This is a genomic window from Ruegeria sp. CDSA089 (assembly GCF_059612205.1).
On sequence record NZ_JBXWQD010000001.1, the window covers coordinates 445,980 to 502,304 of the forward strand.

Genomic DNA, 56,325 nt, shown 5'->3' on the forward strand with positions numbered 1-56,325 from the left:
AGCGTTCGGGACAAAACTGCCCGTATCGGCCGCAACCCCAAAACCGGGGAAGAGGTTCCTATTCAGCCACGCCGCGTGCTGACTTTCCGCCCGTCGCATCTGATGAAGGATCGCGTCGCCGCAGGGAACCGCAAATAAGATCAGGACGGCAGCGCCATGAGCAAGTCCCCAGACGCCTTTCGCACGATCAGTGAAGTAGCGGACTGGCTGGGCGTTCAGGCCCATGTCCTGCGATTCTGGGAAAGCCGCTTCACGCAGGTCAAACCGGTCAAACGCGCCGGTGGGCGGCGCTATTACCGCCCCAATGACATGCGCTTGCTGGGTGGTATCAAAAAGCTGCTGCACGAGGATGGGATCACCATCAAAGGCGTGCAACGCATTTTACGCGAACAAGGCGTGGCCTACGTCGCCTCATTGTCTCAGGGTTTGGAGGATGAGGCCCAGCCCACCGCAACCGAAGACAACGTGGTCGTTCCCTTTGCAGCAAAGCCCGCGCCCGCACCCCAAGAACAGATCTCGCTTGATTTGCCCGAGACACCGGTGCCCGCAGCACCCGCGCCGCCGCAGCCTGTTTTGGACAAGCTGGATGAGGCGCCGTTGCTGGGCGGCATCGCCACCCGAGCGTGGAATCGGACCGAATTTGACGACCAGCTTTTGCGTCAGATCGCTCCTGTTGCCCGTGACCTGCGCGCCCTTCTGAACCGAATTGAGAATCGGTCGGCGGGATAAGAAAAAGGCAATGTTTTCCTCTTGCCCCTGCCGGGAAAACCGTTATGAACACTCCAACGTCGGGCTATGGCGCAGCCTGGTAGCGCGTCCGTCTGGGGGACGGAAGGTCGCAGGTTCGAGTCCTGCTAGCCCGACCAAATCACACCGACGTTTATGGCAGACAGGCCAGATCCCGCTCTGGCATCAGGGGGGATCGGAATGACAGGTGTATGCCCAAACCAGCAGATCGAAGGCATGATTGCACGCGGTGAGATCACCGCCGATCCCGCCATAATCGACCCGCAGGTACAACCGGCCAGCCTTGACTTGCGTTTGGGAACAGTGGCTTACCGCGTGCGCGCCTCATTTCTGGCAGGCGAAGGGCGCTCGGTCGCCGACCGTCTGGCCGAGTTCGAGATGCACCGCATCGACATTAGCGACGGTGCGGTTCTGGAAAAGGGTTGCGTCTATCTGGTGCCACTGATGGAATCACTCGCCCTGCCCGACAGCGTGACCGCCGTGGCCAATGCCAAAAGCTCGACTGGGCGGCTGGACTTGCTGACCCGCACCATCACCGATGGCGGCACCGAGTTCGACCGGGTACCCGCCGGTTATACCGGGCCGTTATACGCCGAGATTTGCCCGCGATCATTCTCGGTCCTGGTGCGGCCCGGAATGCGTCTGAACCAAATCCGGTTCCGTCAGGGCCAAGCGGTGCTAAGCGATGCGGAACTAAACGCGCTGCACGCCGAGTCGCCATTGGTGGATGGACCGGCAGTGATTCAGGATGGGTTGGGCTTTTCGGTCGATCTGCAACTGCCCGATACCGATCTGGTGGGCTATCGCGCCAAGCCACATACGGGTGTGATTGATCTGGACCGGATCGGCGAATACGACCCGCAGGAATACTGGGAAGAGGTACGCACAACGGATGGTCGCATCATTCTTGACCCCGGCGCGTTCTATATTCTGGTCAGCCGCGAGGCAGTACATATCCCGCCCATGTATGCCGCTGAAATGGCCCCCTATCTGGCCATGGTCGGTGAATTCCGGGTGCACTACGCCGGCTTCTTCGATCCCGGTTTCGGTCACGCGGCCGCCGGGGGCGCAGGGTCACGCGGGGTGCTGGAAGTGCGCTGCCATGAGGCCCCGTTTGTGCTCGAACACGGACAGGTCGTCGGGCGTTTGGTCTATGAGAAAATGGCCGAGATGCCCACGCAACTCTACGGCGCGGGCATTGCCTCGAACTATCAGGGACAGGGATTGAAGCTGTCCAAACACTTCAAGCCGGTTGGCTAGAACTTCATAAAACGGCGCATTTGGCGGGTCATTTTCTGAGCTTGCCTCATGTTTTGAGACGGGCGTGGACCGCTGGTTTTTTTCCGTTGGCCTGTATCAACGCCCTGATCCGATTTGCCGCCCATACGGCTGGCCATATCAAAGCCCTTGTCCACGCCTTTATTGACCAGACGGCGCATCACCTGACGCACGATCATATCGATCATTCGATTGGCATTCATTGCTCAACTCCGTTTCCTGAACCTCAAAATAGGTGATCTGTCTGGCAACAAAAGGGCCGTTTGATCACTCTTCCTCGAACAGTTCCACCTGATCTTCATCTTCTTCTTCGTCGCTGCTCTCTCCCAAGGGAATCGTACCCGGAGGTGGCCTGTTTTCCAGCAACCCTGCGGCGCGCAATTCCTGAAGCCCTGGAAGGTCGCGGGCGTTTTCCAGCCCGAAGTGATCCAGAAACTGCGGCGTCACCACAAATGTCACCGGCCGGCCCGGTGTCATACGACGGCGACCCAATCGAATCCACTCCATTTCCAGCAACTGGTCGATGGTCCCGCGCGAGACGGAGACGCCACGGATTTCCTCGATCTCGGCCCGCGTGCAGGGCTGGTGATAGGCCACGATGGCCAAAGTTTCGATGGCGGCACGGCTGAGTTTTCGTGTCTCAACCGTTTCCTTTTGCATCAAAAAGCCCAGATCAGGGGCTGTGCGGATAGCCCAGGCCTCTCCCACGCGCACAACGCGCACGCCGCGCCCTTCATAGCGCTTGCGCAGCAGATCAACCGCTTGTGCCGCGTCGCTGCCGTGGGGCATCCGGGCTTCAAGATCGCTGATCGAAACGGGTTCAGCACTCGCGAACAGCACGGCTTCGACCATACGTTCCTGTTCGGCCAAGGGGGGCGCTTCGAACAGGGTGCCGGTTTCCTCAGAGGTTTCAGTCACGTGTTTCGGTCCTCTTGCGCAGATGGATCGGTGCAAAGGTTTCGCTTTGCTTGATCTCCATATGTCCTTCTTTCACCAGCTCCAACGAGGCCGCAAACGTCGCCGCCGTGGCCGAGCGCCGCCGCACCGGATCGGCATCCCAACCGTCGGGCAGATAGGTCTCCATATCTGTCCAAGCGCCCGCAAACCCGATCAAGGGGCGCATCCGTTCCAACGCCTGTTCCATGGTAAAGACAGCATCGCGGTCCATGACAAAGGGCCGGAATTCATCGCGGGTGCGGATGCGCGCATAGCCCTGCATCAGATCCAACAACGTGGCTGAATAGGTCACGGTGCGGATGCGAGTGACATCCTCACCCTGCCCGCGTTTGAAGAAATCACGCCCCAACTGATCCCGCGCCATCAGACGTGCAGCCGCGTCGCGCATGGCCTGAAGGCGTTCAAGTTGGAACGCCAGATGCGCGGCCAATTCCTCACCAGACGGTCCTTCGTCATCGGGATCGGGCGGCAGCAGCAGGCGGGATTTCAGAAAGGCGAGCCAGGCGGCCATGACCAGATAATCCGCCGCCAGTTCGATCCGCAGCGCACGGGCTTTTTCAACGAAGGTCAGATATTGCTGTGCCAGCGCCAGAACCGAGATTCTACGCAGGTCAACTTTCTGCGTCCGCGACAGGGTCAGCAGCACGTCCAACGGGCCTTCGAACCCGTCGACGTCAACAATCAGCGCCTCGGCGGCAAGCCGATCCGCGACCGAGACCGGATCTTCGCTAAAAAGGTTATCGTTCATATACCTGCCCGCCCATTAGGGCAGATAGTTCCGCCTCGGCGGCTTCGATGTCAAGTTCCACAGGCTTTTGCCGCATCGACAGCGCTTTTTCGGCGCGTTTTTGCGCTAGTGGGGTCATCTCTCCGACGGTGTCCAGCACCTTGGCGCGGGCTTCAAAGGTACCGTTGCAATGCAGAACCACGTCGCAGCCCGCAGCCAGCGCTTGCCCGGCGATTTCTTCGGGCGCGCCGGACAGGGCTTTCATCGAGATATCGTCGGTCATAATCAGCCCATCGAACCCGATCTTGTCACGGATCAGGCCGATCATCGTCGGTGAAATCGTCGCCGCTTGCGGGTCGATCCGGTCATAGACAAGATGCGCGGTCATCCCCATCGGCAGGTCGTTCAACGCGCGAAATGGGGCAAAGTCGGCTCCTTCCAGCGCCTCTTGCGTCAGGTCCACATGCGGCAGGTCATGGTGGCTGTCCATCGTTGACAGCCCATGCCCGGGCATGTGTTTGATGACCGGAAGAACGCCGCCCTCCAGATGCCCTTTGGCAACCGCGCGGCCAAGTTTCGCAACCTGTTTAGGATCGGAGCCATAGCAGCGGTTCTTGAGGAACGCATGGGTGTCGTCACGCGCCAGATCAACCATCGGGGCACAGTTGCTGTCGATCCCAAGCTCGAACAATTCCAGCGCGATCAGCCGATAGCGGAGATACATCGCACGTTCGGCCTGTTCCCCGGCACGAGCCGCGTGATCCAGCGGCGGGGCCCATTCGCGTGCCAAGGGCGCGCGCAGGCGCTGAACGCGCCCACCTTCCTGATCAATGGTAATCGGACAGTTGCGTCCCACCGCCTCGCGAAAGTCGTCACACAGGGCGCGAACTTGATCGGAGGTGTCGATATTTCGGGCGAAGAGGATGAACCCGAACGGGTTCATCTCGCGGAACAGTCTTTTCTCGTCGGATGTAAGCCGCAGCCCTTCCGCGTCCGAGATCGCAGCGCCGAATGTCACCGGGCTGCGACCGGGATACAGTCAGCCCCCTGCGCCTGAAGCGCAGCACAGAACTGACGCGAGTCGCTCAGATCATCAAAACCCAAAACCCGCAGCCGATAGAATGTGCGTCCACCGCTTGAGGTTTTTTGAATAACCCGTTGTTTTCCATCCATATACTCACCAAACCGACCGTTCAGGCGATCCCATTCCGATTGTGCAACCTGGGTGCTTTCATAGGCCCCAAGCTGGGCCATACGGGTGCCCTTTGAAAGGGTATCAGCGTCGACATCCAAGCCAACAGCGGCTTTGACTGCCGCGTTGATGGCATCTTCGGTGCTGCTGTTAGGTGTGATCGGGGCGCTGATCCGGCGTGCAGGACGCGTGATAGGCCGCAGCGACCGGCGCACACCGGGCAGCGCTGCAATTGCGGGGTCCGGCAGTTGCGCTGCGTAGTCCGCAGGGTCAATCGCCGGTTCGTCGTCAAGCGCAAGCGACGCCAGTTGCACACCGTCCTGTGGCTGTTCAATTGGCTTGTCCGCCAGTTCAGCAACCACCGCATCCACGGCACCTTGGCGCAGTTGCGCCGCCTCTTGATCAGAGATTTCTTCTTCCACCAAGTGCACGGCCGGTGTGGGCTTCAGCGGTTCAACCGGCGTGTCTTCATCCGTTAGCGAAACGGGGCGCGGCGCCAAAATCAATCGATCTGCAGGCGGCGCAGCGGTGCCGACGGCTGCCACTGCGTTCACCGCCAAGCCCTGATGATCTGCAGGTGTCCCACCTGGATTTTCCGGCTGAATACGCATCGGCCCTTCGATCGCGCGGACAACCGGAACACCGCTGACATCGCGCATGACCAACTTATAGCCCCAAACGGCGATACCGGCGACCAAAGCCAAGGACGCGGCCGCCCCCAGAAAATTCACGATCCGACCCAAGCCCGCTGCCTGCGGCGTCTCTTCATACCCGTGCATGTCGTCGGAATAATCGTACCCGCCCTGAACCGAGGGTTGATTCGTGTAATGCATCTGCTCGGGACGCATCTGTCCCGAGTAAACGTTATTTGCCATGTCCGCCTCACCGCCCGTTTCGCGCCAGAAAATAAGGCGCGCGGGTCATTTCTTGCCTACCTCGTACCGGCGGTTCGGGCGGTGTTTGTTACCGCATCTCCTGCGCCGGGGTAACGCCAAGAATACCCAAGCCCGCTGAAATCACAACAGAAACGGCACGGGCCAAAGCGATTTTTGACTGGCTTGTGGCAACATCGCCATCCTGAATGAACCGCAGTTGGGTTTCGTCGTTGCCCTTGTTCCACAGCGCGTGGAAGTCTCCGGCCAGTTCATAAAGGTAGAACGCAACGCGGTGCGGCTCGTTCGTGCGGGCAGCGATTTCCACCAGACGCGGCCATTCGGCCAGCTTTTTAGCAACCGTCAACTCGGATGCGTGATCGTTCTTACTCAGATCGGCCCCTTTGAGGGTCGCATCATCTGCGGCGATCCCGGCCTCAGCCGCGCGGCGCAGAACGCTCATGACGCGGGCATGGGCGTATTGCACGTAGAACACAGGGTTCTCGCGGCTTTGCTCCAGCACCTTGTCGAAATCAAAATCCAGCGGCGCGTCGTTCTTGCGGGTCAGCATGACGAAACGCGTAACATCCGGCCCCACCTGATCCACCACATCGCGCAGAGTGACAAAGTTCCCTGCCCGTTTAGACATCTTGAACGGCTCGCCATTCTTCCAAAGCTTCACCAACTGGGTCAGCTTGATATCCAGCGGCACCTTGCCATCGGACAGCGCCGACACAGCCGCCTTCATCCGTTTGACATAGCCGCCGTGGTCGGCACCAAACACGTCGATCAGAGCGTCAAAGCCACGGCTCACCTTGTCATAGTGATAGGCGATATCGGGCGCGAAATAGGTCCACGCGCCGTCTGATTTCTTGACCGGACGGTCCACGTCATCGCCATGTTCGGTCGATTTGAACAGGGTCTGCTCGCGCGGCTCCCAATCTTCGGGCTTTTTACCCTTGGGCGGCTCCAGCACACCTTCATAGATCAGGCCCTTTTCGGTCAACGACTGCAGAGCAGCCTCGATCCGGCCTGTGCCGTAGAGGGACTTCTCAGAAAAGAACACGTCCATCTCGACGCCCAGCGCCTTCAGATCGGCGCGGATCAGGTCCATCATCGCATCGGTGGCAAAGTTGCGCAGGTCTTCCAGCCATTCGCTTTCAGGCTTGTCGATCAGGCTGTCGCCGTATTTCTCTTTCAGCGCCTCACCGATCGGGATCAGATAGTCACCGGGATAGAGGCCCTCGGCAATCTCGGGGCTGAGGCCATTGGCCTCGCGATACCGCTCATAGGCCGAACGCGCTAGTACATCCACCTGCGCGCCGCCATCATTGATGTAATACTCACGCGTAACTTCATGGCCAGAATAAGCCAGCAGGCTTGCCAAGGCGTCACCGAAGACCGCGCCCCGCGTATGGCCTACATGCAGCGGACCGGTGGGATTGGCCGAGACATATTCGACGTTCACCTTCTGCCCGTGTCCCATGGTCGAGCGACCATAATCGGTGCCCTGTTCCAGCACGGCGGTCAGCACACCCTGCCAGACCGACGGCGCCAGCCGCAGGTTCAAAAACCCCGGCCCTGCCACCTCGGCGCTGGTGATCCGTTCATCAGCGGCCAGCTTACCAGCCAGCACATCGGCAATGTCGCGCGGCTTCATCTCAGCAGGTTTCGCCAGCACCATCGCCGCGTTGGTCGCCATATCGCCATGTGCCGCGTCGCGCGGGGGTTCAACGGCCACGTTGTCAAAGCTCAGCCCTTCGGGCAGCGCGCCTTCGGACTGCATCTGCGCCAGCGCGTCCAGTACAAGGGCGCGTATCTCGGAAAACAGGTTCATTTCGAATGTCCTTTTGCTTGCCCGGCGGTTTATCACGCAGCGCGGTAAGGTCAATGGATGCCTAAAGTTTGACCTTGGTTTGGGCGCAATCCCCGCTACAGTCTGCCCGAACTGCGAAATTCGGAGACCATTGATGCGCCTCGCCCTACCCCTCAGCCTGCTTCTGTCCACCGCCCTGCCCGTTCTGGCCGAGATGCCCGCACCGCAAGGACATGTGCTGGTGACATTGGGTGGCGCTGTCAGCGAAACCAACCTGCCCGCGCGGGGCGAGAATGATGGCGGGCTGCTTAGGTTTCTCGAAGTGACTCATGACGGGGCAGCAGGGTTTGACGCCGCCCTTCTGGACAGCCTGCCCCAGGTTCGGATCACCATCCCCTACGGCCCGCCCGATCATCAGCGCGACTACACGTTCAGTGGCCCGCTGCTGTCGGACGTCATGATCCTTGCGGGGGCCGAAGGAAAAACCGCACGCCCCATGGCAATGGACGGGTATCAGGCGGAAATTCCGTGGGACAGCATTTCGACGTACAAACCCATACTGGCCACCCATGCCGACGGTGCGCCGATGGGGGTCGGAGGCTATGGCCCCACCATGATCGTGTTCCCGCCAACCGACGATGCAGACGCAGCCGACGCGCAAGCCAGCCAACAGGTCTGGGCACTGGCCTATATCGGCGTCGAGTGACCCGCCGGCGCGGGTCGTCCTGTCAAACGCACGTGATCCTGTATCGCAAATCGGTCCGTCATTCCGGCGATATAGTCTGACACGATCCGGGCCAGAGCGGTCTCATCACTGGCGGCCTCAATATCGGGGTGCCAACGGGCCGGCATTTGGCGCGGGTCCCCGAGATAGATCGGGAACAACTCCTCGACGATCTTGCTAACCTCGGCCCGCACCTCCATCACCGAGGGCGCGCGATACATTCGGGTGAACAGAAAGGCGCGGATGTCCTGCAACTGCGCCCACAATTGCCCCGAGAACTGGATCACCGGGCGACCCAAATGGCGGATATCTTCCACCGATTGCGCACCAGATTCGGCAATTAACCCGGCGGATGTGTCGATCACATCCGAGACCATGACCCCAAAGACGCGCCTCAAAGCCTCATGCCTGCGCCGATACGGATCAAGATTTGGATAGGCGCGATCGACCTCGGCATAGCACGCACCCACAATCGGCAGGGTTTGAATTTCGTCATCACTGAACAAATCCGCCCTCAGACCGTCCAACAAATCATGGTTGTTATAGGCGATATCATCTGACAATGCGGCCACTTGCGCCTCGGCGCTGGCATGGGTGTGCAGTTCCAGATCAAAAACGCCGTTGCACTCTGCCAACGCCCAAGGCAACACGCCCTCAACTGGGCCGTTGTGCTTGGCAATCCCTTCCAACGTCTCCCATGTCAGGTTGCAGCCATCGAACTCGGCATAGTGCCGCTCCAGCTTGGTCACGATACGAATGGCTTGTGCATTGTGATCGAAGCCACCATAGGGCTGCATGATGGCATGCAACGCATCCTCACCCGTATGACCAAATGGTGTATGACCCAAATCATGAGCCAAAGCGACGGCCTCGGTTAGTTCCGGGTTGAGGCCCAAAGCACCGGAAATAGTCCGCGCCACCTGCGCCACCTCAATGGAATGCGTCAGGCGGGTGCGATAGCTATCCCCTTCATGCTCCACAAAAACCTGCGTCTTGTGCTTGAGCCGCCGAAACGCGCTGGCATGAATGATCCTGTCACGATCGCGCTGAAAGCATGACCGAAAACTGCTCTCTTCCTCTGGCACCAACCGCCCTCGCGCGCGACTGGGGTCCGAGGCAAAACCCGCTCTTTCCAAAGGTCTTGTCCTTGTCGCCTGTCCTTGGGTTTTCTATATGGTAGTGTGGTACAGAAATAAACCTTTGGAGCGTGGCATGAATCTGCCCCCAACAGTCACCGAACGCGCCTTCGACCGTCTGGCTGAAATCGGCGCTGCGGATCAGGGACAAGCCCTGCGCGTCGCGGTAGAAGGCGGCGGCTGTTCCGGGTTCCAATACGAGATCGCCCTGGACGAACCGAAAGAGGATGATCTGATCCTTGAGGGTAAAGGACAGAAAGTCATCGTGGACTCGGTCTCATTGCCGTTTTTGGAAAACGCGGTCATAGACTTTACACAGGAACTGATCGGTGCACGGTTTGTGATCGAAAACCCGAACGCGACCTCATCGTGCGGCTGCGGCACATCATTTTCCATGTAAGCAAAGGTGGGGGCGTTGCCCCCACACCCCCAGGATATTTATAGCCAGATGAAGAAGGGATCCGCTCTCCGACCTCAATGCCGGAGAGCTTCACCTGGCGCGGTCATCGGCGTCCCCGCCTGTACCGCAGATTAGAGATCGCACGGATTGGTTAACGATCCGTTTCTTCATCTGGCTAAAAATATCCCGGAGCGCGAGGCAGAGCCTCGCTCCCCAGCCCTCCGCCATCTTGCCGCTGCGTTCATTCTGCGCGATAGGTTGCCAATGGCTCTGGAGGATTGCGCATGAAAATCGCCACATTCAACATCAACGGTATCAAAGCACGGATTGAGGCTCTGCCCCGTTGGCTGGATGACGCGCAGCCCGACATCGTGTTGCTGCAAGAGATCAAGTCGGTGGATGAGAACTTTCCCAGGGAACTTTTCGAAGACCGTGGCTACAATGTCGAAATCCACGGGCAGAAAAGCTTTAACGGAGTGGCAATCCTTTCAAAATTCCCGCTTGAGGATGTATCACGAGGGCTACCGGGCGACGATGACGACGAACAAGCGCGGTGGATTGAGGCGACGGTCGTCGGAAAGCACTCGTTGCGGATTTGCGGTTTGTATCTGCCTAACGGCAATCCGGCTCCGGGACCGAAATATGACTATAAGCTTGCCTGGATGGAGCGCCTTTATCAGCGCGCGCAGGAGCTGATTGCTGGTGAAGAGCCGGCACTGATGGCCGGGGATTACAACATCATTCCTCAGGCCGAAGACGCCGCACGTCCCGAAGCATGGCGGGAGGATGCTCTGTTTAGGCCTGAAAGCCGGGCGGCATTTCGTAAAATCCTGAACCTCGGCTTTACCGAGGCGTTCCGGGCGCGCACACAGGGGCCAGGGCACTATTCCTTTTGGGATTATCAGGCCGGGGCATGGAACAGGAATGACGGCATCCGCATCGACCATTTCCTGTTGACCCCGCAGGCGGCAGATCTGATGCGCGATTGCCGGATTGATTCCGAGATACGCGGGCATGAAAAGCCTTCAGATCACGTTCCGGTTTGGGTGGAACTCGATCTTTAATTCCTTATTCGGTCGGGTCGTAGTTGTAGATCCAGTCGTATTTGCGTGCCAATTTCCCACCGAAAACGGACAAGGCCAGTTGCGCGCCCAGACGCATCGGTCCGCGCAAGTGGAAATTGCGGGCATTGGCACCAGCGGTGGCCACGACGTTGCGGGCTCTGGGGCGGCGGGTAGTCTCGTAGACCGAAAGCGCCTGGGTCACTCCTGATTGCTCAGAAAATGCACGCGCCAAGATCCAGGCGTCCTCCAACGCAAGGCATGCCCCCTGCGCCATGAAAGGTAGTGTGGGGTGGGCAGCGTCCCCCAGCAAAGCGAGCCGACCGTTCTGCCAACTTTGCGCCACCGACCGCAGGTAAAGGGCCCAAAGGTGGGTTTGCGCAACCTCGGTCAGCACCTCCCGCACTGGGCCGCCGAAATCCTGAAAGCGCGCCCTAAGATCGTCAGGATCACCTTCCCTGCGCCAACTTTCATCTGTCCAGTCCGAGCGTTCCTCGATTGCTACCACATTCATCATTTGCTGGTCACGTAGAGGGTACAAGACCACATGGCGACCCGGGCCCATTGTCAGTGACGCACATGGCGCTCGGTCGCGTTGAGCCCATGGTATCGTTGCACGCCAGGCGATTTGGCAGGTGAATTGCGGCTGTTCCTCTCCATTCAGGATCGGACGCAGAATGCTGCGTCCTCCGTCTGCAGCGATGGCGCATTCGGTGCGCAATCGCTCACCGCTTTGTAAAACCACTTCGGCTTCGCCAGGATGTTTGATCACCTGCGACACTTGAGCACCCAACCGAATATCGACCCCCGCGTTTCGCGCGGCCTTCGCCAACAGGTCCAATAGATCGGCGCGATGGTAGTAGTAGGTCGGGCCGGCCGTCGGGGGCGGAATACGGCTGATGACGCGGCCTCGGCGGTAGTCGCGAAGAACCGTTCCGTTTGAGCGTTGTCCTACACGCGGCTCTGTGTGCTCAACACCCAGCGCACGCAGAACAGCCATGCCATTAGCGCTGATCTGAAGGCCCGCGCCCACTTCGGTCAGGGCTGGTGCTTGTTCCAGCACCGTCACCTGCGCGCCCTTCAGGCGCAGGGCCAGAGCAGCCGCCAAACCACCAATACCGCCGCCGATTACGGCAAAACTCAAACCGTCGATATTCATGAGCAAGGCTTAACGCAAAAACGCCGAGGCGACAGGCCCCGGCGTCAAAGATTTCCGAATTTCGCAGCGATCAATCGTCGCGGTGGACCTTCTCGCGGCGTTCGTGACGCTCTTGCGCCTCAAGCGTCATGGTCGCGATCGGGCGCGCATCCAGACGCCGCAGCGAGATCGGATCACCCGTCATTTCGCAATAGCCGTACTCGCCCTCATCAATCCGGCGCAGAGCCGAGTCGATCTTGGCCACCAGCTTGCGCTGACGGTCGCGGGTGCGCAGTTCCAGCGCGCGATCGGTTTCCTCGCTCGCGCGGTCTGCAACGTCCGGAATGTTACGAGTGTTGTCTTGCAGACCTTCGATCGTGTCGCGGCTGCCTGCCAAAAGTTCAGTCTTCCAGTCCAGCAGCTTACGACGAAAATACTCAAGCTGCTTGTCGTTCATAAATGGTTCGTCTTCGGCTGGACGATAATCTTCGGGCAGAAATACTTCCTGCTTCATTTTTGCTCCCTCGGTGTGGCCTGCAACGCCGAGTGCTCTCTCTTCACCAGACATGAGGCATTCCCTTCTGCGGAGCGTTTATCTGACGGCGCGGGGATTGTCACTATGCAAACGACGCGCCTGTGTTGTGTAATCCTAAAGCGTCTAAATATGAGACAACTAATAACAAAACCTTGTTTTTCTGTGAAAAAGTGCGGGCGATTTCTGGGCAAACTTTATATTGCCTCAGGGTGTGTTAGCGCACGAATCAAGCAAAGCCCTTGGAGTTGCTGGTCAATTCCGCATCGGGCGACGCAGCGACGTGGGTTGTAAAAATCTTCGCCCCTCTGTAACCCCAAAGGCACAACCTGCGCGACCTATCATGAGGCCCCAATGACCGCACGCTTTCAAGGCACAGCCGAATATGTTGCCACCGATGATCTGACCATCGCCGTCAACGCTGCGGTCACTTTGGAACGGCCTTTGCTGGTCAAGGGCGAGCCGGGCACCGGTAAGACCGAACTGGCCAAGCAGGTAGCTGATGCGCTGGGTCTGAAGATGATCGAGTGGAACGTAAAGTCCACCACCCGCGCCCAACAGGGCCTGTATGAATATGACGCCGTCAGCCGTCTGCGCGACAGCCAGTTGGGCGATGAGCGCGTGCATGACGTGTCGAACTATATCCGCAAGGGCAAGCTGTGGCAGGCATTCGACGCCGACGAAAAGGTCGTGCTGCTGATTGATGAGATCGACAAGGCCGATATCGAATTTCCCAACGACCTGCTGCAGGAACTCGATAAGATGGAGTTCCATGTCTACGAGACTGGTGAGACAATCAAAGCCAAGAACCGGCCTATTGTGATCATCACCTCGAATAACGAAAAGGAACTGCCCGACGCCTTCCTGCGCCGGTGTTTCTTTCACTATATCCGCTTCCCAGATGAGACCACGATGCGCCGCATCGTCGAGGTCCATCACCCTGGGATCAAGGATGCCCTGCTGACCACCGCGCTGACACAGTTCTATGAAATCCGTGAGACGCAGGGGCTGAAGAAAAAGCCCTCGACCTCGGAAGTGCTGGACTGGCTCAAGCTGCTGCTGGCCGAGGATCTGACCGCCGAGGATCTGAAACGCGACGGGGCGAATGCGCTGCCCAAGTTACATGGCGCGCTGCTGAAAAATGAGCAGGATGTTCATCTGTTCGAACGTCTGGCCTTTATGGCGCGTAGCAAACGCTGAACATCCAGTGATCAGCCTTGCCTTACGGCAAACGGGCTGTCAGCATTGGCACATGATCGCCCGACTGTCGGGCATCCGAGCAGATGGGGCAATCTGAGTGTCTGACACCCTTACGATCCGTGCCTTGCGGCCCGATGACCGGGCCGAATGGGCTGAGATGTGGCGCGATTATCTGGCGTTCTACGAAACATCCGTACCCGACAGCACCTATGACAGCACATTCGCGCGGCTTTTAGGGGATGATCCGCATGATTTCTCGTGCTTTGTTGCCGAAAGCTCCGATGGTTTGGTCGGCCTGACGCACTACCTGTTTCACCGCCATGCGTGGAAAGAGGAAAGTGTCTGCTACCTTCAGGATCTGTTCGCCCGCCCCGAGGCGCGCGGAACCGGCGTTGGACGCGCGCTAATTCAAGCCGTGTATGACGAGGCTGACCGACAAGGCGCGCCATCGGTCTATTGGCTGACGCAAGAATTCAACCATACCGCTCGCAAATTGTATGATCGGATCGGCAAACAGACACCTTTCATTCGGTATCAACGCGCATGATCCGCTGGGCTGCTCTTGTGTTCGGTTTGGCATTGGCTGGATGTACGGCTGTTTCCGTCCCAGAACCACCCAGCCGGGTGAAGCCCACAGTTGAAGGGCTGCCGCCCCCAAAGGCCTTTGTAACCCCGCGCCCTACCCCGCCCGGTCGGGCAAATGCCGATATGGCGCGCGATTTCGTATCACTTCACTTTGCGCTGGAAAGCGGCACGCCCCTACCGGTCTTTACTCGCTTCGAGGGGCCCGTAACGGTGCGCCTGACCGGCCAGGTTACTCCGTCGATGCAGCAGGATTTGACCCGGTTGCTTAACCGTCTGCGCCGCGAAGCACGGATCGACATCCGGCAAATCCCGGATGGTCAGGCCAATATCACCATCGAGGCCGTCACTCAGGACCAAATTCAGGATATCCTGCCGCAAGCCGCCTGTTTCGTCGTCCCGAACGCCTCCAGTTTCGAGGAATACAGCCGGGATCGGCGCAAGAAGAAAAGCAGTTGGGTCCGGCTGCAAGACCGGCAGCGACTGGGGATTTTCATCCCCTACGATGCCAGCCCGCAGGAAAAGCGCGATTGCCTGCACGAAGAGATTGCCCAGGCTCTGGGGCCGCTGAACGACCTGTATCACCTGCCGGATTCAGTCTTTAACGATGACAATATACATACCGTTCTGACCGGGTTCGATATGCTGATGCTGCGCGCTGCCTACTCGCCTGACTTGCGCAGCGGCATGAGCCGTGAACAAGTCGAAGCCGTTATCCCCGGCATTCTACGCCGTCTGAACCCAAACGGCGAAGTCCAGCCCGTAGGTCCCCCCTCAGAAACCCCGCGTGAATGGATCAGGGCGGTGCAAAAATCGCTGAACCCCAACCGCAACGTGCAGGCCCGGCTACGCTCTGCCCAGCGCGCCGCGCAGATCGGACACGAACAGGGCTGGACCGACCACCGCCGCGCCTATCCGCACTACCTGATGGGGCGCATGGGGCAATTTGACAACCCGCAAGCCGCTTTGCGCGAATATGATATCGCGCTGCAATTTCTGCGCACGTCACCGAGTACTGAGGTGCATCAGGCCTACATTACCACGCAGCTTGGCGCCTATGCGCTGGCGCAAGGCAGCGGTCCCGATTTCCTGCCCGAATTGGACAAAGCCATTGATGTGATGACCCGCGCCGAGAACGCCTCGCAATTGGCGACTTTGCTGTTGCTGAAATCCGAAGCGCTGAATCAGGCCGGACGGTCCACGCAGGCACGTTCCGTCAGGCTGGACAGTCTGGGGTGGGCGCGCTACGGCTTTGGCTCGGAAACGGTGGTCCGGTCGCTGATGCAAGAGGTAGCAGAAGCACCGTCAAACAACAGAGGCGGTTAACGCATGGTCGTAGTTCTGGGAATGGCGATACTGGGGGCAATCCTCGGGGCACTGACGGCACGCAAACGCAATGGCAGCGGCGCGGATATGGCGCAATACGCTGCGGGCTATGGCATCGCTTTTTCGTTGGTGGGTCTGGTCCTGTCCCTCATTCTCGTCCGGCTGATCGCATAGACCCATGTTCCTGCCCTTCTTCGAAAACCTCCGCAAAGCCCGTATTCCCGTCTCGCTGCGCGAATATCTGACCTTTCTGGAAGGCATGAAAAAGGGCCTGGCCACCTATGATGTCGAGGCATTCTACTACCTCGCCCGCGTTTCGATGGTGAAGGACGAGCGCAATATCGACAAGTTCGATCAGGCCTTTGCTGCCAGTTTCAAGGGCTTGGAAGAGATCAGCTTTGATCAGGTTATCGAGGCCGTAGACATCCCCGCCGAGTGGCTGGCCAAGATGGCCGAAAAGCACCTGTCCGAGGACGAAAAGGCCGAGATCGAGGCCATGGGCGGGTTCGAAAAACTGATGGAGACGCTGCAAGAGCGTCTCAAGGATCAGGAAAGCCGCCATCAGGGCGGCAACAAATGGATCGGCACTGCCGGGACCTCTCCGTTCGGGGCGTATGGCTATAACCCCGAGGGCGTGCGTATCGGCCAGAAGGAAAGCCGCCACCAGCGCGCGGTCAAGGTCTGGGACAAGCGCGAATTCAAGAATCTGGACGACACGGTCGAACTGGGTACCCGCAACATCAAAGTCGCCCTGAAACGCCTGCGCCGTTGGGCACGCGAGGGTGCCGCCGATGAGCTGGACCTCGACGGCACCATCCGCGCCACCGCCGAGCACGGCTATCTCGACGTCAAAACCCGGCCCGAGCGTCACAACGCGGTCAAGGTTCTGCTGTTTCTGGACGTGGGCGGCTCAATGGACCCGCATATCAAGGTGGTCGAAGAGCTGTTCTCGGCCGCGCGGACCGAGTTCAAGCATCTGGAATATTACTACTTCCACAACTGCTTGTACGAAGGCGTCTGGCGCGACAACGCCCGCCGCTGGGATCAGCAGACCCCCACCCATGAGGTGCTACACACCTACGGCCCCGATTACAAATGTATTTTCGTAGGCGATGCCTCCATGAGCCCCTATGAAATCGCCTACCCCGGCGGGGCGAATGAGCACTGGAACCAAGAGGCAGGTCAGGTCTGGCTGCAACGCGCACGAGACCAGTGGAATTCAAACCTGTGGATCAACCCAGTGCCCGAGAAATACTGGGAATACACTCATTCAGTTAGCATGATCCGCGAGATTTTCGAGGACCGCATGGTGCCGATGACCTTGGCTGGGCTGGAACAGGGCATGCGCGAGCTAACGCGATAAAGGTTCGCTCGGTAACGCCGGGGCCCATGCCGTATGCGCGGAAACGGCGGCAAAAAACAGAACGCTGCCTGTCAGAACAAAAACATGCCAGATCGTGTTGTGAAAAGGCAGCCAGTCCAACAGGTAAAAGGCAATCCCGGTCGTGTAGACAATGCCGCCTGCGACCATCAGCCAGATAACGGGATGGGACAGGTCCGCTAGCAGAGATTGCCCCGCCCAGACGACGGCCCACCCCATTAAAACGTAGAGCCCCAACCCAAACCATCGAAAGCGATGCGGGTCAATCATCTTCAGGGCCGACCCAAGCGTTGCCGAAGACCACAAACCAATCAACAAACCCGGCGACTGTACGCCCGAAATCAATATGAATGGCGTATAGGTTCCAGCAATTTTCACATAGATTCCGGAATGGTCCAACCGCTGCAATACATGCCCCCACCTGTCCGATTGCACCATGTTGTAAGCTGCCGAAAGCGACAGCATCAGAATAAGCGTGACCCCATAAACTGAAACGCCCAGTATCGCGGCGGGCTCGGTGCGGTACTGAACCGTCAAGAAAATGAGCGTAGGAACCGCGATGTTGGCGGCGCTGACGCCCAGAATATGCACAAACCCGTCGCTGATACGCTCGGCGCGGCTGTAAGATGGGCGGATTTCTGCAAAAGACCACATGATAACAAGGGTATGGCGCAACCCCTCGCGCGACAAGCAAAGGCTCAGTCGTTTCAGGCGACCTCACCCTAGATTGATGTCACGCGAGCTAGGGCATCGTGATCGTTTCAGCCCCGATTTTTTGTTGCCCTCGCCCCGATCGCCCCCCATATCTGAGGTATGCTGCGATTAACTCCGATCTTGCTGGCGATTGCCTATGCCGTTGTCATGTACCGGATTTCCGTCTGGCGCACCCATCGCGAGTTGGATGCGAAATCTACAGAGTTGGCGGATCCCGCTCTAAAACGCATGACTGACCGATTGGCCGCCGCGCTCGAGATCGAACGTGTGCCGGTTTATATCTATGAGATCGACCCTGTGAATGGGCTGGCCGCACCGGATGGACGGATTTTCGTCACACGCGGGTTCTATCGCAAGTTCCGCAATGGAGACGTCTCGGCCGAGGAGATGGCCAGCGTGATCGCGCATGAGCTGGGCCATGTGGCCTTGGGTCATGCGCGGCGGCGGATGATTGATTTTTCCGGTCAGAACGCGCTGCGGGCGGCGTTGATGATGCTGTTTGCCCGGTTCATTCCGTTTATCGGCGCATGGATTGCCAATATGTTGACTCATCTTCTGGCCTCACGCTTGTCGCGGGGCGATGAGTATGAGGCGGACGAATACGCCGCCGCGTTGCTGACCAAGGCGGGGATCGGGATTGGGCCCCAGAAATCCCTGTTTCATAAGCTTGAGGAACTGACTGAACAGCGGGCGGGGGTTACTCCGGCGTGGCTGATGAGCCATCCCAAGACAGATGAGCGGATTGCGGCGCTGGAGGCGTTGGAGCAGCGTTGGGGTGCGGGTGGATAGGTTTCGGCTGTGAGGGGCCAGCCCCTCACACTCCCCGGGATATTTTTAGCCAGATGAAGGGCGGATCGGGATTAGGTCGTGAGGGCTTTGCCCAAACGCGGGAGGCGAGCTTTTTTCATCAGCGCGCGCAGGGTCCATTGGTCACCTGAGAGGCGGTTGGCCTGTGCGAGGACTCGGTGGGCGGTATCCGAGAGGCCTTGCGGGTCGGCTTTCCAGAAGCCATGCAGCAGCGTGTCTGGGTCTTGGCGGATCAGGCCCTCATCCGACAGGATGTTTCGGGGGAAGTCCTTGGCATTCATGGTGATGATCGCATCTGACGACGAGGTTATGGCGGTGGCCAGAACGTGGATATCGGCGGCATCGGGTAGCCAGAGGCGCTGTTCCACGCCCGGTTGCGCCGCGCGTTCCGCCTTGGGCCAGTGCGATTGTGTCAGGGCGATTTCGGCGCGGGCCTGTGCCTCGCCCGTGGGGCCCATTTTGCGGGCGGCACGGGCCCATTCTTCGAGGATGCGCGCCGACCAGATGGGTTCGAAATGGCCCAGCTTTGCCGCGCCCAGTAGCATCTCTCGCATCACCGTGGGGTAGATGACGCATGTATCCAGAACCGCCCTCACAGCCGGTAGAACACGGCTTTGAGGTAGCCGCTTTCCGCCAGTTGCGGCAGTTGCGGGTGGTCGGAGCCGGCAAAGCCGGTGTGGATCAGTTGCGCCTGCCGCCCGGCCCGGCCGATCCCGCGGGATGAGGCGTCGCGGAAACGACCCAGATCAGCGGCATGCGAGCACGAACACAGGCCCAGATAGCCGCCCGGTTTGACCAGCGGCGCGGCCAGTCGCGCAATGCGTTCATAGGCGCGTAGGCCCGCGTCCAGTGCCTGTTTCGAGGGCGCAAAGGCAGGCGGGTCGCAGATCACTACGTCGAATTGCGCGCCCTCTTCGCCCAATTGGGTCAGCACGTCGAAGGCATCGCCTTGGCGGGTTTGGAACCGGTCGGCACAGCCAGACGCCTGCGCGCCTTGGGTCGCCAATTCCAGCGCGGCGGCTGAGCCATCCACGGACAGTGCCTGCCCGGCTCCGCCAGCCAGCATCGCCAGACCGAATCCGCCCACGTGGCTGAACACATCCAGCACCTGCGCGCCGGGTTGAACCAGACGCGCCGCGAAGGCGTGGTTGGGGCGCTGATCATAGAACAGCCCGGTTTTCTGGCCGCCGGTCAGGTCGGCCATATAGGTCGCGCCGTTCATCGGCACCGACAGCGGCGCGTCGGGGGCCGTGCCGTGCAGGGTGAGGTTGGCATCGTCCAGCCCCTCAAGCCCGCGTGTCCGGCCCGAGGCGTTTTTCAATACCGTGGTCACGCCCGTTACGGCGACCAGCGCGTCGGTCAGGGTGTCCAGATGCGCTTCGGCCCAGGCTGCGTTGGGTTGGATCACGCAGGCATCGCCAAAGCGGTCAATGATGACGCCGGGAAAACCATCCGCCTCGGCATGGATCAGACGGTAATAAGGCGCGTCGAACAGACGCTCGCGCATGTCTAGCGCGCGGCGCAGGCGGGTTTCGAACCACGTGGCGTTTAAATCGGCATCCAGATCGCGGTCCAACACGCGGCACATGATCTTGGACTCGGGGTTTACTGCAACCAACGCGATGGGCGCGCGTTTTTCATCCTCTAACACGGCCAAAGCCCCCGCCGGGATTTTGCGGGTGCGGCGATCGGTGACGATATCATTGGCATAGACCCAGGGGAACCCGTGGCGCAGGCCGCGCGCATTGGCTTTGGGTTTCAGGCGGATACGGGGGCGGTCGGCGGATTGGGTCATGCCGCTCCTCTTAGTGGCTCCGGCGCGCGGGGAAAAGCCCTAGCGGTCGCGGGAACGCCAGCCGCCGCGGCGTTTGGGTTTTTGTGCTGCCTGTAGTCCCTCGGTCAGCACCTGCGTCATCGGGTGATCCGCCTGCGCCGCGTAGATCGAGTGCAGATCGGTCAGCGCCTGCGTCTGGTCGCGATCCGCAGGCAGGCTAAGCGCCCAATCCAAGAAGATACTGCGGCATTCGGGCAAGGTGATGCCCTCAATATTATATGCCTCGCGGATCAGGCCCTTGTGGTCATTGGGGTCGTCACTGCGCGCCATGGGTATCCTCCGAAATCACGCGGCCGATGATCCCGGCGGCGGTGTCGTAACTGTCCTGCAACGCGGCCTGAAGCTGGTCGACCTTTTCAAACCCGGTAGCCCGGCACAGGAAAGCGGTGCCGCCCTCGCCGATCTTGTCGGCCTCGATCACCTTGCCCGACAGCAGCCGGGCCGCGCATTGTACCGACCAGCATAGATCATAGCAGTCCTTCAGCGTTTGCGCCTGCGCGACATTCAGCAAGCCAGCAGCGACCGCGCCGTCCATCCCCGTGTGTACATCACGTTGAGGTAGACCGGACAGCAACGCGCCTGTCTCGGCCATCAGTTCGATATCCATCATCCGACCCGAGCCGTTCTTGGCATCCCAGATACCGGCCGGAGATTTGGCGGCGGCAAGTCTCGTGCGCATCTCGGCCACCTCGCGTAGCACCTTCGCGGTATCTCGGGGACGGGTCAGAAATTCGGCGCGGAAGGTTTCGATATCCTGCGCCAGATCAGCATTTCCAACCACAACGCGGGCGCGGGTCAGGGCCAAGTGTTCCCAGACCCATGCTTCATTCTGCTGGTAGTTAGTGAAACTGGCCCAACTGGTTGCCACCGGCCCCTGATTTCCCGAAGGGCGCAGACGCATGTCGACCTCATAGAGCCGCCCCTGCGACATGGGCGCAGACAAGGCCGTGATCAGCGCCTGCGTGAAGCGCGCGTAATAGGTTCGTGTCGCCAGCGGGCGCGGACCGTCGGACATGTCCTGATCCAGCGGGTCATAGATCACGATCATATCCAGATCGGATTGCGAATTGATCCGCCCCGCCCCGATCGAGCCCATGCCCAGCACCGCCGCCCCGCGTCCCGGCGCCGGCCCGTGTTTGCGGGCGAATTGCCCGGCCACATGCGGCAAAAGCGCGGCAATCACGGCGCTAGCCAGATCGGCATAGTGCTGCCCGGCCTGCGCCCCGTCGATCAGCCCGCGCAGGTGGTGAACACCAATGCGGAAATGCCATTCCTTGCACCAGCGGCGGGCGAAATCCAGCTGTGTCTCGTAATCCGCCTCTTGCGCCAGCGCCTGCTCCAGATCGGCCTGCAAGGCCGCCTGCCCCGGCCAGTCGTCAAAGAAGCTGCCGCCGATCACCGCGTCAAAAACCGAGGCATTGCGCGAAAGGTGCCCCGCCAGCGCGTGAGATGTCCCTACGATATCGACCAGTAGATCGATCAGATGTGGGTTGGCCTCGAACAGGGAAAACAGTTGCACCCCCGCAGGCAGGCCCGACAGGAACCCGTCGAGCGCCAGCAGCGCTTCATCCGGTTTCGCGGTCTTGGCCAAACGCGCCAGCAATTCGGGTTTCAGCCGTTCGAATATCCGCGCGCCCCGTTGCGATCGCAGCGCCGGATAGGTCGGCCAGCGCGCCATGACGCCTTCGTCAAACGCGACTTCGGGGGTTGGCGCGGGGGCTGCGGCTCCGGGGGCGAAGAAGCCCTCGGTCAACTCATCCACCTCGGTCAGGCGGCGGGTCAGGTCATCGGTCAACTCGGCGCTGTCGATTCCCATCAGGCAGGCGACGCGCTCGATACCTTCCGCAGATTGCGGCACTTTGTGGGTCTGCGCGTCGTGGATCATCTGGATGCGGTGTTCGACGTCGCGATGAGCGCGGTAATGGTCGGTCAGCTTGTCGGCGACCTCTGGCGGCACCCAGCTTTTTTCGGCCAGCGCGGCCAGCCCCGGCACCGTGCCGCGGACGCGCAGGTCTGGGTCACGCCCTCCTGCGATCAACTGGCGGGTCTGGGTAAAGAATTCGATCTCGCGGATGCCACCTTGCCCCAGTTTCATATCATGGCCCGGAATGGTCAGAGCGCCCCCGGTGCCCTTGTTCTCGCGGATGCGCAAGCGCATGTCGTGGGCGTCCTGAATCGCGGCAAAATCCAGATGCCGCCGCCAGACAAAGGGGCGCAACGTATCCAGAAATCGCTGCCCTGCTGCGATGTCCCCTGCACAGGGGCGCGCTTTGATATAGGCGGCACGCTCCCAAGTGCGGCCCAGACTTTCGTAATACCGCTCGGCGGCCTCGGCGGCCATACATACGGGCGTCACCCCCGGATCCGGGCGCAGGCGCAGATCAGTGCGGAACACATAGCCATCGGCGGTTTTGTCGCTGAGCGTGGCGCAGAAGTTCCGCGTGGCACGCACCATGCCATGCCGGGCCTCATAGAAATCATCCGGGTCAAACCGGGTCTCATCGAACAGCACGATCAGGTCGATATCCGAGCTGTAGTTCAGCTCATGCGCGCCCATCTTGCCCATGGCCAGAATGATCATCCCGGCGGCGGTCTCAACGTCGTCCTCGACCATACCGGGCAGTTTACCGCGCCGGATCAGCGCCGCGATCTCGGCCTTGGCGGCCACATCAGCCGCCAGCGCGCCGAAATCCGTCAGCGCAGCGGTGACTTTTTCTAGCGGCCATGCCCCTGCTACATCGGCCAGCGCGGTCAGCAGCGCCATCCGCCGCTTGCCTTGCCGTAAACCGGGCTTCAGTTGATCCGGTGGCAGTGCGCGCGCGGCGGACATTACCTCGGCCAAGGCTTGATCGGGATTGTGCAACGCCTGCGCCAGCCAGTCTTTTTCCCGATCAATCAACCCTTTGAGGTACGGGCTTGAGCCTGCAACGCCAGCAATCAATTCGCCCTGCTGCGGCGTAGCATCGGGGACCGCTGCGCGCGCCTCATCGCCCAAAGCCGGATCGAACGGGCGCGGCATTCGGTGAATTATCAGAGCGTCGGTCATGCGGCCTCCTGCATTACAATGATCAGAGATGGCCTGATTTCAAAGGCTTGCACAAGTGGAAACTAGCCTTGTGCGACATCAGCTCCGACTAGATGTAAAACATTTTTACATTTCCCCCTTGCAACCTGTTATGCAGCTCCCATCTATTCAATGTGAAAGCGATTTACATAAACCCGGAGACACCACATGACCGCACTATCCGACCCCGCCGTCCCTTCGAATCCGGGATGGTTGCACCGTATCGAGGCCTGGCTGGACGACAAAGGCAAAGGCGCCTGGATCGCCGCAATGGTGCTTGGTTTCATCTTCTTCTGGCCCGTGGGCCTTGCCCTTTTGGCCTATATGATCTGGAGCAAACGCATGTTCAGCAAATCCTGCAGCCGTCGCAAATCCTGGAACAGCCACATGAGCGCCATGAAACCTTCGGGCAACAGCGCGTTCGACGCCTACAAGTCCGACACTCTGGCGCGACTGGAACGTGAACAGAAAGAATTTGAAGCCTTCCTGCGCCGTTTGCGCGAAGCCAAGGACAAGGCCGAGTTCGACCAGTTCATGGATGAACGCGCCCGCGAAAACCGCGACGACGCCGAAACCGGCGCGACGGCCTGATCCGACCTTGCCCTGCCCCGGATTTCGGGACAGGGTGATCCTATTCAACGACGCGGATATCCCTATATGACCCATCTACCCGATCCCGATCGCCAGCCGGAATTCTATCAATCGGTGGCGACTAAACGCTTTGTTGCCTGGCTGTTCGATATCGCGCTGATTTCGCTGCTGTGTATCGTGCCGGTCTTCCTGACCCTTGGCGCGGGGCTGTTTTTCCTGCCGCTGATCTACGGCGTCATCAGCTTTGTTTACCGCGTGGTCACGATCACCAACGGGTCGGCCACGCTGGGCATGCGCTTTATGGGGATCGAGCTGCGCGACGCATTCGGCGCAAGGATGGATCTGGGCAAAGCGGTGGCCCACACAGCGGGGTATTTCGTTAGCATGGCATTCTTTGTCGTGCAGATCGTTTCGGTCATCATGATGCTGACCAGCGCACGCTGTCAGAGCTTGACGGATTCGTTCCTTGGAACGGTGATGATTAACCAGCGCGCATAAGACAAACAGGGTCGCGTGAATCACTTGGCGGTTCCGGGATCGGTTGTTATCATCCGATCCAGGAAACACGGAACGTTCATGCGACACACGCTGCCCATTGCGCCACAATTCTATGTGACGGCCCCACAGCCTTGCCCTTATCTTGAGGGCAAGATGGAGCGGAAACTGTTCACCGCCCTGCAAGGCGAAGGCGCAGACCAGTTGAACAACTCCCTTTCACAACAAGGGTTTCGGCGGTCTCAGAACGTGCTCTACCGTCCCTCTTGCGCCGATTGCGCGGCCTGTTTGTCGGCACGGATCGACGTGTCGGCCTTCAAACCCCGCAAAAACCAGAAACGCGCAGCCAAGCGCAACGCCTATTTGCAGCGCAAGGCGAACTCGCCCTGGGCCACAGATGAGCAGTATGAGCTGTTCCGCCGTTATCTGGACACCCGCCATTCCGATGGTGGCATGGCCGATATGGACGTGTTCGAATTCGCCGCGATGATCGAGGAAACGCCGATCCGGTCGCGCGTCGTAGAATACGCTGACCCAAACTCGCATGAGCTGATCGCTGTCAGCCTGACCGATGTACTCGATGACGGGCTGAGCATGGTCTATTCCTTCTACGACCCACATCAGCCGCAGAATTCCCTCGGGACATATATGATCCTCGACCATATCGACATCGCACGCGAAGCTGGATTGCCCTATGTCTATCTGGGCTATTGGGTGCCGGGCAGCCCCAAGATGGGCTACAAGGCCCGTTTCTCGGGGTTGGAGGTCTATATTCGGGGCGAATGGACACGCGTCAGTGATCCCTCCGATCTTGCAGCTGCAGGACATCATCCGCTGTCCACCGCTCCGATTGCCGAGCAGGTCGCCAATATCCAACTGCCCGATCGTCACCCCACCAAAGGCTGATCCCCCATGCGGCAAAGCGTGCACGCGGTCACACTGGTCGTGCCCGGCTATGATGAGGCGATTGCTTTCTATACCCAAACCCTGTCCTTTTCGCTTTTGCAGGATATCGACCTGGGCGGAGGCAAGCGATGGGTACGTGTCGCCCCTGCGGGATCCGAGCAGGGCTCGCTTTTACTGGCGCAGGCCGACGGGCCGGAACAAGCGGCGGCGATTGGCAACCAGACCGGCGGCCGGGTTGGTTTTTTCCTGCAAACCGATGATTTTCAACGCGACTACACCGCCATGAAAGCGGCCGGCGTGACGTTCGAGGAAACCCCGCGTCATGAACCTTATGGAACCGTCGCGGTCTGGCGTGACCCGTTTGGAAATCGCTGGGATTTGATTGAGTTCAGCTAGGGCGTTGTCCGGTATTTCGACTGCCTCAGGGCAGATCAGACAGAAAAGATGAAGAATTATTAATCATCTAAATGGCGACTTCCCTACGCCCAGCGATTGAATCCTTACCCTACGTCACCAAGTAATCCTGACCCTCAGCCGTTCGACCCCGTTTAGATCCGCACGGCTGGGCTTCAATGACATAGCCCGTGATGCAACAGGTTCCCGACCTGCGGGTTTGGCTTTGGTAAAGGGAGACGGACAATGACTCATGCTATTCGACGGCTGCTTGCGGCCAACCTGACAACGCAAATCCTGATGGCCCTTGTACTTGGCTCAGCCCTTGGACTGGCCCTGAACTATTGGCAAATCCCGTTCCTTCAGGAGCATATGGTCAACGGCCTGTTCACCATGGTTGGTCAGATGTTCCTGAACGGGCTGCAAATGCTGGTCGTGCCGCTAGTGGTGTTTTCCTTGCTGTGCGGCGTGGTTGGGATTGGTGATCTCAAGGTGTTGGGGCGCGTAGGCGGGCTGACCTTTGTCACCTATCTGGCGACTACGGCGCTGGCGGTGATGACGGCGCTGGTGTTCGCCAACATCATCAATCCCGGCATGGGATTTGACAGCCTGCATATGGCCAGCGCGGATGTGTCCGTCGCAACGCAGGATACTGCGTGGCAGATACTGGCAAACATCATCCCCAAGAACCCGGTTCAGGCGCTGGCCAATGGCGAAATGCTGCAAATCATCTTCTACGTGATCGTTGTCGGTATCGCCGTGCTGATGATCGGCAGCCGCGCCAAAACTTTTGTCGAGGGTTGCACCTTCATGAACGAACTGGCTATGAAAATCGTCGAGATCGTGATGGCCTTTGCCCCGATCGGTGTCTTTTGCCTGATCGCCAAGACCTTCGCGGTCGAAGGGTTCAGCCTGTTCGCCCCGGTCATCGGGTACCTGACGACCATCAGCCTCACGCTGGTCTTTCACCTCTGCGTGACGCTGATGGTGCTGCTTTATGTGTGCACTGGTCTCAGCCCGCGCGCGTTTCTGCGCAAGATGCGCTCGGCGCAGGTATTTGCCTTCTCGACCTCAAGCTCAAACGCGACGATCCCGGCCTCGATGCAATGCGTGACGCAGCGCATTGGTGTGGACCGCTCGGTTGCCTCATTCGGCATCCCGTTGGGCGCGACGATCAACATGGACGGCACCGCGATCATGCATGGGGTGGCAACCGTGTTCCTGGCCAATGCCTATGGGATTGATCTGGGGCTGGGTGGCTATATGACCATCATCTCGATCTCCGTTCTGGCATCAATCGGAACGGCGGGCGTACCTGGCGTGGGGATTGTGATGCTGGCAATGGTTCTGAACCAGCTGGGTATGCCACTGGACGGGATCGCCATCATCCTTGCCGTTGACCGGATCATCGACATGATGCGGACGGTGGTGAACATCACCGGCGACGCGGTTGTCACCACCATCGTCGCGCAGCGTGTCGGCAAGCTGGACAGGGCGGTATTCAATGACCTCGACGCTGGGACCCTGACCCCCGCCACGCTGGATATTGACCACGAGGCCGAAGCTGTTTTTGCGGAACTGACGCATCCCAAAGCCGAAGCTTGAACAAAAAAGACCGGAGGCCACAGGGCCTCCGGTCTGTCATGCGTCTGTCGGTCCGATCAGTTCGGGATCAGATCCGGCACGATGGTCACGATGGATGGGAAGAACCACAAGATCCCGATACCCACCACCTGGATCAGCACGAAGGGCACGATCCCGCGATAGATATGGCCCGTCGTAACTTCTTTCGGAGCAACACCGCGCAAGTAGAACAGCGCGAACCCGAAAGGTGGCGTCAGGAACGAAGTTTGCAGGTTCACCGCCACCATGATCGTCACCCATTTCGGATCGAACGACCCGCCATAGATCACCGGACCCACAATGGGGATCACGATGTAGATGATCTCGAGGAAGTCCAGCACGAAGCCCAGAATGAACAGCACCAGCATCACGATCAGGAAGACCGTAAACTCGTTGTCAAAACTACGCAGGAACTGCTGGATATAGTGTTCCCCCCCGAACGAGATCACCACAAGGTTCAGCAACTGCGAGCCGATCAGGATGGTAAAGACCATCGAGGTCACCTTGGCCGTCTCGCGCACCACGGGCGTCAGAACCCCGCTGGTGAACAAGACCCAGCAACCAAACAGCAAGCCGAACAGGGCAAACAAGTAGGCGCCATAGGCCACGATGAAGGCAATCCAGGTCTCGACGCTGACATCGCTCTGGTTAATGCGCAGATCGAAGTTCACACCCATCAGCAAGGCCACGATCACGGCCAAAGTCGCCCAGATGATCACCTTGGCCGAGCGGCCCTGATCCTGCAGCTTGCGGTAAGCGGCCAGCATGATCGCCCCGCCTGCCCCCAGCGCCGCAGCGGGCGTCGGGTTAGTCACACCACCCAGGATCGAGCCCAGAACCGCGATGATCAGAACCAGCGGCGGGAAGACCACACGGATCAGATCATTGGTCGCACAGCGCGCGGCGGCCTCTTTGCAGCCATAGATGGCCAGCGCAAACGGCACCGCCAGCAGCACAAAGGTCGCACCCGAGGACGTGGTCGGAGCGATGAACAACACATCGACCAACAGCATCAGCAACAGGCCGATGGCCCCTACAATCAGCGGCTGCGTCGGCTTGGACGGCGCGATGCCGCGACCCATGACCAGCGTCAGACCCAGCAGCACGACCATGACGGCCACACCGGTTCCGATCGGCGCAGCCGAAGCGATCTTGGCTTGTTGCGCAGCGGCCAGTTCCTCTTCGCTCAGGCGGGTCGACTCGGCGGCCCCGCCTGCGGCGTCGATGGCCTCTTGCTCGGCTACGGCCTGATCCCAGGCCAGCTGCCCATGCAGGTCGATCATCGAGGCTTTGCATTCCTCGGACACGTTTGTGCGCAGCGATGCGCCCTCACCGATATCCGAGAAAGCCGAGACGCTGATATTCTGGCTTCCGACAACACCAGCACTGCTCAGAACCATCATTCCCACGATCAGCGCAACCGGTGCACCCAGCAACCAGGTCAGACCTTCGGCACGGGTGATCGGCTCACCACTACCGCCTGACATTTCAACGGCCGGGGCCTTTTCCGGATTCAGCAGCGCATAGCCAAAGGCATAAAGCGCATACAGCAGCGCCAGCATGATCCCCGGCAGCAAGGCAGCCTGAAACAATGTCCCAACCGAGACCACAGCGGGCTCACCCAGATAGGTCAGCGCGTCTGTACAACCCGCATCCTGCGCGCGGGTTTCCTGCGCGGTCGAATACAGGTCTCCTGCCAGTGTCCCCAGCAGAACGATCACGATCGAGGGCGGAATGATCTGTCCCAGCGTTCCCGAGGCCGCGATCACACCGGTCGCCAGTTCCGGCGAGTAGTTGTTGCGCAGCATGGTTGGCAGCGCCAGCAGGCCCATCGTCACCACGGTCGCACCCACGATCCCGGTCGAGGCCGCAAGAAACGCCCCCACAACCACAATCGACACAGCCAGACCACCGGGCAGCGGGCCAAAGACACGCGCCATCGTGGTCAGCAGATCGTTTGCGATCTTCGAGCGTTCCAGCGTGATACCCATCAGGACGAACATCAGAACGGCCAGCAGGGTTTCAATCGACTGACCGGCCAGCACGCGTTCGTTCATACGGTTCACGATGAATGACACATTGCGGTCCAGCGCGGTTTCCCAGCCCTGCACAAAGACCGGTTCGGCGATCCTTGGTAAGTCTGGGAAGCGGAACACCGATACCGTTTCTGGTTTGACCCCCGAATTGACGAGGTCCCGGTACGCTTGGGAGCCGGTATCAATTGCCTGGTGGATCAGCAGCCCCGCACTGTCCAACGCAGCGATGATCCCGAAGGAAATGATCCCTGCCCCGCCGATAGCAAATGCCACCGGAAAACCGGATAGGATGCCTCCGAAAAGGCAGAAGAATACGATAATGAGGCCTATCTCGACGCCATCAAGTCCGAATAGCATAGTCTTGGTCTCCGTCCTTAATGCGTGCCTTCGAAGGCTTCTTCACCCTCACCAAGGCTGTCCTTGTCGAGGTATTTTCCGGTGCTCTCGGACCCTTCCGAGTATTCCAGGAACGAGCGGTAGAGGAATGCGATGGCGTGCAGGAACACCATGGCCGCAAATGCTACCAGCAGGATCTTGAACAGGAAGTAGGCGTTGAACCCGTTGGGGCTGAAGCCGATGGTTTCCACGTTCCAGCGCAGCGCGCGGGATTTGGCGACCAGACGGTCCAACGTATCACTGGCCGAGGGTTTCGGCACGATCAGGTGTCGCCACATGAAGTACCAGCCATACATCCAGGTCAGCACGGCCATGGGCATCATGAATAGAACCGCACCGCACATATCGACCACACGCTTGGCCCGATGGCTGATGCCTGCGTAGATCAGGTCAACGCGTACATGCCCGCCCTGAACGAAAGTGTAGGTGCAGCACAGGCAGACAACCATGGCGTTATAAAGTTTAAGTTCTTCCGCGAACCAACTGATATCTTGCGTAAACGGGATACCCAGGCCAAAGGACATATCGGGCCGGGTAAAGACCCGCTGCATGAACACGATGACGATCTGCTGGATCACCATCAGCAAGCCGGCCCAGGCAAAAAAGCGGCCGGTTGTGTTCGCAAAGCCCTCAAGGACCCGCACCATTCCCCACATGAAATTGCGGTAATACAGGCCAACTGCGGTCAGAACCAAAAAGAAGGTAAAGACCACAAAGTAGAACTCGACCGAACCGCCGTAATAGACAAAGCGCATGATCGACGCCTTGTCCGACCAGTCCAGCCAGAGCTGCGGATGCGTGATGGCGTATCCGAAATTATAGAAAGCTTCGGCAATGTTCTGAATGAGCCATAGCAGCCCATTCCACAGGGCGCCGAAGAACGAGATACCGTTATCGTCCTGCATGTTGTCCCCAGGTCGCGTCAGTTGCACGAGGTGTTATCGCGGGCATGTCCAAGCCCGGCGCGTGCAACGGGAAAGGTTTCCCCGCACAGGGCGGGGAAACCATTTGGTCGTGAGTAGGTTGCTTAGCCGCGAACGCGGTCGCGCTGCGTGGTGTAGGCACCCGAGGACAGGTTCTGCCACGCCGAAGATGCTGCCATCGACGACATTGCGCTGTCGTGGATTTTCTTGAACAGCTCGTCGCCCATGTTTTCGTCCAGAACTTCCTGGCTGGCCTGACCGAAGGCATCCCAGACGCTGTCGGGGAATTCCAGAACCTTCACGCCGCCCGATTGCAGACGCTGCAGCGCCGCACCGTTATTGGCCAGGAATTGCGCCAGGTTCCACTGGTGCGCTTCGCCAGCTGCGATCTCGATGATCTTCTGCTGTGCCGGTGTCAGTTCGTCGAACACGTCGCGGTTCGTTGCCAGCGACAGACCTGCGCCCGGCTCGTGGAAGCCCGCGGTGTAGTAGGTCTTGGTGATTTCCTGGAAACCGGCTTTTTCATCCGCCCAGGGGCCAATCCACTCGGTGCCGTCAATCGCACCCGAGGACAGCGCCTGATACACTTCCGAGCCCGGAATGTTCTGAACCGATGCGCCCAGCTTGCCCAGCGCCTGACCACCCAGACCCGGCATACGGAACTTCAGACCTTGGAAATCCTCGGGGCCGTTGATCTCTTTCGAGTACCAGCCACCTGCCTGCGCACCGGTGTTACCCGCCAGGAAGGATTTCAGGCCGAAGATCGAACCCAGCTCGTCATGCAGCTCCATGCCGCCATCATGGTAGTACCAGTTCACAAGTTCCTGCGCGGTCATGCCGAAGGGCACGGCAGTGAAGAACGCATAGCCCGGATGCTGACCTACAAAGTAATAGTCGGCAGCGTGATACATGTCGGCCTGACCGGACGACACCGCGTCAAACACTTCGAAGGCACCAACCAGTTCGCCAGCGGCCTTGATTTCGACATTCAGGCTGCCGTCGGACATAGTGTTGATGCTGTCGGCACAACGTTGAGCGCTGTCGAACACGCCCGCCAGACCGCGACCCCACGAGGTCACCATGGTCAGGGTGCGTTTGCCCTGTGCATAAGCCGGAGCTGCCAGCGTGGTGGCGGCAGCGGCCGAGCCGCCCAGTGCAGATGTTTTTAGAAATGAACGACGATCCATATGAGTGTTCCTCCCCTACATAGTCCAATCCCCCGAACTTTGCGGGGGCAGTCGTTTTCAGTGCGGCCAGCCTAATGACGGGAATTTGAATGTGAATACCTACTACTACGTAGGATTGCCGGTTTTTGAGGTGGGTGCGGGACAAAACCGGTAAATCTGGGGCCCATTTTCCGGCGAAACGGGCGACGTCACGATCGCAGACCCAAAGATTTTGCATTTTGACGCCTGCTTGCGTAACGATTCGACCATGAGGGGAATCCGCAATCTGATCTCGCTGACCTATGGCCAGAAACTGTCGCTTGTGGCGGCCATTCCTCTGTTGGTGGCCGTGGCAGCGATTGCATTCTTCGTCACCTACGAGGCCCGCGCTACCGCCGAGCGTGAAATTCAGGCGCTGGAACGTCGCCTGATCGAAGCCAAGAAAGAAGAGCTGCGCAACTACGTCACGCAGGCCCGCAACGGGTTCGCCTATATCTACGGCCGCGCCTCGACCGACGACAATGTGGCTCAGAATCTGGTCACGCAGATTCTGTCGGCCATGATCTACGGCAAGGATGGGTTCTTCTTTGTCTATGATTACGACGGCAACAATCTGGTCAGCCCGCGTCAGACCCAGTTCATCAACCGCAACTGGGAAGGTCTGACCGATAGCGACGGCACCCCGATTGTGGACGAGTTCATCCGCCTCGCCCGGCAGGGGGCTGGTTGGCACAGTTTCATGTGGCAAAAACCGTCGACCGGGGAAGAGGCGCAGATGATCGCCTATGTGGTTGGTCTTCAGGATTGGCGATGGGCCGTGGGCACAGGGGTCTTCATCGACGATATCGTCGCCACCGTCGCCAATGCCCGCGCCGAGGTCGAAGCCCGCGTGCAGCGCACCTTTGCCTATATCGGGGGTATCGTTCTGGCCGCCGTTCTGATCGTGTTTGCCTCGGGCATGTTACTGAATTTCCGCGAACGCAGGCTGGCAGATGCCAAGCTGAAAGAACTGACCCAACGCGTGTTTGACGCGCAAGAGGAAGAGCGCGGACGGGTGGCCCGTGAGCTCCATGACGGGATCAGCCAGATCCTGGTCGGTGTGCGCTATGCGCTGGACAATGCCCGCCGCCGGCTGACGCGCGGCGATGACGCAGGCGCGCGCGATCCGCTGGACAAAGGGATCGACCATCTGGGCACCGCGATTACCGAGGTCCGCCGCATCAGCCGTGACCTGCGCCCCGGCGTGCTGGACGATCTGGGTTTGGGCCCTGCCCTTAAGGCACTAACCGATGATTTCCGCGAGCGTACGGGGATCGAGACCGAGTTCTCGACCGTCGTGTTTCGCAACCGTCTGGATCAGGACAGCAAGATCGCACTCTACCGTATCGCGCAGGAGGCGCTGACCAATATCGAGCGCCATTCCGGCGCAACCAGCGTCACCATCGACCTGCGCGGCCACAAAAAGGGCGCGACCATGCGGATCACCGACAATGGCCGCGGTTTGCGCAGCGCACCCAGCGATGGCAGTGCCGGGATCGGGCTGCGCAACATGCAGGAACGGATCGAACAACTTGACGGATCGCTGCGCATTCTGTCATCACGCGGCCCACGCAGCGGAACGGTGATCGAGGTCAGCCTGCCTCTCAGCCACTTGCTGCCGCCGCAGGAAGACGCAACCCCAAACCGAAAGGCCGGAACATGAGCGACACCACGATCCGGGTTCTGATCGTCGATGACCATCCAATGGTTGCCGAGGGGATCCAGTCGATATTGGAAAGCTATGACGAGATCGAGGTGGTCGGCACTCTGGGTAGCGGGCAGGATGCGGTCGATCAGGTGGCTGGGTTGCAGCCGGATGTCATTCTGATGGACCTCAATATGCCCGGCCTCGGAGGCCTCAGCGCGACTGAGATTATTCTCGAACGCCTGCCAGAAACGCGCATCCTGATCCTGTCGATGCATGATAGCCCGGAATATATCTCGACGGCGCTCAGCCACGGGGCCAAAGGCTATGTCCTCAAAGATGTCCCCACGGATGAAATCAAGCAGGCCATCGACGCTGTCATGCGTGGCGAGCAATATCTATGCACCGGTGCCAGCGGCTCTCTTGAGCCCAAGGGCGACAACACGCGTGAGGCCCTGACCGGGCGCGAACAAACGATCCTGCTGGAACTCGCACAGGGCAAGTCCAACAAAGAGGTCGCTCAGACACTGGACATCTCGGTCCGTACGGTCGAGACACATCGCAAGAACATCAAACGCAAGCTGGGGATATCCTCGACCGCCGGTCTGACCCGCTATGCGCTGGAACACGGCGTCTTGCAGGGCACCAGCCCAGGGTTCTGACCGCAGCGCGGCACGCGCTGCCCGGCCCAACCGGCGAAGATACGCCGCAGGCGCATCGACTACGGGCGGGAGCCCCGCCCGCTTCAGTCGAGCAAACGGTCCTGCCGCAGCCCTTCCCGATCTAGATGATGTTGCAGCACCCGCCCATAAAGCTGCCGGGTTCGTTCGACGCTGCCGCACATCCCCTCGGCCTCAACGAATGAAAAAATACCCACGTAGCGACGTTGCGTCCCGGTCACCGCTGCGACCCGATGCAACGCGTAACGGCCCTTGAATATCTGAAGATCGCCGGGTTGCAACTCCAATTGCCGGACCCGCGCCCTTTCCCCGCCAAGCACGGCTGAGACGGCTGGAAAATTCTCGTCCGTTGGGCTGCGCAGGTTCGGTACATATTCGAACGCGCCACCCCCCTCGCCGTTTTGGATGGCCAAAGTCACGGTGAAATTGTTGGTGTCGAAGTGCCAGGGAAAGCCCTGCCCCTCCTCCACCACATTGATGATCACATCCGCCAAAGGATCGTCATAGCGAAAGAAGCAGTCATCGGGCTCATCCAACGCTGCGCGAATAAACGGCAGGAAGTCTGCGCATTCGTAAATTCGTCGCAACGGCCCCGTTTTTGCGAAATTGTCCGCTGGCACAAAGGCGTTTGAGCGGTCAAAAAACTGCCGAACAGGGTGATTTCGATCCAGCGAGGGTTCATCACGGGTAAAATAGGCATTGGTTCGGCTGAATGAACGATGGGCGTGCTCGGCCACCGTATCGGCCTCTTGTCGCAATTGCGCGACTCCGTCGGAATGCACAAACCCTGGCAACACCGCGCAGCCATCCTGATCCAACTCACGCCTCAGATCGCTGATCAACCGCTCATATGCTCGAGAGCCCGGGCAATCTATCGGATACCGTCCAAGGTCAATAAGATCGTGCATGATATCCCGCCTCCATCGCCTATATGCTCGGGTCCACGTTGCCCCAGCATGTTGCCGCTATCATGCTCGTTTCGGACATCACTTTGACACTTTCCGACACGGTCAAATCACAGAGTCGCGTGGATTTCCCTCCAGGTTTTCCCGAAAATTCCCATCATGCGGCAATCTGCGCAATAAAATGTCGCAAAATTCACTGCCTGAGATAGAAAATTGGTGCGATTGCCTGTTGACGCCCCGTCGCGCCGCTCATAATGTCCCTGCACGCAAAAAAGGAGCCTCTGGCGATGAAAGCGCTAGTCGTAATCGTAGGAAACACGCGCATGGGCCGGTGACGGTAAACCATAATTCAACCCATGCGCCTCCGAAAATCTCGGGGGCTTTTTTTTGGCAACACGCAAGACACATGTCGCGAACGGAGCAAAGCAGATGACACGTGAGATGACCGGCGCAAAGATGGTGGTTCAGGCCCTCAAGGATCAGGGCGTGGACACGGTATTCGGATACCCCGGCGGCGCCGTGCTACCGATCTATGATGAGATTTTTCTGCAAAACGACATTCGCCACATTCTGGTGCGTCACGAACAAGGGGCTGTGCACGCCGCCGAAGGGTACGCGCGCTCGACCGGCAAGCCCGGCGTTGCGCTTGTAACCTCAGGCCCCGGTGCCACCAATGCAGTAACCGGCCTGACCGATGCGTTGCTGGATTCGATCCCGATCGTGGTTCTAACCGGTCAGGTCCCGACCTTCATGATCGGCTCGGACGCGTTTCAAGAGGCTGACACCGTTGGCATCACCCGCCCCTGCACCAAGCACAACTGGCTGGTGAAGGATACGGATTCGCTTTCTGAGACCATGCACGAGGCTTTCCACGTCGCCACCTCTGGCCGCCCTGGTCCTGTGCTGATCGACATTCCTAAGGACGTGCAGTTCGCCTCGGGTGACTATACCGGCCCGAAACCTTCGACCTCACATTACCAGCCAGTTTTGAAAGGCGATCTCGAAGAGATCACCGAACTGGTTGCCGCGATTGAGACGGCGAAAAAACCTGTCTTCTACACGGGTGGTGGCGTGATCAACTCGGGCCCCGCGGCCAGCCAGTTGCTGCGCGAGCTGGTGGATGCAACCGGCTTTCCGATTACCTCGACCCTGATGGGACTGGGGGCCTATCCGGCGTCGGGCGAGAACTGGTTGGGCATGCTGGGAATGCATGGTCTCTATGAGGCCAATCTGGCGATGCATGACTGCGACCTGATGATCAACATCGGCGCACGTTTCGATGACCGGATCACCGGGCGCATTGATGCGTTCTCGCCGAACTCGAAAAAGGCGCATATCGACATTGATCCGTCGTCCATCAACAAGGTGATCCGCGTCGATATCCCGATTGTCGGGGACGTGGCACATGTGCTGGAAGATATCCTCAAGGTCTGGAAAGCACGTGGGCGTAAAACCGACGCAGCGGCGGTTAAACAATGGCAGTCGCAGATCGCGGATTGGCGCAAGGTCAACTGCCTGGCCTATACCAACAGCGAAAAGACGATCAAACCGCAATACGCGCTGCAACGTCTTGAAGAGCTAACCAAAAACCACGACCGCTATATCACCACCGAGGTCGGCCAGCACCAGATGTGGGCAGCACAATATCTTGGGTTCGAAGACCCCAACCGCTGGATGACATCCGGTGGTCTGGGCACCATGGGCTATGGCACTCCGGCCTCGATCGGTGTGCAGATGGCGCATCCCGACGCGCTTGTGATCAACGTCGCAGGTGAAGCCTCTTGGCTGATGAACATGCAGGAAATGGGCACCGCCGTTCAGTACCGCCTTCCGGTCAAACAGTTCATCCTGAACAACGAACGTCTGGGCATGGTGCGCCAGTGGCAGGAATTGCTGCATGGCGAGCGGTACTCGCATTCGTGGTCCGAGGCCCTGCCCGACTTCGTCAAACTCGCCGAGGCCTTCGGGGCCAAGGGCATCCTGTGTTCCGACCCTGCCGACCTGGATGACGCGATCATGGAGATGATCAACTATGACGGCCCTGTCATCTTTGACTGTCTGGTTGAAAAGCACGAAAACTGCTTCCCCATGATCCCGTCGGGCAAGGCCCATAACGAAATGCTGCTGGGCGAGGCCGAAACGCAGGGCGTGATCGACTCCAAAGGTTCGGTTTTGGTTTAACAAAATTCGTCGAATTTTGTCGGGCGCTTCAGTACCCGACCTTCGCAGGATGATGAAAGGGACTTAAATGTCTGCCCTACATATCAAACAAGGCTCCACCCGCCATTCGGCCTATAACCTAAGGCCCACATTCTCGGACGTGCAGGAACGGCACACGATTGCGGTTTTGGTCGAAAACGAACCGGGTGTTCTGGCTCGCGTGATCGGACTGTTCTCTGGCCGTGGATATAACATCGAAAGCCTCACCGTGGCCGAGGTCGATCACACCGGCCACCTGAGCCGCATTACCATCGTCACCACCGGCACGCCGCAGGTGATCGAGCAGATCAAGGCCCAGCTTGGTCGCATCGTATCGGTCCGGGATGTGCACGATCTGACGGTCGAGGGCTCATCGGTCGAGCGTGAGCTGGCCATCATCAAGGTCGTGGGCGAAGGCGACAAACGGGTCGAAGCTCTGCGTCTGGCCGACATCTTCCGCGCCAATGTAGTAGACAGCACCCTGAATTCGTTCATTTTCGAAATCACTGGGGCCCCGGACAAGATCGACGCCTTTGCCGACCTGATGCGCCCGCTGGGCCTGGTTGAAATCGCCCGTACCGGTGTCGCGGCCTTGCTGCGTGGTGACTGAATGAATTGCCCCGCCCATTGCATGTAGGCATCGGACGGGGCTAAACATTCACAAAACTGCAGACAATATGCAGTTATGTCTGTTTATTTTTTACATAACAGAAAATAATCGAATAAAAGATTATACAAATAAAAATAAAGCCTATTGCCTTTGTGGTTTAGCGCGTTAGCTTCGACACGTAACGTGGCGTTTCTATGCGCCTGTTGGGGTCCTAAGTACGATTTCAGAACATGCGCGACCGTTTGGTCAGACATGGTACGGTTTCACAAAAACACTTGAATACCGGGACAGAAATGACCAACGACACCCGCAACCCTGCTGACTTGCGCAGGATGTTCGGCGCAAACCTCAGGCAGCTCGCGCAGCAATACCCCTCTGTTTCCGAACTCTGCCGTCAGCTTGGCATCAACCGGACTCAATTCAACCGGTATTTGGGCGGACAGAGCTTTCCCCGCCCCGATGTTCTGGACCGCATTTGCCGGTTCTTCGATGTCGACGCCCGTATTCTGTTGCACCCTCTTGAGGCATTGGACAAGGCCCCTCTACACCCCGCCGCTTCGGCCCTGACCGAGTTTCTGGGCTCGGGGCCCACGACGTTGACCGAGACGCTGCTGCCCGCCGGATTCTATTCTGTGTCAGAGACGGATCTTGAAAACCCCTTCCCGTCCCGGCGCCGGCTGCTGCACGCCCGCCGCCTGCCCCAATGCACCCTGATTCGCAGCTTCGAGCCCCCCTCGGATGGCAAAGACAGTTCAGCCAAAGCGCGCGAAGTTCAGGGGATCGCCGCTTGTGCCGGTCATCAAATCTATATCCTGATGTCCTGCCGCGCCGCCCAGAACAGCCGCATCTACCTGATGACTCGCAATTCGGACTCGCAAGAAGAGTATTGGCGCGGCGTGGCAATCTGCCTGTCCAAGACGAATGCAAATGCGACCACCATGCGCAAACTCCAGCTGCGCCATCTGGGCACCAAACCGACCGAGGCATTGCCCGCCGCCCGCACCGCGCGCAGGTTGAAAAGCCGCTTTAGGTAAGTCCTTCGGCCTCTGTAATCTGACGGTAAAGATGCCAGCTTGCATGCCCCAATAGCGGCAATACTATCAGCAAGCCAAGAAACCAGGGGATCATGGCGACAAAGGTCAGAACGGCGATCAGCACCCCCCAACCCAACATGACCGGCAGGTTTGCACTGACATAGCTATAGCTTGCAATCATCGCCGTAACGAAATCCAGTTCGCGGTCCAGCAGCATCGGGATGGACAAGACGGTGATCATGTAAAGCACGGTCGCGAAAACTGCGCCCACCGCCGTGCCCACCGCCAACATGGTCAGCCCATTGGCCGTCAGATACACCTCGACTGAAGTGGATACGTTGGTCATGGTCGACAACCCCATGAACAAAGCAAAGATCATGTGACCCAGAAAGAACCAGAACAGGAACATGACCACGATGATTGCGCAGATCGACGGCAACTGACGCCGCCCCTGCTGCGCCACGACACCAAAGATCGCGCCATAATCCAAAGGCTCCCCCAGTTCCAACCGGTGAGAGACCTCATACAGCCCCACCGCCGCGAAGGGGCCCAACAACGGAAATCCGATCGCGGCCAGCACCAGCCAGTATGAGGTTTGAGTCTGTATTGTCACCCAGGCAATCGCCCAGCCGGCCAGCACATAGAACCCTGCAAACAGCAGCCCAAAAACCGGCGCGCGGCGAAAATCAGCCCAGGCACGGCGCAGGGATTCGCGCAGCATCTCACGGCTGACCGGTCCCATTTTCGGAACGCCAAAGGGTTTCTCCATCACATTCTCCTCCCCTCATCCTTCCTTCTATCAGGCCGGTCTTTTCTGCGGCCAACGCGTGGCCTCATGATACGCCGCCCCGATGGACAGAACCTGCCCATCGGCCCCTTTGGGTCCAAAAATCTGCATCCCCATCGGCAACCCCTCGGCCCCTAACCCGACGGGCACGGACAAGGCAGGCAGACCAATCAGACTGACAGGCACCATGACCTGCATCCAGCGATGATAGGTGTCCATCTTCACCCCTGCGATTTCCGTCGGGAACGGCGTGTCCAGCTCAAACGGCCAGACTTGCGCAGATGGCAGCACCAACATGTCATAATCAACGAACACCTCTGCGGCCTTGCGATACCAGTCCGAGCGAATGACGCTGGCGCGATGCACCTGCATCGCCGTCAAGGCCAAGCCCCGATCCAGCTCCCACTGCGCGGTGTCTTTCAGCTTTGAGCGGTGTTCAGTCAAAGGCCTCAACCCGGCGGCCACGCTCCAGGCGCGTAGCGTCACCCAACTATCCCACATCAATTCCGCTTCGAATGGCGGCGCAAGTGGTTCCACTTGCGCGCCCAGATCCGAAAACACCGCAAAGGCCTGCGCGCATTGATCCAAAATTCCGTCTTCAAACGGAAAGGCACCGCCCCAATCCGCCAACCAACCAATCCGCAGGCCGCGCATATCGGCGGGTCTGACCCGTGAAACCGGCGTGCAAGCCGCAGATAACGGCTGTCCCGCGTCCGGCCCTGAGATCACGTCCAGCAACACGCCCAAATCCTCTGGACTGCGCGCCATAGGCCCCAGAGTCGACAACTGATGCAAATACCCGTCCCCTTCGGGTTGGGACGGAACGCGTCCCCAGCTTGGTCGAAACCCATAAACATTGTTCCAGGCCGCTGGGTTGCGCAAGCTGCCCATCATGTCTGACCCATCCGCCAGCGCCAGCATCCCCGAAGCCAAGGCCACTGCGGCTCCGCCAGAGGAACCTCCGCAGCTACGCTCAGCATCATATGGGTTGCGCGTCGCCCCATAGACCGGGTTGAACGTGTGCGACCCCAAACCGAATTCCGGCGTATTGGTCTTGCCGATCAGAATGGCCCCCGCCGCCCGCAACCGTGCCGCGATCAGATCGTCAGCCTCCGGTACATGCCCTGCAAACAGCGGCGAGCCTTGGGTCGAGGCCATCCCGGCCACATTGACCAGATCCTTGACCGCCATCGGCAACCCATGCAGCGGGCCCCGTCGCGGACCTTCATCCATCGCCCGCGCCTCGGCCATCAATTCGGCCTCATCCCGCAGCGCCACGATGGCGTTCAATCGGCCATTGACAGCCCCGATCCGCTCCAGCGTCAACCGCATGACATCCGCAGCCGAGACCTGCCCCGATGCCATTGCGCCCAAAAGTTCAGTTGCGGTGATTTGGCTCAGTTCCATCCCGGTCCCATCGGCAGTCATATCGCGTCAATACGATCAGCCTAACGACCCCGCCGCACCATTTAAACCCACTGTTTAAATGTATCTTTTCCGGTCCACCGCCGCGCAAGGATCCCCTTCATCTGGCCCAAAATATCCCGGGGGAGTCGCGCGCACGCGCGGCGGGGGCAGAGCCCCCTGCCAGACTTATTCACCTTGCGCTTCGGACCGGGACTTGCCAGCCACATCCAGCGCCAAAGTCGCCGCCATGAACCCGTCCAGATCCCCATCCAACACGCCCTTTGTGTCCGAGGTCTCATGGTTGGTCCGCAAATCCTTCACCATTTGATACGGTTGCAACACGTAAGACCGGATCTGGTTGCCCCAACCCGCATCACCCTTGGCCTCATGCGCGGCGTTGATATCCGCGTTCCGGCGGTCCAGCTCTTGCTGGTAGAGGCGCGATTTCAGCGCCTTCATGGCGATGTCCCGGTTCTGGTGCTGCGATTTCTCGGAACTGGTCACAACGATTCCGGTCGGGATGTGCGTGATCCGCACCGCCGAGTCCGTGGTGTTCACGTGCTGACCACCCGCGCCGGATGACCGATAGGTATCAATCCGAATATCCGCAGGGTTTACCTCGATCTCGATATTGTCGTCGACCACCGGATAGACCCAGACCGAGCTAAAGGACGTGTGTCGCTTGGCCGCCGAGTCATAAGGCGAAATCCGAACCAGCCGGTGTACGCCGCTTTCCGACTTCAACCAGCCATACGCGTTGTGACCCGAAATCTTATAGGCTGCCGATTTGATCCCTGCCTCTTCGCCCGCGGTCTCGGATTGCAGCTCGACGGTGTAACCCTTCTTCTCAGCCCAACGCACATACATTCGCGCCAGCATTGAGGCCCAATCACAGCTTTCCGTCCCACCCGCGCCCGAGTTGATCTCAAGGAAGGTATCGTTGCTGTCGGCTTCGCCGTCCAGCAGGGCTTCTAGTTCTTTCTTGGCGGCCTTGGCCTGCAGCGCCTTGATCGCGCCCTCGGCGTCGGTAACAACCTCTTCGTCCTCTTCCATCTCGCCCAGTTCGATCAACTCGATATTGTCACTCAGATCGGTCTTGATGGTTTCATAGGTCTCAATCGCATCGACCAGCATCTGCCGCTCGCGCATCAGCTTCTGTGCATTCTCGGGATTATCCCACAAGTTCGGATCTTCAACACGCGCGTTGAATTCCTCAAGACGATGAGGTGCGGTCTCATAGTCCATGCGCTGCGCCAGCAGCTCCAGCGACTTTTCGATTTCCGCCACGATATTCTGGGTTTCGGCGCGCATGGTCAGGTCCCAACTTGCTCAATCAGGCTTGCGTGATAGCAAGAGGTTGGGGCCACCACAAGACAGCGGAGGCCGCAAACCAATCAGGTGTCAGTAAAGACCGCCAGTTGCCACATCGCCCTGGCTGGCGTTGGGTCCGACGGTGACGGTGTTCCCGGTCGAGGTTGTCACCTGACGACCCGAGCTGGCCTCTTCAAACAAAGGCAGATCCGATCCCATCGCAAATCCACCGTCATAGACACGGTCGATAAACCCATCGACACCATCGCGGAAATACTCTGCCACCACATAGTCACCGGTCGCCTCCGGTGGCAGGCGCGCGCCGCTGAACCGGTCAATCTTGATGAAATGACCACCCTCTGGAACCTCGAAAGGACCGCCGCCATATTTCTCGGTCGCGGTTTCCATAAAGCTTTGGAAGACTGGGCCGCACATGGTGCCGCCATAGGCTCCCCGCCCCATGGGACGCGGGCGGTCGTAACCGATATAGCAGCCCGCCACGATGTTCGAGGTAAAGCCGATAAACCACGCATCCTTCGAATCGTTGGTGGTGCCGGTCTTGCCGGCGGTCGGCACAGGCAGGTTCACAAAAGACGACGCCGTACCACGATCCACCACGCCCTTCATCATCGAGGTCAGCTGATAGGCGGTGATCGCATCCATGACCTGCCAACGGTCGGTGACGATGGTCGGCGACTCGTCAGGCTCCAACCAGGCCGAGTTGCAGTCCAGACATTCCCGGTCGTCGTGCCGGTAGATCGTCTTGCCGAACCGGTCCTGAATGCGGTCAACCAGAGTGGGTTCGACCCGCTCGCCGCCATTGGCAAACATCGCATAGGCTGCGACCATCTTATAGAGCGTCGTCTCTTCGGACCCCAATGAGTTCGCAAGGAATGCCCCCATGCGGTCATAGACTCCGAACCGTTCGGCATAGCCCGCGACCACCGGCATCGTGACTTCTTGTGCCAGACGAATGGTCATCAGGTTCCGCGACTGTTCAATCCCGGTCCGCAAGGGCGTCGGACCGTAGAATTTGTTCGACGAGTTCTTGGGCCGCCACAGACCTTGCGGCGTGTTCACCTCAATTGGGGCATCCACAACGATGGTGGCAGGGCTATAGCCACTGTCCAGCGCCGCGGCATAGACGAAGGGTTTAAAGCTCGATCCCGGCTGGCGCTGTGCCTGCGTGGCGCGGTTGAACACCGAATCCTGATACGAGAACCCGCCCTGCATTGCCAGAACACGGCCCGAGTTTACGTCCATCGCAACAAAGCCACCCTGCACTTCGGGCACCTGACGGGCAGACCACTGGCCCTCTTCCCCGGCCATTACCAGAATGACGTCGCCGCGTTTGAAGTTGTCAAAGAAGTTGCCCTGCATCCACTGGATGTCCGAACGTGGAACGATGCCGTCAGCCGGGCCGTCCTCGATACCCACGGTCAGGGACTGATCGGCTACGTTCAGCACAACGGCCGGAAACCATTGCGTCGGCAGTTGCACGTCGCGGGGGATTTCCATGATCGCCAGCGCCTCGCGCCATTGCGCTTCGTCTGCCAGGGCATCTTCGGCAATCACCTCACCCGTACCGCGCCATTTCCCACGTGATCGGTCGTATTTCTGCAGCGCCGTGCGCAGGGCCTTGGCGGCCTCGACTTGCATTTCCTCATCCACCGAGGCGCGGACGGTGAAGCCACCGGTAAAGAACTCACCTTCACCGAAATCCTCGCTCAGCTGACGACGGATTTCGTCGGTGAAATAGTCACGCGGCGGCAATGCGGTACGGAAGCTTTCGAAATCGCCGTTTTGGACCGATCGCAGCGGTTGCGCCACCTCGGCCTCATAGGTGGCCAAGTCGAGGTATCCGTTCTGATTCATCTCGCGCAGCACATAGTTGCGTCGCGCCAGCAGGCGCTCTTTCTCGCGCACCGGGTGGTAGTCTGAAGGCGCCTTGGGCATCGCCGCCAAGGTCGCCGCCTCATGCGGGGCCAGTTCCTGCAGCGTCTTGTTGAAATAGGTCTGCGCAGCCGCCGTCACACCATACGAGTTCTGCCCCAGAAAGATCTCGTTCATATAGAGTTCCAGGATCTGTTCCTTGTCCAGCGTATCCTCAAGCCGGGTGGCGAGGATAATCTCCTTGATCTTGCGCTCGGCGCGACGGTCGCCGGACAGCAGGAAGTTCTTCATCACCTGTTGGGTGATGGTCGACGCACCACGCACGTTTTCACCCTTGGATTTCACCGCCTCAACGCCAGCTGCGATGATCCCGCGCGGGTCATAGCCTTGGTGCGTGTAAAAGTTCTTGTCCTCGGCCGAGATAAAGGCCTGTTTCACCAGATCAGGGATTTCTTCTGAAGGCGTGAACAGGCGGCGTTCCTGCGCGAATTCGTCGATCAACTGACCCTCACCCGAATAGATCCGGCTAATCGTGGGTGGTTTATACTGCGCAAGTGATTCATGGCTGGGCAGGTCGCGCCCATACATCCAGAAGATCGCGCCTATCACCAGCGCGGCCATGAAAAACCCAAGGGTCACGAGGCTGAAGATCGCCCCAAAGATCGAAAATATGAAACGGATCACGTCACTGCCTTTTGCTCGCGGTGCCGCCTATATAGGGACGCCCGCGCGTTGGGTCAAAACACGATGCCCCATATTAGCCGTTTTGCGCCGTAGGGTCACTGGCCAATCAGGGATCGGCGGATCACATCCTGCTGACGCCAGACTTCAAGCCCGTCGCGGATGCCATGTGCCATACCCAAGCGCCACTCTGGATTATTGATGTTTTTCCAGTCTCTGGGACTGGACAGAAAGCCAAGCTCGATCAAAACCGAAGGGATGTCAGCTGCTTTGAGAACGGAAAACGAAGCGGTGCGGATCGGGTGGTTGTTCATCGGCCCGCCCTGCTGCGTCATGCCATTGGCCAGCGCTGCGGCCAGCGCATCGGTGCGCGGTTTGGTTTCCTGACGCGCCAGGTCCAGAAGAATATCGGCGACCTGATCGTCGGCCCCGCTAAGGTCGATGCCCGAGATCAGATCACCCCGGTCATGCCGCTCGGCCAGTTTGTGGCTGGCCACGTCCGAAGCCTCTTCCGACAGGGTATAGACCGCCGCTCCATGAGCGCGCCCTTCCGACAGGATATCCGCATGCAGTGAGATGAACACATCCACGCCCGCCCGGTGCGCCAGCGCGATACGGCGCTCCAGCGACACGAAATGATCATCGGTTCGGGTCAGAACGATCTCGTAGCCCCCCGTGCGCAAAAGAACTTCGCGTAATTCGCGGGCGAAGGTCAGCATCAGGGTCTTTTCGTCCAGCCCGTCTACCTCGGCACCCGGATCAATGCCGCCATGGCCGGGGTCCAGCATCACCCGCAGCGGGCGCGGGCCATCCGCCTCTTGATCTGACGCGGACACCGAGGGTTCAGGCAAGTCCCACTCCGGTTGGCGGGGTGCTCCGGCGCTGGCGACAAACGTATCAAAGTCGGTTCCCTTCAAGTCAAGCGTCAGGGCCGCCGTCCCCGTTGCCTCGTCGATCCGCAAATCAGCGCTTTCGACCGCCAAGGGGGCGCCAAGGTCCAACACCATGCGCGACCATCCGGGGACATAGGCCCCGAATTGCACGCCACTGATCCGATCCGTCTGCAAGAAATCCGCATCTTTCAGCCCGGTCCAATCGACCTCCTGAAAGTCCAGAACCATCCGGTAGGGGTCGCGCAGCGTGAACACACGGTAGGGAACCCCTTGGCTGAGCCCAAGTTGCACCCGCACGCCCGAGCGCCCCTCATCCACGATGCGGCTTTCATCGGGCAACACACGGGCCAGCGCGCTAAGTTCATGCGCAACCGCAGCCCCCGTCAGCGCCCAGATCAGCACTATGGCGTAGAAAATCCTGCTCATGGCCTCAAGTTATCCCGAGATCGTTTGACCAGCAGACTAGCGCAGCCGCGCCGGTTTGTGAACGCTCTACCCCAAATTGCCCCGCTCGGTCATAAAGATGCGCAATCGGTCCAGCCCCTCACGGATATCAGAGGTGGAGCGGGCATAGGAAAAGCGCAAGGTGCCGTGGCCGCGTTCGGGATCGAAATCCAGACCGGGCGTGACGGCCACGCCGGCCTTGTCCAAAATCTCGGCCGCAAAGGCGCGGCTGTCGTCGGTTAGGTCGGATACATCGGCATAGACGTAAAACGCCCCGTCCGGTGGTGCGATATTGGCGAACCCGGCCTTGGGCAGACCTTCCAGCATCAAAGCGCGGTTCTGGCGGTAGACGTCCAGATTGGCTTGCAACTCATCCTCGCATTCCATCGCAGCCAGAGCCGCCACCTGACTGGCATGCGGCGTGCAAATGAACATGTTCTGGGCGATCCGCTCAACCACACGCACCTGATCCTCGGGCACGACCATCCAGCCGACACGCCAGCCGGTCATCGAGAAATACTTGGAAAACGAGTTGATCACATAGCATTCATCCGTCAGCTCCAGCGCGGTGACGGCTTTGGCCTCATATTCCAGCCCATGGTAAATCTCGTCGCTGATGAAGGATGCGCCCTGCCCCTGCGCCGCCTCGATCAGCGCGCCCATGGCCGCGTGGTTCAGCATGGTGCCGGTCGGGTTTGCAGGAGAGGCCACCATCAGCCCTTGCAGATCGAGCCCGGCGATATCCGCAGGGACAGGCTGCAATCGGTTTTCAGGCGCGGTTGGCAAATCAACCGGAACCAAGCCCAGAGCCTTTAGGATCTGACGATAAGACGGGTAGCCCGGAGCGCCGATTCCGACGCGGTCGCCGCTGTCGAACAGGGCCGTGAACGCCAGCAGAAACGCGCCCGAAGAGCCCGGCGTCACGACAACTCGATTGGGATCTAGATCGACATTGTACCATTCACCATAAAGCTGCGCGATCCGCTGTCGCAGCGCGGGCATTCCAAGCGCCACAGTATAACCCAAAGGGCTGTCCTGCATGGCCTTCGCCAGTGCTTCGGTCGCGCCCTTGGGGGCTCCGGTTCCGGGCTGGCCGACCTCCATATGGATGATGTGGCGACCCGCCTCTTCGGCCTTTCGTGCGGCCTCCATCACGTCCATCACAATAAACGGATCGACGCCGGACCGGGTTGAGTTTCTCATGCCCATCTCCCATGTTGCTTGTATGGCTTTTGAGCGTGTATCCAGGCTGGCGTCAATCCCGGCCCTGTTTCTATGTGTGATGACTTGGTTCGTCAGCGCAGCTCAAACCAATGCGCAAAGCTTGATCCGCGACCCCGACATCGAAAACGGCCTACGTGAACTGGCCTTTCCTGTGCTGCGGGCCGCCGGACTGAACACCAATCGGGTGCAAATTCTGGTCGTTTATGACAGCACATTCAATGCCTTCGTCATCGACAACAACGCGATCTATCTGAACTACGGCCTGATCCTGTCCGTGGACACCCCTGAGATGCTGCAAGCGGTGATCGCGCATGAGGCCGCCCATATTGCCAACGGCCATCTCGCCCGCCGGTTCGAAAACCTGAAAGCCGCCAAACGCAATGCCGGGTTGGGAACAGCGCTTGCGCTGGCCGTTGCCGTCGCCGGAGGTGGTGAAGCAGCGGCAGGTATCGCTGCGGGCACCTCGAGCTCGGCTTTGCGCAGTTTTCTGGGGCACACACGGGCCGAGGAATCCTCGGCCGACCGCAGCGCAGCAAGCTATCTGCGATGGGCAGGTATTTCACCCAGCGGGATGGTTGCCCTGCACCAGAAATTCGTGGGTCAGGAGCTGCTGAGCGAGGCCAATCAGGACCCCTATATGCGCTCGCACCCCACCAACCGCGATCGTCTGCGCGCGGCCCAGACGTTTTTAGGGGAATTTGGCGCGTCTGCGGTCCCCAACGCGCAGGCAGAATATTGGTTTGCCCGCGTGAAAGGAAAGTTATCCGCCTTCCTGCGCGCGCCCTCGTGGACATTGCGACGCGCGAAAGAGGAAACTGCGCAAGACATTCGCCTGATGCGCGAGGCGGCGGCCCATCACCAGAACCGCAATCTTGCGCAGGCGAGGGGCGCCATTGACGGCGCCTTGGCCATTCGCCCCGACGATCCTTATTACTATGAACTGAAAGGCCAGATCCTGCTGGAAAACCGTCAGTTGCCCGAGGCCGTTGCGGCCTATGGTCACGCGATGGAGATGGCACCAAACAACGCCTTGATCCTTGCAGGCTACGGTCGCGCGCTTTTAGCACAGGATCGGACGAAAGACGCCCTGCAAGTGCTTGAAAAGGCACGCGCCCGCGACCATCGCAACACTGGCTCTCTGCGAGATCTGAGCGTGGCATATGCGCGGGTCGGCAACACTGGCATGGCCTCAGTCGTTACGGCGGAAAGATATGCCTTGCAAGGCAAGCTTACCGATGCAGGTATTCACGCAAGACGCGCTCTCGGGCAACTACCCGAGGGTTCAACAGGTTGGCAACGGGCACAGGATGTGCTGATTGCCTCGGAAAACGCAAAGAAATCGAAAAGGAAACGGAAATGATCCTCAGACATGCTGCACCGGCCCTTCTGGGGCTTTCCCTGCTTGCCGCCCCGGCGCAGGCGTTGGACCTCAACACCATGAGCGATGCCGAGAGAGAGCAGTTCGGCGCGCAGGTACGTGCCTATCTTCTGGAAAACCCCGAGGTCATCATCGAAGCGATCAACATCCTTGAACAACGCAACGCTCAGGCCGAGGCCGCCGCGGATCAAGAACTGGTCGCAGTCAATGCCGACGAGTTGTTCAATGATGGCTACAGCTGGGTGGGTGGCAATCCCGATGGCGACATCACGCTAGTCGAATTCATGGACTACCGCTGCGGCTATTGCCGCCGGGCCGTCCCCGAAGTGGCCGAGCTGTTGTCCGAAGACGGCAATATCCGTCTGGTGATCAAGGAATTCCCGATCCTGGGCGAAGCCTCGGTGATCTCTTCGCGCTTTGCCGTGGCCACCAAGCATGTGGCGGGCGATGACGCTTATAAGCTGGTGCACGACGCTCTGCTGGACTTTGGTGGTGAGCCAAACGAGGTTTCTCTGCGCCGTTTGTCGGATGGTCTGGGGCTGGATAGCGATGCCATTTTGGCAGCGATGGACAGCGATCGTGTGACCGATGAGATCAACCAGACCCGCGAATTGGCGCGGCGGATGCAAATCCAAGGCACACCGTCCTTCGTTCTTGGCACCGAAATGCTGCGCGGCTATCTGACTGCCGACCAGATGCTGCAAATCGCAGACGCCGTGCGGGCTGAGCAGGGTTAAATATGAACACAGGCGGTGCGCGTTCGTGCACCGCCCTACCCCTTACCGATCGGCTACAGCCATGGGAATTTCACGCAGCAATTTTCGCCGAAGGGCTGCGGCATAGTCCTCATACCCCGCCGCAATTTCCACAAAAGCGCCCTGCCCTGAAATGACGTGCTCGACGTAGTAGGCCAGCACCTCGGGCTCTGCCCCCTCGATCACCAGCGCATTCACGGTGACCCCTTGCATCACCTGCATCTCGCGCGCGACATGGGGGCGAAAGCCGTTATTGTGTTTGCCGTCCCCTGACACATCTATGACGCGCCGACGGCAATCGGGCCCATAGTCGAACATCAACGCTCCGAACGCGACCGCCGGGCCTATGCCGGTTCCACCCGTTGCACTTCGAGGGGCCGCCAGAACCTCGGCAGCGATCGATTTCAACCCTGCCACCCCTTTGACCAGACGCCAGGCCGAAATCTGCGTCTGCTGGCGCGAGTCTGACCACTCATACACCATCAGGGCCACGCCACCGGGTTGGGCCGAAATCGCCGTTACAACGTCAGGGTCCAGCAAGGCAGCGGCGACGCCATCGCGTTGCAACTGATGTTCGGCCTCATCGACGCTGCCCGACACATCCAACGCAAAAGCCAATGCCAATTCACACGCGCGCGCCGCGCCGATGGGAGCGGTCCACATTAGCAGAACAAGGACGAGTGTAGCCTTCATAGGCCCGACTTGGCCCCAGAACGGCGGGACCTGTCAACACAGACCGGTTCACCCTGTCGAGAACACATCCCTCCCCGGAACCGCGCGCTTGTTGGGTTATTCCGCAGCCTCGGCCGCTGCGTCCAGTTCAGCCGCTTTCTTTTCGACCTGTTCAACGATGTGGTCGATCATCTGATCGTTGGACATCTTGTGGCTGGCCTTGCCCGCCAGATAGACCATACCCGAGCCCGCACCGCCGCCGGTAAAGCCAACGTCAGTCATCAGCGCCTCACCGGGGCCATTCACGACGCAGCCGATGATCGACAGGCTCATCGGCGTCTTGATATGCTCCAGTCGCTGCTCCAGCGCTTCGACCGTCTTAATCACGTCAAAGCCCTGCCGCGCGCAGGACGGGCATGAGATGATATTCACACCGCGATGGCGCAGGCCCAGTGATTTCAGGATCTCATAGCCCACCTTGACTTCTTCCACCGGGTCCGCGGATAGGCTGACGCGGATCGTATCGCCGATCCCCATCCACAGCAGATTGCCCAGCCCAATGGCGGATTTGATGGTGCCGCTGACCAGTCCTCCGGCCTCGGTGATACCCAAATGGATGGGAGCATCTGTGGCCTCGGCAATCCCCTGATAGGCCGCAGCCGACAGGAACACGTCACTGGCCTTCACGCTGATCTTGAAGTTGTGAAAGTCGTTGTCTTTCAGAATGCGGATATGCTCGAGCCCGCTTTCGACCATTGCCTCGGGGCATGGCTCACCATATTTCTCAAGCAGGTGCTTTTCCAGCGACCCCGCATTGACCCCGATCCGGATCGAGCAATTGTGGTCGCGGGCGGCCTTGATCACCTCCTGCACCCGCTTTTCGTCGCCGATATTGCCCGGATTGATCCGCAGACAGGCAGCGCCTGCCTCAGCAGCCTCGATGCCGCGTTTATAGTGGAAATGGATATCGGCCACGATCGGTACAGGGCTTTCGCGCACGATCTCTTTCAGTGCCTTTGACGACGCCTCATCCGGGACCGAGACCCGCACAATATCCGCCCCCGCCTCAGCTGCGGCCTGCACCTGCGCTACCGTCGCGGCCACATCCGTGGTCAGCGTGTTGGTCATGGTCTGAACTGCAATTGGCGCATCGCCCCCGATGGCAACGTCGCCAACCATGATCTGACGGGATTTGCGGCGATAGATGTTTCGCCACGGGCGCACGTGATTGAGGGACATGAGGGTCGGGTCCAAGACAGCCAGAGTTGCGCCTTTAGATAGTTCGCTTAACCCACTATCGCAATGGCTAGATCATTCAGACGCGGCAACGGGTTCCTGTGCCTGAAGCTCGGCAACCAAGCGTTTGAGCGCGCTGTTCTGCTCGGCCTCAAGATCGGCGACCGTGTAGTTTTCCGCAACGGCATCCTTGGACAAGACTACGCCTTTAGCCACGGTACCCGGCGCACCGACCGGGCCGAAATGTTCACCGTTCATCGAGAAATAGACCGACCCCGACGCGCCTGCGCGCAGTTGCGGTGGTTCTTCGGTCAGCGGAACCTCGAACGTGTTGCCTTGCTCGACCGTGCCCAGCGTGCCTTCGAAGATAACGCTGCCATCTGCGGCTGTCACGCGCATCCAGGACGGATTGACCGCGACGATCTTGAGCGTGGTGTCCAGTTGCTCGACCACTTGCGGCAGCACCGGGCGTTCGACAGTGTGCACCTCGGCCACTTCGATCTGAGGCGGCTCCGGCGGCAGGAAAGTCCCGACCGTGCGCGGATCAAGGGTCGAGATCGGAGCGTCACGCGCAACCAGAACCGGTACATCCAGCGCCTGTGGGCGATACAGACGATCCAGCGCCTCGACGCTGGGTGGTTCGATCTCGGCCGTGGTTTCAGTTGATATCGCAGCGCGGGCAACATCCAGAGGATCAAGATCGGACAAAACGACCGGCGCCTGTTCAACCGGGCTGACCTGAACCTGCTGTATTCGGTTCAGCACCGACCAGCCGCCATAGCCGATCCCGCAGATCACAGCCAGCAACACCAGCGATGAGCCGATGGCACGCGGATCGATCTGGCTGACCAGCGGTTCTTTTCCCGGAATATAGGGTGTATTGGGCGACATGAACGGATCATGGCCCATCGGGCCACGGGCCGGCAGCCCGCCTATAGGCTTGCGCACTACCGACGCTTGCGCAGACATGCCATGGGCCACTTCGAACCCACTTTCCTTGCAGAAGGCGGCAAATGTTTCATCCGGGTTCATCCCCAGATAGCGTGCATAAGACCGCACATACCCGGCGATAAAGCCGGGTGTGTCAAAAGCGTCGGGGTTCGCTTCTTCAATCGCTGCGATGTAGGTGGCTTTGATCCGCAGTTCGCGTTGAACATCCAGAAGAGACTTGCCCATCGTCGCGCGTTCGCCGCGCATCATGTCGCCAAGTCGGACCTCATAATCGTCATAGCCTTTCGGCCGGACGTCACTGTCCTCATCCGATCCGCGCTGAGATCTGCGCCCAATCATTCCTGCTGCCCCATTCTGCCTACGCGTGTTTCACGCCAGAGCCGAATCATGCCTACCGATTCGTCTGCTACTTTTGTTAGCTTAAGCCTAACACGCTATGAACGCGTTGCACACTTTGGCGTGAGGTTAACCGGCGAGTTCGGCGCGATTTAGCGCACAATGTGACCAAAGTTCGTCCATCGCCTGCACCAGAGCGTTCATTTCATCCGGCCCGTGAACCGGCGATGGAGTGAACCGCAAACGCTCGGTTCCGCGCGGAACGGTCGGGAAATTGATCGGCTGAACGTAGATTCCATAGTCGTCCAGCAGCATATCGCTGAGCTTTTTCGTATGAACCGGATTGCCAACGATCACCGGCACAATATGGCTGCCATGGTCGATCAGCGGCAGGCCCAACCCTTTCAGTCGCAGCTTCAGGACTTTCGCCTGTGTTTGGTGCAGCTCACGCAGTTCCGGGGCAGTCTTCAGATAGGCAACCGAGGCCGCCGCACCCGCAGCAACGGCAGGCGGCAGCGACGTGGTAAAGATGAAGCCCGGCGCATAAGAGCGCACAGCGTCACACATTTTCTCGCTTGCTGCGATATAGCCACCCATCACACCAAAGGCTTTGGCCAGCGTTCCGTTGATGATGTCGATCCGATGCGCCAGACGATCCCGCTCGGTCACACCGCCACCGCGGGGGCCGTACATGCCAACCGCATGAACCTCATCAATGTAGGTCAGAGCACCAAATTCATCTGCCAGTTCGCAAATTTCTTCGATCGGGCCGAAATCGCCATCCATCGAATAGACGGATTCAAACGCGATCAGCTTGGGAGCGGCCGGATCATCCGCCTCCAGCAGTTCGCGCAGATGAGCGACGTCGTTATGACGGAAGATCCGCTTGGCGCCACCGTTGCGGCGCACGCCCTCGATCATCGAAGCGTGGTTCAGCGCATCCGAATAGATAATTAGACCAGGAAACAGTTTGGGCAGCGTGCTCAGCGTTGCGTCATTGGCAATATAGGCCGAGGTGAAGAGCAACGCCGCCTCTTTGCCATGCAGATCAGCCAGTTCAGCCTCAAGCTGCTTGTGGTAAACCGTCGTGCCCGAGATGTTGCGCGTGCCACCCGAACCGGCCCCTGCCGAATCCACAGCTTCGTGCATCGCGTTCAGGACAACCGGGTTCTGGCCCATGCCCAAGTAGTCATTGCCGCACCAGACGGTGATGTTCTGTGTGGACCCGTCTGGGCGCGTGTGTACCGCATGCGGGAAATGGCCGTTGCGACGTTCGATGTCGATGAAGGTCCGGTAGCGTCCTTCGTCGTGCAGCCTGGCAATCGCGGTATCGAGCTGAGCAGTATAGTCCACCGGTTTCTCCTTAAAAGCCCGGCCAATCCGCATTGACCGAACATCTTCCCCGACCCCGTTTTCATCCGACGCCGATATGGTCCCAAGTGATCGCACCATATAAGTGAGTCTGGGAATGCTTATTTGATTTGCATCAAATATCGCCTCACATCCTACCCGACAAGTAAACTTACGTCCAAGAAACGCGAGGAAACGACGCAGGGGGGCGGTCGCATGCGTCAGTTATTGCGCCTTTTTTGACAGCAAACGGACTGGACGGCAAGGATCGCCCTGTTAGGGTGCCGCCAGAAATCCTTTTGGCCGGAGTCCCCCTCATGACGCTTGACGCAGTTCTCACCCGCATCGACGCCGATCTGCAAACCTCAATCGACCGGTTGATGGAATTGCTGCGCATCCCTTCGATTTCGACTGACCCGGCTTTTGACGCTCAAGTCAGCCAAGCTGCGGACTGGCTGGTGGCCGACCTGAAAACCATCGGCATTCAGGCAGAAAAGCGCGAAACCACGGGCCACCCGATGGTCGTTGGGCATATCGGAGAAGATAACGACGCGCCGCATGTACTGTTTTACGGGCACTATGACGTGCAGCCAGTGGACCCGCTGAACCTGTGGAACCGCGACCCGTTCGACCCGGCCATCGAAGACACCGACAACGGCCCCGTCATCCGGGGGCGGGGATCCTCGGACGATAAGGGGCAGTTGATGACTTTTGTCGAGGCCTGCCGCGCCTGGAAAGCCGTTCACGGCACCCTGCCTTGCCGCATTACTTTTTTCTTCGAAGGCGAAGAGGAATCCGGTTCGCCCTCACTTGTGCCCTTCCTGCGCGAAAACGCGGCCGAGTTGAAAGCCGATCTGGCCCTGGTTTGCGATACCTCGATGGTGTCGCGTGGGGTGCCCTCAATCGCGTCTCAGCTGCGCGGGATGCTCAAGGACGAATTCACCATCGTCGGCCCCCGGATCGACCTGCACTCGGGCCACTACGGGGGACCGGGTCTGAACCCGTTGCGAGAATTGTCGAAGATTGTTGCCTCTTTCTATGATGACGAAACCGGTCGGGTTGCAGTCGACGGCTTTTATGATGGCGTCCACGAGGTTCCCGCTGACCAGTTGCGCCAATGGCAAGACTGCGGTTTCGACGAAGCTGACTATCTGAACTCCGTCGGCTATTCGCAACCGCATGGCGAAAAGGGCTATTCCACCCTTGAACAACAATGGGCGCGCCCGACACTCGAGGTCAACGGGCTTTGGGGCGGGTACAACGGTGCGGGGTCCAAAACGGTGATCCCCTCGCGCGCCCATTGCAAGATCACCTGCCGCCTTGTTGGCGATATGGACCCTGACGATCTGCGCAACAAAATCCGCAAACATGTGGAGGATCGCCTTTCGGCAGATGCAACGGTTGAATGGGATAACGACCTTGAAGGCGCCCCGGCATCGGTGATGAACCTGGATCGCCCCGAATTTGAGGCCGCACGCGGCGCGCTATCGGACGAATGGGGGCGCGAGGCTGTCTTTACTGGCATGGGAGGATCAATCCCGGTCGTCGGATATTTCAGCACCGAATTGGGGCTGGATTCCATGCTGGTCGGTTTTGCCAATGACGACGATGCGATTCATTCGCCGAACGAGAAATACGACGTAAAGAGCTTCCACAAAGGCATCCGGTCCTGGGCCCGTATCCTGCACGCACTGAGCAACTAGGGGCTAAGCGAGGCTCTGCCTCGCGCTCCGGGATATTTAAGGCCAGATGAATGAAGGATTCCCGCTTCATCTGGCTAAAAATATCCCGGGGGAGTCGCGGCTTGCCGCGGCGGGGGCAGAGCCCCCCTTCACTTACATGTGGATCACGCGCCCATAGGCATCCAATACACTTTCA

54 protein-coding genes and 1 tRNA gene (2 of these 55 running past the window's edge) are annotated in these 56,325 nt (G+C 59.4%); 26 read left to right on the forward strand and 29 right to left on the reverse strand.

All coding sequences use genetic code 11. From position 1 onward, the window contains the following. The 4 genes from ihfA to AC2FJ6_RS02255 form a co-directional block, all read left to right on the forward strand. Nucleotides 1-138: the 3' end of an integration host factor subunit alpha gene (gene ihfA / locus AC2FJ6_RS02240; protein ID WP_120633007.1), read on the forward strand. Its footprint begins 165 nt before the window's first position; the window shows 138 of its 303 coding nt (coding positions 166-303); its start codon lies beyond the left edge, outside the window; it ends in the stop codon at nucleotides 136-138. 18 nt (nucleotides 139-156) lie between these two features. After that, nucleotides 157-729: a MerR family transcriptional regulator gene (locus tag AC2FJ6_RS02245; RefSeq protein WP_170774495.1), complete on the forward strand. Its 573-nt coding sequence runs from the start codon at nucleotides 157-159 to the stop codon at nucleotides 727-729. Between the two features lie 60 nt (nucleotides 730-789). Next, nucleotides 790-866 (forward strand) — tRNA-Pro (locus tag AC2FJ6_RS02250). A 61-nt stretch (nucleotides 867-927) separates the two neighbouring features. Then, nucleotides 928-2,007 (forward strand): 2'-deoxycytidine 5'-triphosphate deaminase, encoded by a 1,080-nt coding sequence (locus AC2FJ6_RS02255; RefSeq protein WP_480897208.1) that lies wholly within the window; start codon nucleotides 928-930, stop codon nucleotides 2,005-2,007. On the opposite strand, the gene AC2FJ6_RS02260 is transcribed toward AC2FJ6_RS02255, so the two are convergent. The 6 genes from AC2FJ6_RS02260 to argS form a co-directional block, all read right to left on the reverse strand. Beyond that, on the reverse strand, nucleotides 2,004-2,228 hold the full coding sequence (locus tag AC2FJ6_RS02260; protein WP_170774499.1) for a hypothetical protein: 225 nt from the start codon (nucleotides 2,226-2,228) through the stop codon (nucleotides 2,004-2,006). The genes AC2FJ6_RS02255 and AC2FJ6_RS02260 overlap by 4 nt on opposite strands. Before the next feature lie 64 nt (nucleotides 2,229-2,292). Beyond that, nucleotides 2,293-2,943, reverse strand: a complete 651-nt coding sequence (gene scpB / locus AC2FJ6_RS02265) for an SMC-Scp complex subunit ScpB (RefSeq protein ID WP_170774501.1) — start codon at nucleotides 2,941-2,943, stop codon at nucleotides 2,293-2,295. After that, on the reverse strand, nucleotides 2,936-3,730 hold the full coding sequence (locus AC2FJ6_RS02270) for a segregation and condensation protein A (RefSeq protein WP_480548265.1): 795 nt from the start codon (nucleotides 3,728-3,730) through the stop codon (nucleotides 2,936-2,938). Before AC2FJ6_RS02270 ends, scpB begins: the two co-directional genes overlap by 8 nt. After that, a complete protein-coding gene (gene nagZ / locus AC2FJ6_RS02275; RefSeq protein ID WP_170774505.1) occupies nucleotides 3,720-4,727 on the reverse strand; it encodes a beta-N-acetylhexosaminidase in 1,008 nt (335 codons plus the stop codon). Before nagZ ends, AC2FJ6_RS02270 begins: the two co-directional genes overlap by 11 nt. Further along, on the reverse strand, nucleotides 4,724-5,776 hold the full coding sequence (locus AC2FJ6_RS02280; protein ID WP_170774507.1) for an SPOR domain-containing protein: 1,053 nt from the start codon (nucleotides 5,774-5,776) through the stop codon (nucleotides 4,724-4,726). The genes nagZ and AC2FJ6_RS02280 overlap by 4 nt, the downstream gene beginning before the upstream one ends. An 88-nt stretch (nucleotides 5,777-5,864) precedes the next feature. Beyond that, nucleotides 5,865-7,610 carry an arginine--tRNA ligase gene (gene argS, locus AC2FJ6_RS02285; protein WP_170774509.1) on the reverse strand — a complete coding sequence of 582 codons (1,746 nt, stop codon included), beginning with the start codon at nucleotides 7,608-7,610 and terminating at the stop codon, nucleotides 5,865-5,867. A gap of 133 nt (nucleotides 7,611-7,743) precedes the next feature. Between argS and AC2FJ6_RS02290 the strand changes: the two genes are divergently transcribed. After that, complete coding sequence (locus tag AC2FJ6_RS02290; RefSeq protein ID WP_170774511.1) at nucleotides 7,744-8,295, forward strand: putative pterin-binding protein; 552 nt, start codon at nucleotides 7,744-7,746, stop codon at nucleotides 8,293-8,295. Here AC2FJ6_RS02290 and AC2FJ6_RS02295 read toward each other — a convergent pair. After that, nucleotides 8,277-9,449, reverse strand: a complete 1,173-nt coding sequence (locus AC2FJ6_RS02295; protein WP_170774513.1) for a deoxyguanosinetriphosphate triphosphohydrolase — start codon at nucleotides 9,447-9,449, stop codon at nucleotides 8,277-8,279. The two genes, AC2FJ6_RS02290 and AC2FJ6_RS02295, sit on opposite strands and share 19 nt — an antisense overlap. Nucleotides 9,450-9,525: 76 nt before the next feature. Between AC2FJ6_RS02295 and AC2FJ6_RS02300 the strand changes: the two genes are divergently transcribed. Next, entirely contained in the window at nucleotides 9,526-9,849 is a 324-nt protein-coding gene (locus AC2FJ6_RS02300; protein ID WP_170774515.1) for a HesB/IscA family protein, read from the forward strand. Between the two features lie 284 nt (nucleotides 9,850-10,133). Continuing rightward, entirely contained in the window at nucleotides 10,134-10,913 is a 780-nt protein-coding gene (gene xth, locus AC2FJ6_RS02305) for an exodeoxyribonuclease III (protein WP_170774517.1), read from the forward strand. A 4-nt stretch (nucleotides 10,914-10,917) separates the two neighbouring features. Here the strand turns inward: xth and AC2FJ6_RS02310 are convergent, their stop codons facing one another. Together AC2FJ6_RS02310 and dksA are read right to left on the reverse strand one after the other, a co-directional pair. Beyond that, on the reverse strand, nucleotides 10,918-12,069 hold the full coding sequence (locus AC2FJ6_RS02310; protein ID WP_170774519.1) for an FAD-dependent monooxygenase: 1,152 nt from the start codon (nucleotides 12,067-12,069) through the stop codon (nucleotides 10,918-10,920). A gap of 70 nt (nucleotides 12,070-12,139) precedes the next feature. Beyond that, nucleotides 12,140-12,562: an RNA polymerase-binding protein DksA gene (gene dksA / locus AC2FJ6_RS02315; RefSeq protein ID WP_170774521.1), complete on the reverse strand. Its 423-nt coding sequence runs from the start codon at nucleotides 12,560-12,562 to the stop codon at nucleotides 12,140-12,142. A 372-nt stretch (nucleotides 12,563-12,934) separates the two neighbouring features. Here dksA and AC2FJ6_RS02320 point away from each other — a divergent pair, with 372 nt between their 5' ends. From AC2FJ6_RS02320 to AC2FJ6_RS02340, 5 genes are all read left to right on the forward strand, one after another. Then, a complete protein-coding gene (locus AC2FJ6_RS02320) occupies nucleotides 12,935-13,780 on the forward strand; it encodes an AAA family ATPase (RefSeq protein WP_170774523.1) in 846 nt (281 codons plus the stop codon). 97 nt (nucleotides 13,781-13,877) lie between these two features. Further along, nucleotides 13,878-14,327, forward strand: a complete 450-nt coding sequence (locus AC2FJ6_RS02325) for a GNAT family N-acetyltransferase (protein WP_170774525.1) — start codon at nucleotides 13,878-13,880, stop codon at nucleotides 14,325-14,327. Then, complete coding sequence (locus AC2FJ6_RS02330; RefSeq protein ID WP_170774527.1) at nucleotides 14,324-15,688, forward strand: DUF2927 domain-containing protein; 1,365 nt, start codon at nucleotides 14,324-14,326, stop codon at nucleotides 15,686-15,688. Before AC2FJ6_RS02325 ends, AC2FJ6_RS02330 begins: the two co-directional genes overlap by 4 nt. 3 nt (nucleotides 15,689-15,691) lie before the next feature. Then, nucleotides 15,692-15,862 carry a hypothetical protein gene (locus AC2FJ6_RS02335; RefSeq protein WP_170774529.1) on the forward strand — a complete coding sequence of 57 codons (171 nt, stop codon included), beginning with the start codon at nucleotides 15,692-15,694 and terminating at the stop codon, nucleotides 15,860-15,862. 4 nt (nucleotides 15,863-15,866) lie between these two features. Further along, the gene (locus tag AC2FJ6_RS02340; RefSeq protein WP_170774531.1) at nucleotides 15,867-17,051 is read left to right on the forward strand and encodes a vWA domain-containing protein; all 1,185 of its coding nucleotides are present in this window, start codon (nucleotides 15,867-15,869) and stop codon (nucleotides 17,049-17,051) included. Here the strand turns inward: AC2FJ6_RS02340 and trhA are convergent. Beyond that, nucleotides 17,040-17,723 carry a PAQR family membrane homeostasis protein TrhA gene (gene trhA / locus AC2FJ6_RS02345; protein ID WP_480874727.1) on the reverse strand — a complete coding sequence of 228 codons (684 nt, stop codon included), beginning with the start codon at nucleotides 17,721-17,723 and terminating at the stop codon, nucleotides 17,040-17,042. The genes AC2FJ6_RS02340 and trhA overlap by 12 nt on opposite strands. A 159-nt stretch (nucleotides 17,724-17,882) precedes the next feature. On the opposite strand from trhA, the gene AC2FJ6_RS02350 reads away from it, so the two are divergent. Continuing rightward, nucleotides 17,883-18,572 (forward strand): M48 family metallopeptidase, encoded by a 690-nt coding sequence (locus tag AC2FJ6_RS02350; protein ID WP_170774534.1) that lies wholly within the window; start codon nucleotides 17,883-17,885, stop codon nucleotides 18,570-18,572. Between the two features lie 71 nt (nucleotides 18,573-18,643). Here AC2FJ6_RS02350 and AC2FJ6_RS02355 read toward each other — a convergent pair whose 3' ends face one another. From AC2FJ6_RS02355 to glnE, 4 genes are read right to left on the reverse strand one after another with little or no spacing between them, the layout of a single operon-like run. Beyond that, nucleotides 18,644-19,186, reverse strand: coding sequence for an RSP_2648 family PIN domain-containing protein (locus tag AC2FJ6_RS02355; RefSeq protein WP_170774536.1), 543 nt, complete (start codon nucleotides 19,184-19,186; stop codon nucleotides 18,644-18,646). Next, on the reverse strand, nucleotides 19,183-20,385 hold the full coding sequence (locus AC2FJ6_RS02360) for an RSP_2647 family RNA methyltransferase (RefSeq protein WP_170774538.1): 1,203 nt from the start codon (nucleotides 20,383-20,385) through the stop codon (nucleotides 19,183-19,185). Before AC2FJ6_RS02360 ends, AC2FJ6_RS02355 begins: the two co-directional genes overlap by 4 nt. Before the next feature lie 39 nt (nucleotides 20,386-20,424). Further along, nucleotides 20,425-20,694 carry a hypothetical protein gene (locus tag AC2FJ6_RS02365; protein WP_170774540.1) on the reverse strand — a complete coding sequence of 90 codons (270 nt, stop codon included), beginning with the start codon at nucleotides 20,692-20,694 and terminating at the stop codon, nucleotides 20,425-20,427. Further along, nucleotides 20,681-23,470 (reverse strand): bifunctional [glutamate--ammonia ligase]-adenylyl-L-tyrosine phosphorylase/[glutamate--ammonia-ligase] adenylyltransferase, encoded by a 2,790-nt coding sequence (gene glnE, locus AC2FJ6_RS02370; protein WP_170774542.1) that lies wholly within the window; start codon nucleotides 23,468-23,470, stop codon nucleotides 20,681-20,683. Before glnE ends, AC2FJ6_RS02365 begins: the two co-directional genes overlap by 14 nt. 186 nt (nucleotides 23,471-23,656) lie before the next feature. Between glnE and AC2FJ6_RS02375 the strand changes: the two genes are divergently transcribed. The 5 genes from AC2FJ6_RS02375 to AC2FJ6_RS02395 all read left to right on the forward strand — a co-directional run bounded on the left by AC2FJ6_RS02375 (nucleotide 23,657) and on the right by AC2FJ6_RS02395 (nucleotide 27,478). After that, nucleotides 23,657-24,079 carry a DUF2852 domain-containing protein gene (locus AC2FJ6_RS02375; RefSeq protein WP_170774544.1) on the forward strand — a complete coding sequence of 141 codons (423 nt, stop codon included), beginning with the start codon at nucleotides 23,657-23,659 and terminating at the stop codon, nucleotides 24,077-24,079. A gap of 66 nt (nucleotides 24,080-24,145) precedes the next feature. Then, a complete protein-coding gene (locus AC2FJ6_RS02380) occupies nucleotides 24,146-24,577 on the forward strand; it encodes an RDD family protein (RefSeq protein ID WP_496668315.1) in 432 nt (143 codons plus the stop codon). Between the two features lie 78 nt (nucleotides 24,578-24,655). Continuing rightward, on the forward strand, nucleotides 24,656-25,480 hold the full coding sequence (locus AC2FJ6_RS02385) for an arginyltransferase (protein ID WP_170782577.1): 825 nt from the start codon (nucleotides 24,656-24,658) through the stop codon (nucleotides 25,478-25,480). A 6-nt stretch (nucleotides 25,481-25,486) separates the two neighbouring features. Beyond that, nucleotides 25,487-25,876, forward strand: coding sequence for a VOC family protein (locus AC2FJ6_RS02390; protein ID WP_496668317.1), 390 nt, complete (start codon nucleotides 25,487-25,489; stop codon nucleotides 25,874-25,876). 243 nt (nucleotides 25,877-26,119) lie between these two features. Then, on the forward strand, nucleotides 26,120-27,478 hold the full coding sequence (locus AC2FJ6_RS02395; protein WP_170774552.1) for a dicarboxylate/amino acid:cation symporter: 1,359 nt from the start codon (nucleotides 26,120-26,122) through the stop codon (nucleotides 27,476-27,478). Between the two features lie 56 nt (nucleotides 27,479-27,534). On the opposite strand, the gene AC2FJ6_RS02400 is transcribed toward AC2FJ6_RS02395, so the two are convergent. The 3 genes from AC2FJ6_RS02400 to AC2FJ6_RS02410 form a co-directional block, all read right to left on the reverse strand. Further along, nucleotides 27,535-29,889, reverse strand: coding sequence for a TRAP transporter large permease (locus tag AC2FJ6_RS02400; RefSeq protein WP_170774554.1), 2,355 nt, complete (start codon nucleotides 29,887-29,889; stop codon nucleotides 27,535-27,537). A 17-nt stretch (nucleotides 29,890-29,906) separates the two neighbouring features. Next, nucleotides 29,907-30,833 (reverse strand): TRAP transporter small permease subunit, encoded by a 927-nt coding sequence (locus AC2FJ6_RS02405; protein WP_170774556.1) that lies wholly within the window; start codon nucleotides 30,831-30,833, stop codon nucleotides 29,907-29,909. A 122-nt stretch (nucleotides 30,834-30,955) separates the two neighbouring features. After that, nucleotides 30,956-32,038, reverse strand: a complete 1,083-nt coding sequence (locus tag AC2FJ6_RS02410) for a TRAP transporter substrate-binding protein (protein ID WP_170774558.1) — start codon at nucleotides 32,036-32,038, stop codon at nucleotides 30,956-30,958. 247 nt (nucleotides 32,039-32,285) lie between these two features. Between AC2FJ6_RS02410 and AC2FJ6_RS02415 the strand changes: the two genes are divergently transcribed. Then, nucleotides 32,286-33,719 carry a cache domain-containing protein gene (locus AC2FJ6_RS02415; protein ID WP_170774560.1) on the forward strand — a complete coding sequence of 478 codons (1,434 nt, stop codon included), beginning with the start codon at nucleotides 32,286-32,288 and terminating at the stop codon, nucleotides 33,717-33,719. After that, entirely contained in the window at nucleotides 33,716-34,363 is a 648-nt protein-coding gene (locus AC2FJ6_RS02420) for a response regulator transcription factor (RefSeq protein WP_170774562.1), read from the forward strand. The genes AC2FJ6_RS02415 and AC2FJ6_RS02420 overlap by 4 nt, the downstream gene beginning before the upstream one ends. Before the next feature lie 83 nt (nucleotides 34,364-34,446). On the opposite strand, the gene AC2FJ6_RS02425 is transcribed toward AC2FJ6_RS02420, so the two are convergent. Next, complete coding sequence (locus tag AC2FJ6_RS02425) at nucleotides 34,447-35,289, reverse strand: HalD/BesD family halogenase (RefSeq protein ID WP_170774564.1); 843 nt, start codon at nucleotides 35,287-35,289, stop codon at nucleotides 34,447-34,449. Between the two features lie 426 nt (nucleotides 35,290-35,715). On the opposite strand from AC2FJ6_RS02425, the gene AC2FJ6_RS02430 reads away from it, so the two are divergent. From AC2FJ6_RS02430 to AC2FJ6_RS02440, 3 genes are all read left to right on the forward strand, one after another. After that, a complete protein-coding gene (locus AC2FJ6_RS02430; protein WP_170774566.1) occupies nucleotides 35,716-37,467 on the forward strand; it encodes an acetolactate synthase 3 large subunit in 1,752 nt (583 codons plus the stop codon). 67 nt (nucleotides 37,468-37,534) lie between these two features. Further along, on the forward strand, nucleotides 37,535-38,095 hold the full coding sequence (gene ilvN / locus AC2FJ6_RS02435) for an acetolactate synthase small subunit (protein WP_170774568.1): 561 nt from the start codon (nucleotides 37,535-37,537) through the stop codon (nucleotides 38,093-38,095). Between the two features lie 293 nt (nucleotides 38,096-38,388). Next, a complete protein-coding gene (locus tag AC2FJ6_RS02440) occupies nucleotides 38,389-39,129 on the forward strand; it encodes a helix-turn-helix domain-containing protein (RefSeq protein WP_496668319.1) in 741 nt (246 codons plus the stop codon). Here AC2FJ6_RS02440 and AC2FJ6_RS02445 read toward each other — a convergent pair. The 6 genes from AC2FJ6_RS02445 to AC2FJ6_RS02470 form a co-directional block, all read right to left on the reverse strand. Beyond that, entirely contained in the window at nucleotides 39,122-39,898 is a 777-nt protein-coding gene (locus tag AC2FJ6_RS02445) for a DUF2189 domain-containing protein (RefSeq protein ID WP_170774571.1), read from the reverse strand. The genes AC2FJ6_RS02440 and AC2FJ6_RS02445 overlap by 8 nt on opposite strands. Nucleotides 39,899-39,928: 30 nt before the next feature. Next, on the reverse strand, nucleotides 39,929-41,323 hold the full coding sequence (locus AC2FJ6_RS02450; protein WP_170774626.1) for an amidase: 1,395 nt from the start codon (nucleotides 41,321-41,323) through the stop codon (nucleotides 39,929-39,931). A 186-nt stretch (nucleotides 41,324-41,509) separates the two neighbouring features. Beyond that, nucleotides 41,510-42,634 (reverse strand): peptide chain release factor 2, encoded by a 1,125-nt coding sequence (gene prfB / locus AC2FJ6_RS02455; RefSeq protein ID WP_170774573.1) that lies wholly within the window; start codon nucleotides 42,632-42,634, stop codon nucleotides 41,510-41,512. Nucleotides 42,635-42,724: 90 nt separating this feature from the next. Then, complete coding sequence (locus AC2FJ6_RS02460) at nucleotides 42,725-45,211, reverse strand: penicillin-binding protein 1A (RefSeq protein ID WP_170774575.1); 2,487 nt, start codon at nucleotides 45,209-45,211, stop codon at nucleotides 42,725-42,727. A gap of 95 nt (nucleotides 45,212-45,306) precedes the next feature. Continuing rightward, complete coding sequence (locus AC2FJ6_RS02465; protein ID WP_170774578.1) at nucleotides 45,307-46,527, reverse strand: N-acetylmuramoyl-L-alanine amidase; 1,221 nt, start codon at nucleotides 46,525-46,527, stop codon at nucleotides 45,307-45,309. 66 nt (nucleotides 46,528-46,593) lie between these two features. Further along, on the reverse strand, nucleotides 46,594-47,748 hold the full coding sequence (locus AC2FJ6_RS02470; protein ID WP_170774580.1) for a pyridoxal phosphate-dependent aminotransferase: 1,155 nt from the start codon (nucleotides 47,746-47,748) through the stop codon (nucleotides 46,594-46,596). A 22-nt stretch (nucleotides 47,749-47,770) separates the two neighbouring features. Here AC2FJ6_RS02470 and AC2FJ6_RS02475 point away from each other — a divergent pair, with 22 nt between their 5' ends. Both AC2FJ6_RS02475 and AC2FJ6_RS02480 read left to right on the forward strand, forming a co-directional pair. After that, on the forward strand, nucleotides 47,771-49,129 hold the full coding sequence (locus AC2FJ6_RS02475; protein WP_496668321.1) for a M48 family metalloprotease: 1,359 nt from the start codon (nucleotides 47,771-47,773) through the stop codon (nucleotides 49,127-49,129). Further along, nucleotides 49,126-49,884, forward strand: coding sequence for a DsbA family protein (locus AC2FJ6_RS02480; RefSeq protein ID WP_170788772.1), 759 nt, complete (start codon nucleotides 49,126-49,128; stop codon nucleotides 49,882-49,884). Before AC2FJ6_RS02475 ends, AC2FJ6_RS02480 begins: the two co-directional genes overlap by 4 nt. A 42-nt stretch (nucleotides 49,885-49,926) precedes the next feature. Here the strand turns inward: AC2FJ6_RS02480 and AC2FJ6_RS02485 are convergent, their stop codons facing one another. From AC2FJ6_RS02485 to hemA, 4 genes are all read right to left on the reverse strand, one after another. After that, nucleotides 49,927-50,595, reverse strand: a complete 669-nt coding sequence (locus tag AC2FJ6_RS02485) for a DUF1194 domain-containing protein (RefSeq protein WP_170782592.1) — start codon at nucleotides 50,593-50,595, stop codon at nucleotides 49,927-49,929. A 96-nt stretch (nucleotides 50,596-50,691) separates the two neighbouring features. Continuing rightward, nucleotides 50,692-51,813 carry a flavodoxin-dependent (E)-4-hydroxy-3-methylbut-2-enyl-diphosphate synthase gene (gene ispG / locus AC2FJ6_RS02490; RefSeq protein WP_170774587.1) on the reverse strand — a complete coding sequence of 374 codons (1,122 nt, stop codon included), beginning with the start codon at nucleotides 51,811-51,813 and terminating at the stop codon, nucleotides 50,692-50,694. A gap of 72 nt (nucleotides 51,814-51,885) precedes the next feature. Further along, nucleotides 51,886-53,100 carry a helix-turn-helix domain-containing protein gene (locus tag AC2FJ6_RS02495; protein WP_170774589.1) on the reverse strand — a complete coding sequence of 405 codons (1,215 nt, stop codon included), beginning with the start codon at nucleotides 53,098-53,100 and terminating at the stop codon, nucleotides 51,886-51,888. Nucleotides 53,101-53,226: 126 nt separating this feature from the next. Continuing rightward, nucleotides 53,227-54,450: a 5-aminolevulinate synthase gene (hemA, locus tag AC2FJ6_RS02500; protein WP_170774591.1), complete on the reverse strand. Its 1,224-nt coding sequence runs from the start codon at nucleotides 54,448-54,450 to the stop codon at nucleotides 53,227-53,229. 314 nt (nucleotides 54,451-54,764) lie between these two features. Between hemA and AC2FJ6_RS02505 the strand changes: the two genes are divergently transcribed. Then, a complete protein-coding gene (locus AC2FJ6_RS02505; RefSeq protein ID WP_170782596.1) occupies nucleotides 54,765-56,150 on the forward strand; it encodes a dipeptidase in 1,386 nt (461 codons plus the stop codon). Between the two features lie 132 nt (nucleotides 56,151-56,282). Here the strand turns inward: AC2FJ6_RS02505 and lpdA are convergent, their stop codons facing one another. Further along, nucleotides 56,283-56,325, reverse strand: partial view of a dihydrolipoyl dehydrogenase gene (gene lpdA, locus AC2FJ6_RS02510; RefSeq protein WP_170774595.1) — the 3' end only. The gene runs 1,352 nt beyond the window's last position; the window shows 43 of its 1,395 coding nt (coding positions 1,353-1,395); its start codon lies off the right edge, out of view; its stop codon occupies nucleotides 56,283-56,285.

Excerpts from the sequence above, each read along its gene's own strand:
- glnE (WP_170774542.1), bottom strand. The coding sequence starts at position 23,470 with ATGACCGACGCTCTGATAATTCACCGAATGCCGCGCCCGTTCGATCCG.
- AC2FJ6_RS02380 (WP_496668315.1), top strand. The coding sequence starts at position 24,146 with ATGACCCATCTACCCGATCCCGATCGCCAGCCGGAATTCTATCAATCG.
- xth (WP_170774517.1), top strand. The coding sequence starts at position 10,134 with ATGAAAATCGCCACATTCAACATCAACGGTATCAAAGCACGGATTGAG.
- AC2FJ6_RS02450 (WP_170774626.1), bottom strand. The coding sequence starts at position 41,323 with ATGGAACTGAGCCAAATCACCGCAACTGAACTTTTGGGCGCAATGGCA.
- AC2FJ6_RS02430 (WP_170774566.1), top strand. The coding sequence starts at position 35,716 with ATGACACGTGAGATGACCGGCGCAAAGATGGTGGTTCAGGCCCTCAAG.
- AC2FJ6_RS02385 (WP_170782577.1), top strand. The coding sequence starts at position 24,656 with ATGCGACACACGCTGCCCATTGCGCCACAATTCTATGTGACGGCCCCA.
- AC2FJ6_RS02330 (WP_170774527.1), top strand. The coding sequence starts at position 14,324 with ATGATCCGCTGGGCTGCTCTTGTGTTCGGTTTGGCATTGGCTGGATGT.
- AC2FJ6_RS02335 (WP_170774529.1), top strand. The coding sequence starts at position 15,692 with ATGGTCGTAGTTCTGGGAATGGCGATACTGGGGGCAATCCTCGGGGCA.
- AC2FJ6_RS02440 (WP_496668319.1), top strand. The coding sequence starts at position 38,389 with ATGACCAACGACACCCGCAACCCTGCTGACTTGCGCAGGATGTTCGGC.
- AC2FJ6_RS02485 (WP_170782592.1), bottom strand. The coding sequence starts at position 50,595 with ATGAAGGCTACACTCGTCCTTGTTCTGCTAATGTGGACCGCTCCCATC.
- AC2FJ6_RS02505 (WP_170782596.1), top strand. The coding sequence starts at position 54,765 with ATGACGCTTGACGCAGTTCTCACCCGCATCGACGCCGATCTGCAAACC.
- AC2FJ6_RS02290 (WP_170774511.1), top strand. The coding sequence starts at position 7,744 with ATGCGCCTCGCCCTACCCCTCAGCCTGCTTCTGTCCACCGCCCTGCCC.
- AC2FJ6_RS02480 (WP_170788772.1), top strand. The coding sequence starts at position 49,126 with ATGATCCTCAGACATGCTGCACCGGCCCTTCTGGGGCTTTCCCTGCTT.
- AC2FJ6_RS02425 (WP_170774564.1), bottom strand. The coding sequence starts at position 35,289 with ATGCACGATCTTATTGACCTTGGACGGTATCCGATAGATTGCCCGGGC.
- AC2FJ6_RS02350 (WP_170774534.1), top strand. The coding sequence starts at position 17,883 with ATGCTGCGATTAACTCCGATCTTGCTGGCGATTGCCTATGCCGTTGTC.
- dksA (WP_170774521.1), bottom strand. The coding sequence starts at position 12,562 with ATGAAGCAGGAAGTATTTCTGCCCGAAGATTATCGTCCAGCCGAAGAC.
- AC2FJ6_RS02255 (WP_480897208.1), top strand. The coding sequence starts at position 928 with ATGACAGGTGTATGCCCAAACCAGCAGATCGAAGGCATGATTGCACGC.
- AC2FJ6_RS02270 (WP_480548265.1), bottom strand. The coding sequence starts at position 3,730 with ATGAACGATAACCTTTTTAGCGAAGATCCGGTCTCGGTCGCGGATCGG.
- AC2FJ6_RS02415 (WP_170774560.1), top strand. The coding sequence starts at position 32,286 with ATGAGGGGAATCCGCAATCTGATCTCGCTGACCTATGGCCAGAAACTG.
- ilvN (WP_170774568.1), top strand. The coding sequence starts at position 37,535 with ATGTCTGCCCTACATATCAAACAAGGCTCCACCCGCCATTCGGCCTAT.
- AC2FJ6_RS02300 (WP_170774515.1), top strand. The coding sequence starts at position 9,526 with ATGAATCTGCCCCCAACAGTCACCGAACGCGCCTTCGACCGTCTGGCT.
- AC2FJ6_RS02340 (WP_170774531.1), top strand. The coding sequence starts at position 15,867 with ATGTTCCTGCCCTTCTTCGAAAACCTCCGCAAAGCCCGTATTCCCGTC.
- AC2FJ6_RS02310 (WP_170774519.1), bottom strand. The coding sequence starts at position 12,069 with ATGAATATCGACGGTTTGAGTTTTGCCGTAATCGGCGGCGGTATTGGT.
- AC2FJ6_RS02395 (WP_170774552.1), top strand. The coding sequence starts at position 26,120 with ATGACTCATGCTATTCGACGGCTGCTTGCGGCCAACCTGACAACGCAA.
- AC2FJ6_RS02420 (WP_170774562.1), top strand. The coding sequence starts at position 33,716 with ATGAGCGACACCACGATCCGGGTTCTGATCGTCGATGACCATCCAATG.
- prfB (WP_170774573.1), bottom strand. The coding sequence starts at position 42,634 with ATGCGCGCCGAAACCCAGAATATCGTGGCGGAAATCGAAAAGTCGCTG.
- AC2FJ6_RS02245 (WP_170774495.1), top strand. The coding sequence starts at position 157 with ATGAGCAAGTCCCCAGACGCCTTTCGCACGATCAGTGAAGTAGCGGAC.
- AC2FJ6_RS02390 (WP_496668317.1), top strand. The coding sequence starts at position 25,487 with ATGCGGCAAAGCGTGCACGCGGTCACACTGGTCGTGCCCGGCTATGAT.
- AC2FJ6_RS02260 (WP_170774499.1), bottom strand. The coding sequence starts at position 2,228 with ATGAATGCCAATCGAATGATCGATATGATCGTGCGTCAGGTGATGCGC.
- AC2FJ6_RS02465 (WP_170774578.1), bottom strand. The coding sequence starts at position 46,527 with ATGAGCAGGATTTTCTACGCCATAGTGCTGATCTGGGCGCTGACGGGG.
- AC2FJ6_RS02400 (WP_170774554.1), bottom strand. The coding sequence starts at position 29,889 with ATGCTATTCGGACTTGATGGCGTCGAGATAGGCCTCATTATCGTATTC.
- AC2FJ6_RS02475 (WP_496668321.1), top strand. The coding sequence starts at position 47,771 with ATGGCTTTTGAGCGTGTATCCAGGCTGGCGTCAATCCCGGCCCTGTTT.
- trhA (WP_480874727.1), bottom strand. The coding sequence starts at position 17,723 with ATGTGGTCTTTTGCAGAAATCCGCCCATCTTACAGCCGCGCCGAGCGT.
- AC2FJ6_RS02320 (WP_170774523.1), top strand. The coding sequence starts at position 12,935 with ATGACCGCACGCTTTCAAGGCACAGCCGAATATGTTGCCACCGATGAT.
- AC2FJ6_RS02405 (WP_170774556.1), bottom strand. The coding sequence starts at position 30,833 with ATGCAGGACGATAACGGTATCTCGTTCTTCGGCGCCCTGTGGAATGGG.
- AC2FJ6_RS02410 (WP_170774558.1), bottom strand. The coding sequence starts at position 32,038 with ATGGATCGTCGTTCATTTCTAAAAACATCTGCACTGGGCGGCTCGGCC.
- AC2FJ6_RS02470 (WP_170774580.1), bottom strand. The coding sequence starts at position 47,748 with ATGAGAAACTCAACCCGGTCCGGCGTCGATCCGTTTATTGTGATGGAC.
- AC2FJ6_RS02495 (WP_170774589.1), bottom strand. The coding sequence starts at position 53,100 with ATGATTGGGCGCAGATCTCAGCGCGGATCGGATGAGGACAGTGACGTC.
- AC2FJ6_RS02365 (WP_170774540.1), bottom strand. The coding sequence starts at position 20,694 with ATGGCGCGCAGTGACGACCCCAATGACCACAAGGGCCTGATCCGCGAG.
- AC2FJ6_RS02280 (WP_170774507.1), bottom strand. The coding sequence starts at position 5,776 with ATGGCAAATAACGTTTACTCGGGACAGATGCGTCCCGAGCAGATGCAT.
- AC2FJ6_RS02375 (WP_170774544.1), top strand. The coding sequence starts at position 23,657 with ATGACCGCACTATCCGACCCCGCCGTCCCTTCGAATCCGGGATGGTTG.
- ispG (WP_170774587.1), bottom strand. The coding sequence starts at position 51,813 with ATGTCCCTCAATCACGTGCGCCCGTGGCGAAACATCTATCGCCGCAAA.
- argS (WP_170774509.1), bottom strand. The coding sequence starts at position 7,610 with ATGAACCTGTTTTCCGAGATACGCGCCCTTGTACTGGACGCGCTGGCG.
- AC2FJ6_RS02445 (WP_170774571.1), bottom strand. The coding sequence starts at position 39,898 with ATGGAGAAACCCTTTGGCGTTCCGAAAATGGGACCGGTCAGCCGTGAG.
- AC2FJ6_RS02360 (WP_170774538.1), bottom strand. The coding sequence starts at position 20,385 with ATGACCCAATCCGCCGACCGCCCCCGTATCCGCCTGAAACCCAAAGCC.